The sequence below is a fragment of the Acinetobacter sp. SH024 genome (assembly GCF_000163635.1).
Taxonomy (GTDB): domain Bacteria; phylum Pseudomonadota; class Gammaproteobacteria; order Pseudomonadales; family Moraxellaceae; genus Acinetobacter; species Acinetobacter pittii.
The window spans coordinates 1,067,420-1,125,090 of sequence record NZ_GG753600.1; the positions used below are offsets into that span (position 1 = coordinate 1,067,420).

52 protein-coding genes and 1 pseudogene (2 of these 53 running past the window's edge) are annotated in these 57,671 nt (G+C 38.6%); 23 read left to right on the forward strand and 30 right to left on the reverse strand.

From position 1 onward, the window contains the following. The 9 genes from HMPREF0013_RS10885 to HMPREF0013_RS10925 all read right to left on the reverse strand — a co-directional run. On the reverse strand, positions 1-558 hold the 5' portion of the coding sequence (locus HMPREF0013_RS10885) for a HupE/UreJ family protein (RefSeq protein WP_005802927.1). Its footprint begins 12 nt before the window's first position; 558 of the gene's 570 nt are visible here — the first part of the coding sequence; its start codon is at positions 556-558; the stop codon falls past the left edge of the window. A 9-nt stretch (positions 559-567) separates the two neighbouring features. Then, positions 568-1,182: an urease accessory protein UreG gene (gene ureG / locus HMPREF0013_RS10890; RefSeq protein WP_002117800.1), complete on the reverse strand. Its 615-nt coding sequence runs from the start codon at positions 1,180-1,182 to the stop codon at positions 568-570. A gap of 23 nt (positions 1,183-1,205) precedes the next feature. Continuing rightward, on the reverse strand, positions 1,206-1,871 hold the full coding sequence (locus HMPREF0013_RS10895) for an urease accessory protein UreF (RefSeq protein WP_005802929.1): 666 nt from the start codon (positions 1,869-1,871) through the stop codon (positions 1,206-1,208). Beyond that, the gene (gene ureE / locus HMPREF0013_RS10900; protein ID WP_005802931.1) at positions 1,858-2,340 is read right to left on the reverse strand and encodes an urease accessory protein UreE; all 483 of its coding nucleotides are present in this window, start codon (positions 2,338-2,340) and stop codon (positions 1,858-1,860) included. The genes HMPREF0013_RS10895 and ureE overlap by 14 nt, the downstream gene beginning before the upstream one ends. A gap of 70 nt (positions 2,341-2,410) precedes the next feature. Further along, a complete protein-coding gene (gene ureC, locus HMPREF0013_RS10905; RefSeq protein WP_005802933.1) occupies positions 2,411-4,111 on the reverse strand; it encodes an urease subunit alpha in 1,701 nt (566 codons plus the stop codon). 12 nt (positions 4,112-4,123) lie between these two features. Next, complete coding sequence (locus HMPREF0013_RS10910) at positions 4,124-4,582, reverse strand: GNAT family N-acetyltransferase (RefSeq protein ID WP_005802935.1); 459 nt, start codon at positions 4,580-4,582, stop codon at positions 4,124-4,126. After that, a complete protein-coding gene (locus HMPREF0013_RS10915; protein WP_005802937.1) occupies positions 4,572-4,892 on the reverse strand; it encodes an urease subunit beta in 321 nt (106 codons plus the stop codon). Before HMPREF0013_RS10915 ends, HMPREF0013_RS10910 begins: the two co-directional genes overlap by 11 nt. A gap of 11 nt (positions 4,893-4,903) precedes the next feature. After that, the gene (ureA, locus tag HMPREF0013_RS10920; RefSeq protein ID WP_002117495.1) at positions 4,904-5,206 is read right to left on the reverse strand and encodes an urease subunit gamma; all 303 of its coding nucleotides are present in this window, start codon (positions 5,204-5,206) and stop codon (positions 4,904-4,906) included. A gap of 101 nt (positions 5,207-5,307) precedes the next feature. Further along, a complete protein-coding gene (locus tag HMPREF0013_RS10925) occupies positions 5,308-6,183 on the reverse strand; it encodes an urease accessory protein UreD (protein WP_005802940.1) in 876 nt (291 codons plus the stop codon). A 201-nt stretch (positions 6,184-6,384) separates the two neighbouring features. On the opposite strand from HMPREF0013_RS10925, the gene HMPREF0013_RS10930 reads away from it, so the two are divergent. Both HMPREF0013_RS10930 and HMPREF0013_RS10935 read left to right on the forward strand, forming a co-directional pair. Next, complete coding sequence (locus tag HMPREF0013_RS10930) at positions 6,385-6,708, forward strand: hypothetical protein (RefSeq protein ID WP_005070594.1); 324 nt, start codon at positions 6,385-6,387, stop codon at positions 6,706-6,708. 187 nt (positions 6,709-6,895) lie between these two features. Continuing rightward, complete coding sequence (locus HMPREF0013_RS10935; protein ID WP_005075493.1) at positions 6,896-7,366, forward strand: copper resistance protein NlpE; 471 nt, start codon at positions 6,896-6,898, stop codon at positions 7,364-7,366. Positions 7,367-7,421: 55 nt separating this feature from the next. On the opposite strand, the gene HMPREF0013_RS10940 is transcribed toward HMPREF0013_RS10935, so the two are convergent. Beyond that, positions 7,422-9,026 (reverse strand): isocitrate lyase, encoded by a 1,605-nt coding sequence (locus HMPREF0013_RS10940; RefSeq protein ID WP_002117581.1) that lies wholly within the window; start codon positions 9,024-9,026, stop codon positions 7,422-7,424. Positions 9,027-9,613: 587 nt separating this feature from the next. Here HMPREF0013_RS10940 and HMPREF0013_RS10945 point away from each other — a divergent pair. The 3 genes from HMPREF0013_RS10945 to HMPREF0013_RS10955 all read left to right on the forward strand — a co-directional run bounded on the left by HMPREF0013_RS10945 (position 9,614) and on the right by HMPREF0013_RS10955 (position 13,959). Further along, positions 9,614-10,603 (forward strand): LysR family transcriptional regulator, encoded by a 990-nt coding sequence (locus HMPREF0013_RS10945; protein WP_004703082.1) that lies wholly within the window; start codon positions 9,614-9,616, stop codon positions 10,601-10,603. A 123-nt stretch (positions 10,604-10,726) separates the two neighbouring features. Next, positions 10,727-12,052, forward strand: coding sequence for a hemolysin family protein (locus tag HMPREF0013_RS10950; RefSeq protein WP_002117726.1), 1,326 nt, complete (start codon positions 10,727-10,729; stop codon positions 12,050-12,052). Between the two features lie 569 nt (positions 12,053-12,621). Continuing rightward, on the forward strand, positions 12,622-13,959 hold the full coding sequence (locus HMPREF0013_RS10955) for a CitMHS family transporter (RefSeq protein WP_005802944.1): 1,338 nt from the start codon (positions 12,622-12,624) through the stop codon (positions 13,957-13,959). Positions 13,960-14,001: 42 nt separating this feature from the next. On the opposite strand, the gene HMPREF0013_RS10960 is transcribed toward HMPREF0013_RS10955, so the two are convergent. Then, positions 14,002-14,514, reverse strand: a complete 513-nt coding sequence (locus HMPREF0013_RS10960; protein WP_002117749.1) for a hypothetical protein — start codon at positions 14,512-14,514, stop codon at positions 14,002-14,004. Positions 14,515-14,727: 213 nt separating this feature from the next. On the opposite strand from HMPREF0013_RS10960, the gene HMPREF0013_RS10965 reads away from it, so the two are divergent. Continuing rightward, positions 14,728-15,285 (forward strand): DUF2239 family protein, encoded by a 558-nt coding sequence (locus HMPREF0013_RS10965; RefSeq protein WP_005802947.1) that lies wholly within the window; start codon positions 14,728-14,730, stop codon positions 15,283-15,285. A 53-nt stretch (positions 15,286-15,338) separates the two neighbouring features. On the opposite strand, the gene cysN is transcribed toward HMPREF0013_RS10965, so the two are convergent. The 5 genes from cysN to lysS all read right to left on the reverse strand — a co-directional run bounded on the left by cysN (position 15,339) and on the right by lysS (position 21,440). Further along, entirely contained in the window at positions 15,339-16,952 is a 1,614-nt protein-coding gene (gene cysN, locus HMPREF0013_RS10970; protein WP_005802949.1) for a sulfate adenylyltransferase subunit CysN, read from the reverse strand. A 30-nt stretch (positions 16,953-16,982) separates the two neighbouring features. Then, entirely contained in the window at positions 16,983-17,891 is a 909-nt protein-coding gene (gene cysD / locus HMPREF0013_RS10975; protein ID WP_000140408.1) for a sulfate adenylyltransferase subunit CysD, read from the reverse strand. Then, on the reverse strand, positions 17,884-17,982 hold the full coding sequence (locus HMPREF0013_RS24945; RefSeq protein ID WP_004793966.1) for a hypothetical protein: 99 nt from the start codon (positions 17,980-17,982) through the stop codon (positions 17,884-17,886). The genes cysD and HMPREF0013_RS24945 overlap by 8 nt, the downstream gene beginning before the upstream one ends. A 288-nt stretch (positions 17,983-18,270) precedes the next feature. After that, positions 18,271-19,725 carry a capsule assembly Wzi family protein gene (locus tag HMPREF0013_RS10980; protein ID WP_005802952.1) on the reverse strand — a complete coding sequence of 485 codons (1,455 nt, stop codon included), beginning with the start codon at positions 19,723-19,725 and terminating at the stop codon, positions 18,271-18,273. A 185-nt stretch (positions 19,726-19,910) separates the two neighbouring features. Further along, the gene (lysS, locus tag HMPREF0013_RS10985) at positions 19,911-21,440 is read right to left on the reverse strand and encodes a lysine--tRNA ligase (protein WP_002117806.1); all 1,530 of its coding nucleotides are present in this window, start codon (positions 21,438-21,440) and stop codon (positions 19,911-19,913) included. A 256-nt stretch (positions 21,441-21,696) separates the two neighbouring features. Between lysS and HMPREF0013_RS10990 the strand changes: the two genes are divergently transcribed. Continuing rightward, the gene (locus HMPREF0013_RS10990) at positions 21,697-22,185 is read left to right on the forward strand and encodes a YqiA/YcfP family alpha/beta fold hydrolase (RefSeq protein ID WP_005075483.1); all 489 of its coding nucleotides are present in this window, start codon (positions 21,697-21,699) and stop codon (positions 22,183-22,185) included. Between the two features lie 15 nt (positions 22,186-22,200). Here HMPREF0013_RS10990 and HMPREF0013_RS10995 read toward each other — a convergent pair whose 3' ends face one another. Then, positions 22,201-22,641 carry an SRPBCC family protein gene (locus HMPREF0013_RS10995; protein WP_005802956.1) on the reverse strand — a complete coding sequence of 147 codons (441 nt, stop codon included), beginning with the start codon at positions 22,639-22,641 and terminating at the stop codon, positions 22,201-22,203. Between the two features lie 446 nt (positions 22,642-23,087). Here HMPREF0013_RS10995 and rubA point away from each other — a divergent pair, with 446 nt between their 5' ends. From rubA to oxyR, 4 genes are all read left to right on the forward strand, one after another. Next, entirely contained in the window at positions 23,088-23,252 is a 165-nt protein-coding gene (gene rubA / locus HMPREF0013_RS11000) for a rubredoxin RubA (protein WP_000760495.1), read from the forward strand. A 94-nt stretch (positions 23,253-23,346) separates the two neighbouring features. Further along, positions 23,347-24,528 (forward strand): rubredoxin reductase RubB, encoded by a 1,182-nt coding sequence (gene rubB, locus HMPREF0013_RS11005; RefSeq protein WP_005075479.1) that lies wholly within the window; start codon positions 23,347-23,349, stop codon positions 24,526-24,528. A 52-nt stretch (positions 24,529-24,580) separates the two neighbouring features. Beyond that, positions 24,581-25,525 carry an esterase EstB gene (estB, locus tag HMPREF0013_RS11010; protein WP_002117541.1) on the forward strand — a complete coding sequence of 315 codons (945 nt, stop codon included), beginning with the start codon at positions 24,581-24,583 and terminating at the stop codon, positions 25,523-25,525. Positions 25,526-25,531: 6 nt separating this feature from the next. Then, positions 25,532-26,440 carry a LysR family transcriptional regulator OxyR gene (oxyR, locus tag HMPREF0013_RS11015; protein WP_005802965.1) on the forward strand — a complete coding sequence of 303 codons (909 nt, stop codon included), beginning with the start codon at positions 25,532-25,534 and terminating at the stop codon, positions 26,438-26,440. Positions 26,441-26,469: 29 nt separating this feature from the next. Here oxyR and HMPREF0013_RS11020 read toward each other — a convergent pair whose 3' ends face one another. Next, on the reverse strand, positions 26,470-27,060 hold the full coding sequence (locus HMPREF0013_RS11020) for an SPOR domain-containing protein (protein WP_005802968.1): 591 nt from the start codon (positions 27,058-27,060) through the stop codon (positions 26,470-26,472). A gap of 57 nt (positions 27,061-27,117) precedes the next feature. Here HMPREF0013_RS11020 and HMPREF0013_RS24465 point away from each other — a divergent pair, with 57 nt between their 5' ends. After that, the gene (locus HMPREF0013_RS24465) at positions 27,118-27,246 is read left to right on the forward strand and encodes a hypothetical protein (RefSeq protein ID WP_078210343.1); all 129 of its coding nucleotides are present in this window, start codon (positions 27,118-27,120) and stop codon (positions 27,244-27,246) included. Positions 27,247-27,306: 60 nt separating this feature from the next. On the opposite strand, the gene ppk1 is transcribed toward HMPREF0013_RS24465, so the two are convergent. Together ppk1 and mtgA are read right to left on the reverse strand one after the other, a co-directional pair. Then, complete coding sequence (gene ppk1 / locus HMPREF0013_RS11025) at positions 27,307-29,385, reverse strand: polyphosphate kinase 1 (protein WP_005802970.1); 2,079 nt, start codon at positions 29,383-29,385, stop codon at positions 27,307-27,309. Positions 29,386-29,490: 105 nt separating this feature from the next. Then, positions 29,491-30,168: a monofunctional biosynthetic peptidoglycan transglycosylase gene (gene mtgA / locus HMPREF0013_RS11030; RefSeq protein WP_002117784.1), complete on the reverse strand. Its 678-nt coding sequence runs from the start codon at positions 30,166-30,168 to the stop codon at positions 29,491-29,493. A 76-nt stretch (positions 30,169-30,244) separates the two neighbouring features. Between mtgA and HMPREF0013_RS11035 the strand changes: the two genes are divergently transcribed. Continuing rightward, positions 30,245-31,054: a rhomboid family intramembrane serine protease gene (locus HMPREF0013_RS11035; protein WP_005802972.1), complete on the forward strand. Its 810-nt coding sequence runs from the start codon at positions 30,245-30,247 to the stop codon at positions 31,052-31,054. Between the two features lies 1 nt (position 31,055). Here HMPREF0013_RS11035 and HMPREF0013_RS11040 read toward each other — a convergent pair whose 3' ends face one another. Both HMPREF0013_RS11040 and HMPREF0013_RS11045 read right to left on the reverse strand, forming a co-directional pair. Next, positions 31,056-33,515 (reverse strand): ABC transporter permease, encoded by a 2,460-nt coding sequence (locus tag HMPREF0013_RS11040; RefSeq protein ID WP_005802974.1) that lies wholly within the window; start codon positions 33,513-33,515, stop codon positions 31,056-31,058. A 3-nt stretch (positions 33,516-33,518) separates the two neighbouring features. Next, positions 33,519-34,211: an ABC transporter ATP-binding protein gene (locus tag HMPREF0013_RS11045; RefSeq protein ID WP_005802976.1), complete on the reverse strand. Its 693-nt coding sequence runs from the start codon at positions 34,209-34,211 to the stop codon at positions 33,519-33,521. Positions 34,212-34,255: 44 nt separating this feature from the next. On the opposite strand from HMPREF0013_RS11045, the gene HMPREF0013_RS11050 reads away from it, so the two are divergent. Beyond that, the gene (locus HMPREF0013_RS11050; protein ID WP_005802977.1) at positions 34,256-34,879 is read left to right on the forward strand and encodes an arylesterase; all 624 of its coding nucleotides are present in this window, start codon (positions 34,256-34,258) and stop codon (positions 34,877-34,879) included. A gap of 35 nt (positions 34,880-34,914) precedes the next feature. On the opposite strand, the gene HMPREF0013_RS11055 is transcribed toward HMPREF0013_RS11050, so the two are convergent. Further along, positions 34,915-35,529, reverse strand: coding sequence for a carbonic anhydrase (locus HMPREF0013_RS11055; protein ID WP_002117769.1), 615 nt, complete (start codon positions 35,527-35,529; stop codon positions 34,915-34,917). 284 nt (positions 35,530-35,813) lie between these two features. On the opposite strand from HMPREF0013_RS11055, the gene HMPREF0013_RS11060 reads away from it, so the two are divergent. After that, complete coding sequence (locus tag HMPREF0013_RS11060) at positions 35,814-36,839, forward strand: alpha/beta fold hydrolase (protein WP_005802979.1); 1,026 nt, start codon at positions 35,814-35,816, stop codon at positions 36,837-36,839. 25 nt (positions 36,840-36,864) lie between these two features. Next, the gene (locus HMPREF0013_RS11065; protein WP_005802980.1) at positions 36,865-37,872 is read left to right on the forward strand and encodes a hypothetical protein; all 1,008 of its coding nucleotides are present in this window, start codon (positions 36,865-36,867) and stop codon (positions 37,870-37,872) included. A 23-nt stretch (positions 37,873-37,895) separates the two neighbouring features. On the opposite strand, the gene HMPREF0013_RS11070 is transcribed toward HMPREF0013_RS11065, so the two are convergent. Continuing rightward, on the reverse strand, positions 37,896-40,160 hold the full coding sequence (locus HMPREF0013_RS11070) for a TonB-dependent siderophore receptor (protein WP_017481355.1): 2,265 nt from the start codon (positions 40,158-40,160) through the stop codon (positions 37,896-37,898). A gap of 169 nt (positions 40,161-40,329) precedes the next feature. After that, on the reverse strand, positions 40,330-40,968 hold the full coding sequence (gene nfuA, locus HMPREF0013_RS11075) for a Fe-S biogenesis protein NfuA (protein ID WP_002117617.1): 639 nt from the start codon (positions 40,966-40,968) through the stop codon (positions 40,330-40,332). Positions 40,969-41,126: 158 nt separating this feature from the next. On the opposite strand from nfuA, the gene HMPREF0013_RS11080 reads away from it, so the two are divergent. From HMPREF0013_RS11080 to HMPREF0013_RS11100, 5 genes are all read left to right on the forward strand, one after another. Next, positions 41,127-41,744: a rhomboid family intramembrane serine protease gene (locus HMPREF0013_RS11080; protein ID WP_005802983.1), complete on the forward strand. Its 618-nt coding sequence runs from the start codon at positions 41,127-41,129 to the stop codon at positions 41,742-41,744. A gap of 170 nt (positions 41,745-41,914) precedes the next feature. Continuing rightward, the gene (locus HMPREF0013_RS11085) at positions 41,915-43,591 is read left to right on the forward strand and encodes an arylsulfatase (protein ID WP_005802985.1); all 1,677 of its coding nucleotides are present in this window, start codon (positions 41,915-41,917) and stop codon (positions 43,589-43,591) included. Next, a complete protein-coding gene (locus HMPREF0013_RS11090) occupies positions 43,588-44,592 on the forward strand; it encodes a formylglycine-generating enzyme family protein (RefSeq protein WP_005802986.1) in 1,005 nt (334 codons plus the stop codon). The genes HMPREF0013_RS11085 and HMPREF0013_RS11090 overlap by 4 nt, the downstream gene beginning before the upstream one ends. A 109-nt stretch (positions 44,593-44,701) precedes the next feature. Further along, a complete protein-coding gene (locus HMPREF0013_RS11095; RefSeq protein WP_000854552.1) occupies positions 44,702-44,866 on the forward strand; it encodes a hypothetical protein in 165 nt (54 codons plus the stop codon). 555 nt (positions 44,867-45,421) lie between these two features. Beyond that, the gene (locus HMPREF0013_RS11100; protein ID WP_005802988.1) at positions 45,422-46,969 is read left to right on the forward strand and encodes a hypothetical protein; all 1,548 of its coding nucleotides are present in this window, start codon (positions 45,422-45,424) and stop codon (positions 46,967-46,969) included. Positions 46,970-47,016: 47 nt separating this feature from the next. Here HMPREF0013_RS11100 and HMPREF0013_RS11105 read toward each other — a convergent pair whose 3' ends face one another. Both HMPREF0013_RS11105 and HMPREF0013_RS11110 read right to left on the reverse strand, forming a co-directional pair. Beyond that, positions 47,017-48,351 carry a D-serine ammonia-lyase gene (locus HMPREF0013_RS11105; RefSeq protein ID WP_005802989.1) on the reverse strand — a complete coding sequence of 445 codons (1,335 nt, stop codon included), beginning with the start codon at positions 48,349-48,351 and terminating at the stop codon, positions 47,017-47,019. Positions 48,352-48,516: 165 nt separating this feature from the next. Next, entirely contained in the window at positions 48,517-50,148 is a 1,632-nt protein-coding gene (locus HMPREF0013_RS11110; protein ID WP_005070664.1) for an inorganic phosphate transporter, read from the reverse strand. Between the two features lie 460 nt (positions 50,149-50,608). On the opposite strand from HMPREF0013_RS11110, the gene metH reads away from it, so the two are divergent. Next, on the forward strand, positions 50,609-54,295 hold the full coding sequence (gene metH, locus HMPREF0013_RS11115; protein WP_005802991.1) for a methionine synthase: 3,687 nt from the start codon (positions 50,609-50,611) through the stop codon (positions 54,293-54,295). Positions 54,296-54,376: 81 nt separating this feature from the next. Here the strand turns inward: metH and HMPREF0013_RS11120 are convergent. Together HMPREF0013_RS11120 and HMPREF0013_RS11125 are read right to left on the reverse strand one after the other, a co-directional pair. Then, positions 54,377-54,601, reverse strand: a pseudogene (locus tag HMPREF0013_RS11120) (transketolase family protein); the annotation flags it as partial. A 24-nt stretch (positions 54,602-54,625) separates the two neighbouring features. Continuing rightward, the gene (locus tag HMPREF0013_RS11125; protein ID WP_005802993.1) at positions 54,626-55,072 is read right to left on the reverse strand and encodes a hypothetical protein; all 447 of its coding nucleotides are present in this window, start codon (positions 55,070-55,072) and stop codon (positions 54,626-54,628) included. 193 nt (positions 55,073-55,265) lie between these two features. Between HMPREF0013_RS11125 and HMPREF0013_RS11130 the strand changes: the two genes are divergently transcribed. Further along, positions 55,266-56,411 (forward strand): aldose epimerase family protein, encoded by a 1,146-nt coding sequence (locus tag HMPREF0013_RS11130; protein ID WP_005802994.1) that lies wholly within the window; start codon positions 55,266-55,268, stop codon positions 56,409-56,411. A 67-nt stretch (positions 56,412-56,478) separates the two neighbouring features. Here HMPREF0013_RS11130 and HMPREF0013_RS11135 read toward each other — a convergent pair whose 3' ends face one another. Continuing rightward, positions 56,479-57,671, reverse strand: partial view of an MFS transporter gene (locus HMPREF0013_RS11135; protein ID WP_005802996.1) — the 3' portion only. The gene runs 28 nt beyond the window's last position; the window shows 1,193 of its 1,221 coding nt (coding positions 29-1,221); its start codon lies off the right edge, out of view; the stop codon is at positions 56,479-56,481.

Sequence of the window (57,671 nt, forward strand, 5' to 3'; positions counted from 1 at the left end):
AATCACTGCAACAACTGCTGCACAGGCGCCAACAATTTTTTTGCCATATGGCACATATCGGGTAAGCACAGCACCCAACACCAATCCACCCAAATAGATGAGCGCCATACCAGCAACCATACCAGTTACTAATGCAACAATATGCCCCGCGTGCGCTAACTCAACACCATGAGCCATACCATGGAAACTTGCAAGCAAAGCCGCAGCAATTGGTAGAACTTTATTTGATTTTGTCCATAGAGCAATTGCTGTAATAACTAAAGAAGCAACAATGCCGTATTCAGCTATATTAACTGGTACCAAACCTTGAGCACCTATTAAAAAGCCTACAATTAAGGTAGTACTTAAGGCAATGACTCCAGCAATTTTCCACTGTTTAGCAGCTGACCACAACAAGACACCAAAACCTAAAGCCATGACTAAATGATCTAGACCGGTAAACGGATGAATAAAGCCTGCCATAAAACCAGAATGTGCATGGTCATGTCCCGGATGGGCCATTGCAAGAGCCGGCAATAATGAAAGGAGCGCTACACTCCATTTTTTCATGAAGTCCATAATCTCTCCTTAAGCTTTAAACAGCCCTTGTTTCTCAATAAATTGGATAATTTCTTCAAGACCATCTTGTGTTTTCATGTTTGAAAATAAGAATGGCTTTTCTCCGCGCATGCGTTTCGCATCTTGGTCCATTACATCAAGGTTTGCACCTACCATTGGCGCAAGGTCAGTTTTATTAATAATGAGTAAATCTGACTTGGTAATACCCGGCCCACCTTTACGAGGAATTTTTTCACCACCAGCTACATCAATCACATATAGAGTTAAATCAGAAAGTTCAGGACTAAATGTCGCTGCCAAATTATCCCCACCGCTTTCAATGATAATAAGTTCTAAGCCTTCGAATTTTTCACACAAATCATCAATTGCAGCCAAGTTAATTGAAGCATCTTCACGAATTGCGGTATGCGGGCAACCACCAGTTTCTACCCCCACAATACGATCTGGTGACATCGCCTCATTACGGGTTAAGAAGTTTGAATCTTCTTTGGTGTAAATATCATTTGTCACCACAGCCATATTGTATTTATTACGCAAGGCTAAACATAAATTAAGTGTAAGTGCTGTTTTACCCGAACCCACTGGTCCGCCAATTCCAACTCGTAATGGACTACGCTCTGTCATGATTTTTATCCTTTTTCCTAAACTTAAGATCTGAATAACCGTGAATATTGTGTTTCGTGTTTCATGCTCAGCATGGCATAACGAGGTAAAGCGCTGCTCAATTGCTCGTCATTAAGCTTCAAAGCTTTCTCTACCGCTTGTGGTACTAAACCATGTAAGTGCCATAAAATTCTTTGCCCAGCCATCTGTCCTAAAGGAACAGTTTTTACTGCAGCTAAAACCTGATTTTCTAAAACAGTGAAGGTATAAGCCGTAAGTACATCCATCTCGTTGAGTTCGAGTCGGCCACAAAGCTGTGCATAGACTGGTACGAAACCAAACTGCTTTTTAACCTCAACTGTTTTTTTTAAAACATCTTTAATCCACGCATTTAAAGAAAATGCCAGCTGTTGAGATTCTGCCAAAAGTTCTTTACTTTCTCGGCTTGCCTTATACAAATTTGCCCAAACCAGAAACTGTTCTGAGTCATCATGATGCTGCATGAGACGCTTTAATACGGGCAACTCAAACCGTACTAACAGCATTTCAAGAACTTCTTCAAAGTAAGCAATTGCTGAGGTTTCGTCATGTATTAGGCCAATATCAATTGCCGTTTCCACCCCTTGTGAATAACAATACGCCCCAACTGGCAATGCCGTAGAAGACAGTGTCAGCAGTTGCAGTAATTGCGCGGCACTATGAATGGACATGATGTAAAGCTTTGATTGGGCTTAAACGATGATCATGACTATGCTGCGCATAAGCACCACTTTCAGGTTCAAACGGATGATCAGTTTCTGAAACTGTAAGTCCTAAACCTTCTACCATTTCTGCAAGCACATGATCAGGCTCAAAATACAAAGCTGCAGGGGTCAACATTAACGGTACATGTCTATTACCTAAGTGATAGGCAGCTTTAAGTAAATCAAAATCGGTTTGAGAAGTGACTTGCATTAATCGCTCAGGCTTGGCATCAACACGTAATACATCGCCCTCTTGCGTTGCAATATATGAACCACTACGCAAAATGCCAGTACGCGGTAAATCCGCACCAATATCGATGCCACTCGCTAAAGCCGCTCGAAAGCGGGATTTTTGGCGGGTATCAAAAGTCAGTTCAACCGTTTCAAATGCCTGATCAGGAGAAATATCTTCAAGTCGTTGGGTGTAAATTTTCATTTAGCTTCTCTCTCCTTATTTATTTCTTTCATATCTAGAGTAATGAGACATATCATCTCTATAAAATTCATCAAAATAAGAAATAACGCTGAGCCATTGGTAATGTGTCTGCAGGTTCACACGTTAATAATTCACCATCAGCCCGCACCTCGTAAGTTTCAGGATGAACATGCATGACTGGACAATATGTGTTGTGCTTCATATCGGCTTTAGTAATTGCACGCGTGTTTTTACATGGGCTAATTAACTTTTTAAGATTTAGTTTCTCAGCAACTTTTTCATCAATTGCCACTTGAGATAAAAAGGTAATACAGGTGTTATGTACACCACGCGGATAGGCACCAAACATTGGGCGATAATGCACGGGTTGAGGTGTCGGAATTGAAGCATTAATGTCACCCATCGGTGCCGCTGCAATCATGCCACCTTTAATAATCATGGAAGGTTTTACACCAAAAAATGCAGGCTTCCATAACACTAAATCAGCAAGTTTTCCAACTTCAATCGAACCAATTTCATGGCTTAAACCATGGGTAATGGCTGGGTTAATTGTATATTTGGCAATGTAGCGTTTAACGCGATTGTTATCATGAAACTCATTATCACCCTCTAAAGGACCACGTTGAATTTTCATTTTATGAGCAGTTTGCCAAGTACGTATAATTACTTCACCCACACGACCCATCGCCTGAGAGTCAGAGGACATCATGGCAATTGCGCCTAAGTCTTGCAAAATATCTTCAGCGGCAATAGTTTCACGGCGAATACGGCTTTCTGCAAAAGCAATATCTTCAGCAATTGCTGGGTCTAAATGGTGGCAAACCATGAGCATGTCTAAATGCTCATCAATGGTATTAATCGTATAAGGACGTGTTGGATTAGTTGAAGATGGCAACACATTACTTTGTCCAATTGCCTTTAAAATGTCAGGTGCATGCCCACCACCCGCGCCTTCGGTATGGTACGTATGAATCGTGCGATCTTTAAATGCAGCTAGAGTCTCTTCTAAAAACCCACCTTCATTTAAAGTATCTGTATGAATTGCAACCTGCACATCAAACTCATCTGCCACACTCAAGCAGTTATCAATGGCTGCTGGTGTTGAACCCCAATCTTCATGCAGCTTTAAACCAATTACCCCAGCTTTAATTTGCTCTCGAATTGGGGCTGGCAAACTCAAATTACCTTTGCCTAACAGTCCAATGTTCATAGGTAAATCATCAATGGCTTGCAACATGGTCGCAATATGCCAAGGCCCTGGAGTCACTGTCGTTGCCGAAGTACCTGCCGCAGGTCCCGTACCACCACCCACCATTGTTGTTGTCCCCGACATTAGTGCCGTTTCAACTTGCTGTGGGCAAATCCAGTGAATGTGAGTATCAATACCACCTGCCGTTAAAATTTGGCCTTCACCCGCAATCACTTCTGTTGCAGCACCTAAAGGAATAGTAATGTCAGGTTGAATATCAGGATTTCCAGCTTTCCCTATTTTCCAAATTCGACCATTTTTTAAGCCAACATCAGCTTTTACAATCCCCCACCAATCGACAATCAAAGCATTGGTAATCACAGTGTCGGCAACTTCATCAGCTAAAAGTTGAGATTGCCCCATTCCATCACGAATAACTTTGCCACCGCCAAACTTAACTTCTTCACCATAAGTCGTTAGATCTTGCTCAACCTCAATAAAAAGCTCTGTATCAGCCAAGCGAATACGATCACCAACCGTTGGACCAAACATTTCAGCATATGCACGACGTGACATTTTCATATGATTAGTTCCTTATTTTTCTGATGGCAAAGCATAATATTTTGTCATCGGGATAAACCGGATTCCCCATTTTTCAGCAGCATCACCACTTACAATAAAACCAAATTTTTCATAGACATCTTGAGCATAAAAACTTGAATTTACCGTAATTTTCTCAACGTCTATATTTTCATTTTTAATTTTTTCTTCTATGAAATCCCAAAGCTGTCGCCCTAGACCTAGTTTCAAATGCATTTTTTTAATAAAAAAATGCATTAAATGTGAGGGTTCCATATAAGCGACTATACCCACGATCTGTTGATCAATCTCTCCAACAAAATAATGAATATCTTCTCGATCAAAAATTGTTTGTATGACTTCTGGTTTAAAGCGTGAGCGCCCTTCTTCATTTGCAATCACTTGATCTACATATGGAGCGATTATGGCAACGATAGTATCTGTGTCATCTTTCATTGCTTTTCTAATCAACATTTTCATCCAAACGCCCCATGACTCGACCAGCAAAACCATATACTTCTCGCTTACCCGCTAAAGCAACAAGCTCCACTTCCCGACTTTGTCCCGGTTCAAAACGTATTGCTGTGCCTGCAGCGATATTTAATCGAAAGCCTTTCGCTGTTTCTCGGTCAAACTGTAGTGCATCATTTGCTTCATAAAAATGAAAATGAGAACCCACCTGAATAGGTCGATCACCAATATTAGCAACTACAATTTTTAAAGTTTGTCGCCCAACATTCAGCTCAATGTCTGCATCTGGAGTAATGATTTCACCAGGGATCATAAACGCTCCTTTTATACGATTGGCTGATGAACAGTGACTAACTTCGAGCCATCAGGAAAAGTTGCTTCGACCTGAACCTCAGCAATCATTTCTGGCACACCATCCATCACATCTTCGCGCTTTAATAAAGTTGTTCCGTAATGCATCAAGTCACTCACCGTCATACCGTCCCGTGCCCCTTCAAGCAAAGCAGCAGAAATAAAAGCGATAGCTTCCGGATAATTTAGCTTTAAGCCACGAGCTTTACGGCGCTCAGCGACTAGCCCTGCGGTAAAAATAAGTAATTTATCTTTTTCTGTTGGATTGAGTTCCATATCTCTTTCCTAAATAGCATCTAACTTTCTTTAAGCAAAATACGTGCTCAAAAGCAGCATACTTGTTTTAATCGTTTTTTAAATACGCAATTTAACGTAACTTAGGTTCTCCAAATTCTCGGAAATTCTTCATATAAATCAAACCAATAACGTCTTAATCTTGCTCTTATTGCCGCAAATGCATCATGGCAATGTCGGACATCATTTCCCAAGAAACGCGCACAAACCACATCATCTAATAATGTTAAAGTTACAGGTGCTTGCATACGCATTATCAATTCGCGAATGAGTTCGAGCTGTTGTTCCAAATAAAATGAAGACCGATATTTCTCAGGTGCTACGGCCCAAAAACTTCCCATTACTGCTTGATTATTCATACCTAAACACGAACTAAGCCAACGGTCTTCACCCTCAAAAAACAATGTATCTGCAACCAATAATTTTTGTTCTCGCCACAACTTAAACTGGTTGTGATAACTTCCCTGCACAAAACGTTCAGCGCGTGCCTGCCGCCCGAGTACCAACATATCCCAGCCAATAAAACTGGCAGCATGGTCAAGATGAATATGAGTTTCTGAGTGTGCTAGAGCTCCGTCAAACAGCATCGTTTCTTGTGGAACCCACTCCAAAATAGACTGATCTCGCACATGAAGATGAATATGCTGAAAGGCTTGCTTTCCATTGGTTTTATACCACTTTCCCGCACCAGGAGTCGTTACAACCGCATGAGCTTGATCTTTGGTTTCGATTTGAAAAGTAAGATGATCTCCTCCTGCGATTCCTGCTGGAGGATGTACAATAATCGCATGACATACGCCTGTTTTTTCAGGCCAGAGCATTTTTTGCACCCTTACAGGGCCATGGTGCTTTCTATGACTCATTATGGTGCGCGAATTTTCAAAACAAAATCCGAGCTCTAATCGCGCATACCAAAATGGTGCTAAAGAGTTTTTTGAAAACGTTTGTACCTGATTCATTCTGGTTCATATGTTCAAAATAAGTGCTTAAAGCTATAAGCAAAATACGCACCAAATATAAAAATAAGCAAAATGATAAAATTAGATACAATTTTTTGATTTTAATGAGTTAAAAAACAATCAATGTCTAACATAAAACCACAGTAACTTATGGAATTATTTATACAATAGCGCCCACCGTTGCTTCCATACTTGCTCTCCATGAAACTTTTTTTCGTGTTAACGCCACTTGTCTTTTTAACTGGGTGTATTTTTGGCCAATCTAGTGAGGTCAAACGTGCAGAAAAAATTCTCCATAATTTTGAATGTAAAAATGTTGAGACAAGTCAGATTGCAACAAGTTCAATTAATTCTTACTACCAACAGTCTTTAGCGGTAAGCAAAGAAAAGGCGACTTCATATGTAGAGAGTTATAAAAATGGTGAAGAGTTATTTGACATGCCGCTAGATGAAGTTTTAAAGCAACAATATCAACTTTATAAATCAGCTTGTGATTCTTTAGGTGGGGTTTCTTCTCAACCTTAATATATAGAGGTATTCGCTAATTTTTTAGTGGATACTTTTTTTTAATTTTATATCTTTCTTTTTTGATTAAATTTTACTCAATTTACCTTTTGTTAAAATTAAATTACATACTTAAACTTTTATTAGGCTCTTATATTTCATAGCCTGTTTACTTGTTTTTTATTTATTTTCCGAGGTTTAGATCATCATGAAAAAAACATTATTATCAGTAGCACTCTTAAGTATCCTTCTTGCCGCTTGTAGCAAAAATGAAAATAAAGCCGACACGACAACTCAAGCATCTGCTCCAGCACAAACCACTGAAGCCAATAATAATGCTGTAGATACCGCGCACACAGCTGAAAACTCACTCGATTGGGACGGCACATATAAAGGCACTCTTCCATGCGCAGACTGTGAAGGTATTAAAACCGAATTAGAACTTAAAGATGATAAAACCTACGAGCTAACCGAAACTTATCTTGGTAAAGGTGACACCAACCCATTTGAAACCCATGGTACCTTTACTTTCGACAAAGATAATACTTCAGTTATTACGTTAGATGATAAAGGCCAAAATCGTAAATTCTTTATTGGTGAAAATACTGCAACTGCTTTAGATATGGAAGGTAAAAAAGTTGAAGGCTCTTTAGCTGAACACTATGTTTTGAAAAAATAATTTTTAATAATTAAAAAACCCGCTCATTTGAGCGGGTTTTTTTATGAATCAATTCTTAGTGAGCTGCGAATTGGTTCATTGTGTTTTTAGCATCGTCATGTGCTTTAAGAGCGTTATCACCAGAGAAGATTTCTTTGTGATCATCACCGATGTCAGAACCCGCCATTGCTTGGTGTTTAACACAAGCGATACCACCGCGGATTTCTTTACGTTGTACACCAGCAACATAAGCCAACATACCTTCAGAACCGAAGTAACCTTGTGCAAGCTCATGAGTAGAAAGAGCAGCAGTATGGTAAGTCGGAAGTGTGATCAAGTGATGGAACACACCCGCTTCACGAGAAGCATCTGCTTGGAAAGTACGGATCTTGTCATCAGCATCAGCAGCTAATTCAGTGTTGTCATATTCAGCACTCATTAATTTAGCGCGGTCATATGCAGAAACGTCTTTACCTTCAGCAACCCAACGGTCGTAAGCTTGTTGACGGAAGTTTAAAGTCCAGTTGAATGATGGGCTGTTGTTATAAACAAGCTTAGCATTTGGAACAACTTCTTTAACACGGTTAACCATGTGTGCGATTTCTTCTACGTTTGGAGTCGCAGTTTCGATCCAAAGAAGGTCAGCACCATTTTGTAAGCTAGACACACAGTCAAGTACAACACGGTCAATTTGAGTGTCAGCACGGAACTGATATAAGCCAGAAGGTAAACGCTTAGGACGGTGTAATTTACCATCACGCTTGATTAAGATTTCATCTTCTTGAGCATCAGCAATGTCAATTTCTTGAGTATCTAAGTAGCTGATGTATTGAGAAGCGATGTCACCTGGCTCTTTAACCACTGGGATTTTTTGAGTCAAGTCAGCGCCTTCAGAGTCAGTACGCGCAACAATGATACCTTCTTCAAGACCCATTTCTAAGAATGCATAACGTAATGCATGGATCTTAGCGATGAAGTCTTCGTGTGGAACAGTTACTTTACCAGCTTGGTGACCACATTGTTTAGCATCAGAAACTTGGTTTTCGATTTGAAGCGCACAAGCACCAGCTTCGATCATTTTCTTAGCAAGTAAGTAAGTTGCTTCTTCGTTACCGAAACCAGCATCGATGTCCGCAATAATTGGCACAACGTGAGTTTCAAAGTTGTCGATTTGAGCTGTGATTTCAGCTGCTTTAGCAGTATCACCAGCTTCTTGTGCTTTTTTAAGCGCACGGAATAAATCGTTTAATTCTTTTGCGTCAGCTTGACGTAAGAAAGTATAGATTTCTTCGATCAATGCAGGAACAGAAGTTTTTTCGTGCATAGATTGGTCAGGAAGTGGACCAAATTCAGAACGAAGAGCAGCAACCATCCAACCAGAAAGGTAGATATAACGTTTGCTTGTAGTACCGAAATATTTTTTGTTCGCAATCATTTTTTGTTGTGCGATGAAACCATGCCAGCAACCTAATGATTGAGTGTATTTGCTTGAGTCAGCATCGTATTCAGCCATATCACGACGCATAATCGCAGCTGTATACTTAGCAATATCTAAACCAGTTTTGAAACGGTTTTGAAGTTGCATACGAGCAGCATCTTCTGGGCTAATGTCTGCCCAAGTATTGCCGAATTTTGCTTTTAATTGACGTACTGCATCAATCGCTGTTTGATATGTAGTCATGATATTGTCCTGTATTCATTTTAGGATTTCATCGATTGAAGCCTAGAGTCACGTTACTTAAATTTCTTATGACACCAGCTGCTTCCTCATGAACACAGCTTAGACTTAGCCAATCAATTAATCCAATATCCTTTGTTAATCTTCAGTATTTATTTAAAAAATATACCAATAAATCGATATTATAGATAAAACCAAAAACTTTAACACTTTGTTTATAAAAATAAAATTATCCTAAAGGAGTATAGAGTTTTATTCTAAAAACTCAATAAGTCTTATTTTTATACAATTTTTGGAGATTTTCCACTCATTTTTAAATCTAAAAGTCAATTGTAAATTAGGCTATTTTTGCCAATGTAAAAAGTCAATTGATATGCTAGAAATTGAGAAGTTATTCATAAATATATTCTATTTAGATTTCTTTCATTCAAAACTGAGCAAAGACAGTAAAATCGTGCCTTTGAAACGCCTTTCCACCCTACTTAATTCCTACAAAAAATGTCGCTTTTCTCATCATTTTTTCACACAATGATCATTAAATATGGCATAATTTGAAACAATTTCAGGGTTTTATTTTCGGTATTTTTTTTATGAATCTGGAGCGAGTAGATCTTAATCTATTAATATATCTTGATGTACTTCTTCGTGAAAAAAATGTTACGCGCGCAGCCGAACAGCTTGGGGTAACTCAGCCTGCAATGAGTAATATTTTACGTCGCTTACGTAATTTATTTAATGATCCGCTTCTTATCCGTTCTTCCGAAGGGATGACCCCAACAGAACGTGCACTTGAATTACAACCTCGTATTCGTGATGCCCTTTCTGATCTTTCCATGATTTTGGAACCCCGTACCGAATTCCGCCCTTATACAAGTAATCGCGTTTTCCGCATTATGACATCTGACTATGCCGAGGCAACTTTAGTTCCTCGTCTTGTCAAAGCTCTACGCTCTGAAGCTCCAAATGTTGTACTCGACTTTCTTACACCAAGTGATGTGTCTTATAGAGACATGGAACAAGGTAAAGTTGATCTTGCAATTAATAGATTTAATGAAATACCGCAAAGTTTCCACCAAGTTTTAGTTTGGCGTGATAGTTTCAGCTGTATTCTTAATGACAAACACCCTGCTGTAACCCATTTGAATCTTAAAAGTTATCTAGATGCACAGCATATCTGGGTTTCTAAAACTGGTATGGGTGTAGGCTTTGGTGTAAATCCAGATAAACAAGGCGGTTTAGGCTGGATCGATCAGGCATTAGAACGTATTGGTCAACGTCGTAAAATTTCTGTATTTACTCGTCACTACCAAATGCCAGCATTACTTGCTCAAAATGTTGACCTGATTGCCACGCTTCCAACTCGAATGGCACGCCTACAAACTCAAAATCCTAAACTGGTTATAAAAGATCCTCCTTTTTATATTCCAGAATTTGAACTTAAAATGGCTTGGTGCCCATTATTACATCATCACCCAGCTCATCGCTGGTTGCGCCAACTTATTTTATTTGTTGCTCGTCAAATGATTGAAGAAGAAAATCGTGAATTTCTAACCAACAATTCGCAATTTTCTCACTATTAAGTAAATTTTGATTTAATTGTCGATTTTAGACATTATCTTCAAGCGCTGAGCAATCAATCTGATTACCTCAGCGCTTTTTTGTGTTAAAACATAGTCATAATAATGATGAACCTCGGGTGATTTGTGAGTCTCTTTCAAAATATCATTATCATCGTACTGCTCATCATCGCAGCAGGCTTTTTATCTTTAACTGAAATTGCATTGGCTGGCGCCAGAAAAGTAAAGTTAAAAATTTTAGCCGAAGCTGGCGAAGAACGTGCCCAACAAGTACTTGATCTACAAGAACAATCTGCCGATTTTTTTGCAGCTTCTCAAATTGGCCTAAATGCAGTTGCAATTTTAGGCGGTATTTTGGGTGAAGCTGCTTTTCGTCCTTTTTTCGTCACTTTAGTTGACCGCTTTTATGAAGGCCCTTGGACACAAACTATCGGTTTTGCCCTCTCCTTCACTTTAGTAACTTCTCTATTTATTTTATTTGCCGATCTCATGCCAAAACGCTTGGCAATGATTGCACCTGAAAAAATTGCAATTAGCGTTATTAACCCGATTCAAGTTTTTATTAAGGTATGTAAACCCTTAGCTTGGGGAATTAATGCTATTGCGAATCTGTTATTTCGCTTGTTTAAAGTCAATACAACACGCGAAGACAATATTACTTTTGATGATATTTCAGCAGTCATGGATGCAGGTGCTCAAGCTGGCGTACTTCAAAAACAAGAACACCACTTTATTGAGAATGTTTTTGAACTAGAAGAACGTACTGTACCTTCAAGCATGACGACACGCGAAAACGTCGTTTACTTCACCTTAAATGAACATGAAGATAGTATTCGTCAAAAATTAGCAGAATATCCTTACTCGAAATTTTTAGTGTGTAATGAAAATATTGATCAGGTTATTGGTTATGTTGATGCTAAAGATTTCTTAGTACGCATTTTAAATAATCAATCACCAACTCAATTGAATGAGTCTACTATTCGTACTGTACTCATGATTCCCGACACTCTCACACTCTCTGAACTACTTGACCGTTTTCGTTCTACAAAAGAGAAATTTGCTGTCGTTATCAATGAATATGCACTTGTTGTCGGAGTGATTACATTAAGCGATATCATGATCACAGTTATGGGTGATTGGGTTACTCCTATTGAAGAAGAACAGCAAATCATTAAACGTGATAATAACTCATGGTTAATTGATGGCAGTACACCAATTGATGATCTAAGACATGCTCTTGAAATTGATGAAATGCCTGATGAAGAAAACTATGAGACGCTTGCAGGTTTCATGATGTACCGTTTACGCAAAATTCCCCGTCCAGCAGATTTTGTGGAATTTGGTGGATATAAATTTGAAGTTGTCGATGTCGACCATTTTAAAATTGACCAACTTCTTGTAACTCGGATTTTAGAACAAACCGAAACACACTCATCAATTGATGAAAACTAATCGTTATTAATTTAAATGCCCCACAATTTAGCTGGGGTATTTTTTTAAAACTAAATAACTTTTTTAAATATATGTAATAATTATTTTAGATTCATTTATTCAATTTGCTCTTTTAATCTAAAAGTATTATTATTTTATTTAACAACTCTATTAAAGCTTAAATACTGAAAATTAATAAAATAATCTATATCTCTTAACTGCTTATAAAGTGATTAAGCCCCATTTACATTGCAAACAAACTTATGTAGCTTAGCTCAAAGTAAGCCCCTAAATGCTTCTTCTTCTCATTTCACTCATCAAAATATATATAATTAAAAAAAATGCCATATAATTTTTATTTTTATAATACCTTTATATTATTTTATAATAGCATTCATTTATTATAAAACCATTATAATCTTAATATATATGTTCAGTATTTCATCTAAATATACCCATCCAAACGAATATATATTAACCAAATAAACTAAATATATTATTTGTCTTTTTAATAAAAATTAATAAGAATAACCAAGGTCAGAGTTTTGAATAAACTTGTTCAGTAAAACTATAGGCAAAGGATTGATTGTATGCTGACATTACTTGGTGTTGGCATGATTTTGTGCTTCATGTACTTAATCATGTCCAAACGTTTAAGCCCTATTATTGCTTTAATTCTCATCCCGTTTATTTTTTCTCTCATTGCTTGGGGCCTAGGTCATTACTTTGAAAGTTTAAGTCACATTGAACTTAAAGGTCTCAGTGAGATGATGCTGGATGGCATCAAAAAATTAGCGCCAACTGGCGTAATGCTTTTATTCGCAATTTTGTATTTTGCCTTAATGATCGATGCAGGTCTTTTCGACCCCCCGGTTAAATGGATTTTGAAAAAAGTTAAAGGCGATCCTTTAAAAATTACTCTAGGAACTGTCTTTTTAACCACTCTCGTTTCTTTAGATGGTGATGGCTCAACCACCTATATGATCTGTGTGGCTGCAATGTTGCCACTTTATCAACGTCTAGGAATGAACACACTCATCATGACTGCGCTTATGCTGTTATGTAGTGGTGTAATGAACCTAACGCCATGGGGTGGCCCTACTGCTCGTGCTGCAAGTGCGTTACAAGTTGATCCAAGCCATATTTTCGTACCAATGATCCTTCCAATGATCATTAGTATTGGTTGGTTATTCTTCTTGGCATATTTATATGGCCGTTATGAGCAAAAACGTTTAGGCGTGATTGAGCTTGAAAGTCATCATGGTGACAATATTACAGTGTCGAAAGACCCTGAAGCGACGCGTCCACATTTACGTAAAGTAAATATGGTACTTACTATTATTCTCATGATTGCATTAATCAAAGGCATTTTGCCAATGTCAGTGCTATTCATGCTAGCGTTCTGTATTGCAATGCTGATTAACTATCCTGATGTTGATATCCAGAAAAAGCGTATCGCAATGCATGCAGATAGTATTTTAGCTGTTGTAGGTTTAATTTTCGCAGCAGGTATTTTCACAGGTATTCTATCTGGTACAGGTATGGTTGAGGCGATGTCTAAAGAATTCGTCGCAATGATTCCTCCAAGCATGGGTCCATATCTTGCACCGATTACCGCTTTAGTCAGTATGCCTTTGACATTCTTTATGTCAAATGATGCATTCTTCTATGGTGTTTTACCAATTCTTGCTGAAGCGGCTTCACATTACGGTATTAGCCCAGAAGCTATTGCTCGTGCATCAATTGTAGGTCAACCAGTACACTTACTATCGCCTCTTGTTCCATCAACTTACTTGTTATGCGGTCTTGCTAAAGTTGACTTTGCAGATCATCAAAAGTTCACATTTAAATGGGCATTTATAACATGTATGGTTTTGATGGGCACTGCATTAGTGATTGGCGTTTTCCCGCTCTTTAGTACACTTTAATTATTCCCCTATAAATAAAAGCCCCAAACGGGGCTTTTATTTTTATTTATTTATATATTCAATCATGGCGTCTAAGAACGCATGAAAGTGCAAGCTAATATCTTCTTCTAAAATTTTATAGGCATTATCAAATTGCACCATTGGCCAACCTTCTTTCCAAAATGGGAAGATGTCATGTAAGTCATGAGTAACTATTGCATCTTCTCGAACAATCGCTTGTGAAATTTGTGCCAAAACTTGCGCTGTTTCTGCACCATCAATAGCTAAATAATCAATACCACGCGCTTTTAAAATACGAATTCGATCTTTTTTATAGCGAATTTTTTTAGCTTGAGCTGCATTTAAACCTAGTGCAAGAGTAACTGCCTCTACAAACTTTTCTTCAAAATTTGTATTCAGTGCCACTAAAGCCTGTTTATGTGCTTCCTGACGTCCTGCTTTTCCCCCGTTACGGATGATCTCATTTGCTTCCGTATCTAGCTTATCTTTTTTCATCGACTGTAAAATGTCTAAAATTTCGATATCGCTTAAAGATTCAGGAGATTGCTCAAACATAGGAGTCTCTATACATACAACTAAAGGCGTATTCTCTCATAAAAGCGATACTAAAACAGAGTAAAATTTTAAATAGCTCATTATCTTGACTATTTTTATAGTCCTAACTTCATAGACTACACTCATAAAATCAAATAATTCTTTGGTTATAATTTTAATTATTTGCCAAATTAATTTTACCCTGATAATATTATTTTACCCAGATAAAAATATATGGCTAAAATGAATACTAAAATCACCTATACTGCCTTCACTGGAAGCACGCTTATTGCGAGTGACTCCCTTATTGAACTTGCAAAAAAACTCAAAGATCTTCCGAAAACAACGGAAAATATTCTGATTTTTAATGATCAAACAGGTCAACAAATTGATCTTGATCTTTCTGGTTCGGAACAAGAATTTCATCAACGTTATGGTGAACCGGAAGAAATTAAAAAAGTTGGACGACCTAAACTCGGAGTAATTTCTCGTGAAATCACTTTACAGAAAAAACATTGGAATTGGTTAGATCAACAAAGTGCGAGTGCATCAGCAGTAATTCGTAAGTTAATTGATAAAGAGTTAAATAACCCAAATTCTGAAGGTAATATTATGCTCGCTAAACAAGCCATCGACCGTTTTATGTCTGCCATGTTGGGCAATATGCCAAATTACGAAGAAGCAACACGTGCCTTATATCAAGGTGATCGAGATATATTTTTAAAGATGATTCAGAGCTATCCTAAAGATTTAAGAGAATATTTAACTTTAAAAGCTCAAAGTATTTTCTAAACCCAATAAAAAAAACCCGCTTAGGCGGGTTTTTTCAAAATTAATTCAGCCTATTAAAGACGGACTAATTCAACAACTTTTTCAACTGCTTCTTCAACGGTTTCAGCAGTAACTTCTGTATCTGTGCCATCCACAGCCGTAGTAATAACTACAACACCTGTCTCACGCAATAAAGTAATTTGCTCAGCAGTTAAGTTGGCTTTTGCAATCGCAACTACACCTTGTTGGATCAATAAGCTTTCTAAAACTTGAGATTTCTCGATTAACTGTGCAGAAATCCCAATCACCGCTGGCTTTTGGCCCAAACGTGCAGCACGATCTTCAGCTGTTACAGGATTACTATGTGCAGTCCATTCAACAGCAGCCTCAACCATACCAGCACCAACCGTTACGTTGCTTAAGCGGTCAATGAAGATGAATGAACCTGTATAACGAGAATCTTGATATTGATCAAACACAACTGGCGCATCGAACTCAACTACAACATCTGCAATTGCATTTAACTCAAGCTCTTCCACATGAGTATGTTCAAGTGTATTCACATTCACTCGATAGTGAATATTAGTGACTTTAGCAGGAACAGTCTGGGTACCAATCTTAACGTTGTATAACTTACCTTTCACGAGCGGATGCTCATTCATCCACACCACTGAAGCACGAACACTACGTGAAATTAATGGTTGCTCGCCAGCACGTACCAAAACGTTACCACGGCTAATATCAATTTCATCATTGAGGGTCAATGTAACCGCTTGACCCGCTACAGCCTGCTCAAGGTTTCCATCAAAAGTAACGATTTCTTTAACTGTTGAACGCTTACCTGATGGCAGTGCAACAATCTCATCACCAACATTGATTTCACCTAAAGCAACGGTACCCGCAAAACCACGGAAATCAAGATTTGGACGGTTTACATACTGAACAGGGAAACGGAATTCGTGTTTATTCGATTCACGACTGATTTCCACCGACTCAAGAATGCTCATCAAGGTTTGACCCTTGTACCACGGCGTATGAGCTGACGGATTCACAACATTATCGCCATTTAAGGCAGAGATTGGTACAAACTGAATATTGGCTGGACGACGATCACCTAATTGGCTTACGAAAGCATCATATTCAATCTGAATTTCAGTGAAACGTTCAGGTGAATATTCAACCAAGTCCATCTTATTGATTGCAACAACGATATTTTTAATACCAAGCAAACTCGCAATAAACGTATGGCGACGAGTTTGAGTTTGTACACCATAACGCGCATCAATCAAGATGATTGCCAAGTCCGCAGTTGACGCACCTGTTGCCATGTTACGTGTATATTGCTCATGCCCTGGGGTATCAGCAATAATAAACTTACGCTTTTCTGTTGAGAAATAACGGTAAGCTACGTCAATGGTAATACCTTGTTCACGTTCTGCTTGAAGGCCATCTACTAGTAACGCCAAGTCTGGTGCATCACCCGTAGTTCCTACTTTTTTACTGTCACGCGTTACTGCTTGCAATTGATCTTCATAAATCAATTTTGAATCGTAGAGTAAACGTCCAATAAGCGTACTTTTACCATCGTCTACGTTACCGCAAGTCAAAAAGCGTAGAAGGTCTTTTTGTTCATGTTGCTTTAAATAGGCCAAGATATCTTGACTGATTAATTCTGATTGATGAGACATTGCTCAAACTCCACAAATTTAGAAATTGTCTTAGAAATAGCCTTCTTGCTTTTTCTTTTCCATTGAGCCCGCTTCATCATGGTCAATCATACGACCTTGACGCTCAGAACTCGTGGCTAAAAGCATCTCTTGGATAATTTCAGGTAACGTATCTGCTTCAGACTCAACTGCACCAGTTAACGGGTAACAGCCAAGCGTACGGAAACGTACAGACTTCATCTGTGGAACTTCACCCTCTTTTAGACGCATACGCTCATCATCAACCATGATTAACGTACCGCTACGCTCTACTACTGGACGAACAGCAGAGAAATAAAGAGGAACGATTTGAATATTTTCTAAATAGATATATTGCCAGATATCCAACTCAGTCCAGTTAGATAAAGGGAATACACGAATACTTTCGCCTTTGTTCACTTTACCATTGTAAAGGTTCCAAAGTTCAGGACGTTGGTTTTTAGGATCCCAACGATGTTTACTATCACGGAATGAATATACGCGCTCTTTCGCACGTGATTTTTCTTCGTCACGGCGCGCACCACCAAAAGCAGCATCGAACTGATATTTATCCAAAGCCTGTTTTAAAGCCTGGGTTTTCATAATATCCGTATATTTCGAACTGCCATGATCAAATGGGTTGATTCCTGCTTCACGGCCTTCTTTATTCTGATGAACAATTAAATCAAAACCATGTGTTTTTGCCATGTTATCGCGAAACGCGATCATGTCTTTAAACTTCCAGCCCGTATCTACATGTAATAAAGGGAAAGGAAGTTTTGCAGGATAAAATGCCTTCAATGCAAGATGAAGCATCACAGCCGAGTCTTTACCAATTGAGTAAAGCATGACTGGATTTTCAAATTCTGCGGCTACTTCACGGATAATATGAATACTCTCAGCTTCAAGTTGCTTGAGATGTGTAAGTCTTGATTCAGTCATGAACACGCCCTTCTCTATCCATTTTGCCCATAAAATCTAGAAGTAGTATTAAACCACCACCTAGAAGACCATGTGGAGGAACGAGTGCCATAACAACTCCAATTTTTCGTGATAGATAATCAAACCACAAGCCTTTATATGGCTTATAGCATTAGTTATGCATTATAGTGATTTAAAACCGATTCCTTTTGCTTGTTTTTTCATATTGATATTCGATTTAATCATATACATGTAATATGCTGATTCACATGCATAACTTTGTAATCCTAGCTTGTATAGTCAACTTAAGCAAATCATGTTCTAGTCTTTAGATTTCTTTAAAAACCATAAAAAAAGAGAAGCATTAATCGCTTCTCTTTTTTTAAAACATAATCTAATCTTAGAAACCAAACATTTTACGTTCTAATGGAATTTCAATACCAATAGATGCGCCTACATCATTACCCTCAAGATCCGAATCACTTACCCATCCATTAATTTTTAATGGAAGATCAGGTTTGATGAAATGCGTCCATGTTAAATCAAGCGCTTTAATTTCATCATCTTTAGGGAATGCTTTATTGATTGCCAAGTTAGATTGGTTAACTTTAACCACCATTGCACGACCACTTAAACGGTTCATGACATCAAAGCGGATATCACCACCCACTGAATACATTTGCCCGTCACCACCCATCGCATGACCTAACGAGAAACCATGTTGATAATAGCCATCTGTATATTGGTGGTGATTATATGAAATCCCTCTTGCATCACCATTTGTACGTGTATCTGCCCATTCAGCATAGAGTTGATAAGGCATATTATTAACTATTGAAGAATAATCTGCTCCAGCCAAATACATTTTTTTAGATGGTAAACCACCCGCCTCATCTTCCCCTACATATTGCCCGTAAACACTGACTGGGATATTAAACAACGGTTGTAATTGTAAACGAGCATCAAAACCTGCTAACTGATTAGATGCATTATCTTCGCCCACACAACTACTTTCAGTACAACCATTATCTTTACCGATAATCGCATTCCAATAGGCTTTAAAACTATTTGGCTGACCATCTCCACCAATTTGAATCGCTCTAGAAGCACCAAGTTCTAAAGCAGGATATGGTTGTGCAGTTAAACGCATCCCAATTAATTTTGCATTATGTATTTTATAATCATCTAATTGACCAGCAAAAGCTTGGTATTGCCAAGGTCCAATCCAAGACAACCATTTTGTCTCAAAAGCATTTTGCACAGCACGTTGTGCAGTTACCCCATAAACTGGTCGACTAGCATCACCACGAATTAAGCTACCATCGTGTCCAGGTCCCCACCATGTTGGAATTTGACCTGCAACTACCCATTGATTCCAAAGTTTACCAGCGACATATGAACCTTCAACATTAACGTCTTGTCCATTATCAATTTGAGGATCTTTTTCTGCATTTACTCGGATTTTAGCATCCCAGTTTTCACCGCCAGCATTAAACTCTAATGAACCTTGGTACTGTGATTTTTGGTTATCGCCAAATGCTTGTGGAATATTTTTAATATCAGATTCAGCAAAAGCACCCACTTTAACTGTATTGTTATCTGCTTTTAACGCATTAAGTACTGAATTAATAACTTTTTGTTGAGCTGGATGCGTCACTTTTGCTTGAGAAAGTGCTCTTTGAATTTCATCACCACTTAACGGCCAAGTTGAAGTGCTAATACTGATAACACCTTGTTGATTTAACCAGTTTAAGTCGGTACGTAAGTCTTCATTATTTAGCACTAAACCTTGTGCAAAAATAGCGGATGAAGCAGTTGCCAATATTGCAATTGAAAGTGTTTTTCTTAGAAACATGCCAGCCAATTCTCAAAGTTATTTATGAGCAACACCTTAAATTTTTTATCACAACTTTGCAATTGTTAAACTGTGCAATTACATTTTTTAACGCTATCTTAAGATTAGTATAATTAGGTAAGTTTCTAGATATAAAAAGTAATAAAAAAGGCAGTATAAATACTGCCTTTTTGCATCTTAGAAGATTAACCTTCTTTACGGCGCATATGCGGGAATAAAATTACATCACGAATACTTGGTGCGTCAGCAAATAACATAACCAAACGGTCAATACCAATACCTTCACCTGCTGTTGGAGGTAAACCATATTCAAGTGCTTCAACAAACTCTGCATCGTAATGCATTGCTTCATCATCACCAGCGTCTTTTTCAGCAACTTGCGCTTGGAAACGCTCAGCTTGATCGATTGGGTCATTTAACTCGCTGAAGCCATTTGCTAACTCACGACCACCGATGAAGAATTCAAAACGATCTGTAACGTGTGGATTGTCATCATTACGACGCGCCAATGGAGAAGTTTCCGCTGGGTAATCAGTAATAAATGTTGGCTGACGAAGTTTAGTTTCAACAGTTTCTTCAAATACGATTGTTTGAAGCTTACCTAAACCAAAACCTGGCTTAACCTCTTCTTTCAACTCTTCACGAATAAATTTTGCAAGAAACTCGCGATCACCTACATTTTCAGGTGTGAACTGCGGATTATTCTCTAAGATCGCATCGAACATAGAGATTTTCTTGAATGGTCCTTTGAAGCTAAATACTTCACCTTGGTAAGGAACATCAGTTGTACCTAGAATATCCAAAGCCAACTTTTCAAGCATATTTTCAGTCAATGCCATTAGGTCTTTATAATCAGCATATGCCTGATAAAACTCGATCATCGTGAATTCAGGGTTGTGACGTGTTGACACCCCTTCATTACGGAAGTTACGGTTGATTTCAAACACACGCTCAAAACCACCCACAACTAAACGCTTCAAATAAAGTTCAGGCGCAATACGTAAGAATAAAGGCATATCCAAAGCATTGTGATGTGTTTCGAATGGACGTGCAGAAGCACCACCTGGAATCACATGCATCATTGGCGTTTCAACTTCCATGAAACGCTCATTGTTTAAGAATGCTCGAATACCTGCAACAACTTTGGCACGGATTTCAAAAGTCTTACGTGTTTCTTCATTCACAATTAAGTCAAGGTAGCGTTTACGGTACTTAACTTCTGTGTCATTTAAGCCATGAAATTTATCTGGTAACGGACGAAGAGATTTTGTAAGAAGTTCAAAACCTTCAAGATGAACATATAAGTCACCTTTGCCTGAACGTCCGATATAACCTTCGGCAGCAATAATGTCACCAAGATCTAAACCTTTAATAGTTTCAAGAATATCTTTTGGTAAGCCTTTACGGTCAACATATAACTGAATACGACCTGTCATGTCTTGAATCACCATGAAAGAACCACGGTTTAACATGACACGGCCAGCCACTTTTACATAGACATGCTCAGCGCTTTCAATTTGTTCTTTCGACTGATCTTTAAATTGTTCTTGTAGATCAGCTGCGTAATGTTCACGCTTAAAAGTATTTGGCCAAGGACTCTTTCCAGTTTCCTTCGCAACATCTTGGATTTGCTTTAATTTGGCATGACGCTGTGCAATTAAATCGTTTTCGGAAATAGTTGGTTCAGAAGTCGATTGAGCGTTTTGTTGCGTCATCTCTGCCTCGATTAAGTAAAAATGAAGTGGCATAGCTTAACAGATTGCAGGAGTTTTTCGAATGATTTCAATCAAACAAAAATGAAAAAAGACAATTTATAGAAAAGAGCAGTACTTTTTAAAGGAAAAATGACTTAGACCAATCGCTAAGATCATTTTTTAAAGCTTTTAGTAAAATATAAAAAAATCCAAATAACCTCGATATTCAAAGGCCCTATTTGCCTTGTATTTTATCAATGAGATTGTGTCGTAAATAATGAAAATTTTATTTTTACATGGCTTGGATTCTTCTCGTGAATCGACAAAGTTCCACGCCATTTCACATCCTGAAAAATTTTGTATTGACGTTGATTATCGTAACTTAAGTTATGCATCTGTTGAGTACTTTTATCATCAGGCTATTCAGACGATCAAACCTGATTTACTGGTTGGTCACAGCCTTGGAGGATATTGGGCCTTAAAAACTGCCGCTCAACATAAATTAGCTGTGATTGTGGCAAATCCAAGTCTTACCCCTAATTTTCGGGCAGACTACCCTCAGCTTTCCGAAGAAGAACTTACTCACTCTAATCCTAAAATGGCTTATTTAGAATTAGGAGATGAGCAACTTGATATGTATCAGGTTCAAGAAAAACTTGCGCCCTACATGAATATTGAAACCTTTGAAGGCGGACATCATCGTTTGGCCTATCCTTCTCGCCTCAATGATTTGATTATGAAAATTTATAAAAAATATTTGGCTTAAATTAATGCAGATTGCCTATTTTTCTTCTGCCAATTTCTTGATTACGTCAAATCCTTGAACGAAGCCACTTTTCAACATACCCATGTATTCAGGTAAGGTGGCTAATTCGACTTTTAAAGTAGTTACACTATCGTGCTGGCTCAAAAAATATTTTTCTTGGGAACCACTCCAGCCTTTAACTTCTTCTCTTTCTAAATCTTCCTTACCGTCCTTAATCATTCCTAAATGTTTAAAAATCAAGATTTCCGGCTTTTTCAATTCTTCAATGGTGGAAACCATGCCATTGCCTTCGCCATCTAAGAAATAAGTTTTACCACCAATTTGCCAATCGGTACACATTGAGGAATCTGGGGCAAAAAATTTTGTCCAAGCATTATATGTCTCGCTATTCCAAAGTAATTCCCATACTTTCTCTATAGGCGCCTCAATCTCTACTTCATATTCTAAATTTTCCATATTTTACTTCCCTGATTTATGCCGTTTTTATGATGTCGACTTTTAATTTTCGCGTTTAATGATGACATCTGTTGAATCTTTATTTGTTGTTATTTAGCTTTCTTATTATATAAATCTTTTAAATGAGAAGGCACTTTTTATTTCTCAATAATTTCACAAACAACATTAAGTTTAAAATTAACGTTAAGAATGTATTAGTTATTATTAGTTTATGCCCAAGTTTTGCCTAAAAAACCACTTATTTGTCCTAACCTGCCATTCATCTTTGCTTACGAATGATTAAACTCCGTTATTTGCTTTACATTAAATGTAGAACTGCGTAAAAATTTGATATCCGATCAAAGGCACATTGGTTATTATTGACCGGATCGTGGTTACATTATTAATAGATGGAATAGTTTTACTGAAAGGCAGCTTTGAGCAAACTTATCAGTGCGGAGAGTCTCATGAAAAAATATCAATGTATCGTTTGTGGATGGATTTACGATGAAGCAGAAGGTTGGCCACAAGACGGCATTGCAGCTGGAACAAAATGGGAAGATATCCCTGATGACTGGACTTGCCCTGATTGCGGCGTTTCAAAAGCTGACTTCGAAATGATCGAAATCTAATGATTTAAAGCAAAAGGCCATGATTGACATGGTCTTTTTTACGAATATTACCCATTACCGTATTAATTAAACAATTCTAACTCTGGAGAGAAAAATGCATCCTATCGTCATTATCGGATCAGGCATGGCGGGTTATACCTTAGCACGTGAGTTTCGTAAGCTTAGCCCAGAGCAAGAACTTGTGATGATTTGTGCGGATGATGCAGTGAATTATGCAAAACCAACATTATCAAATGCATTTGCAGGTAAAAAAGCACCTGAACAGATTGCTTTAGGTGATGCTGCTAAAATGGGTGCCCAACTCAATATGCGTATTGAGCCTTTCACTTTTGTAAAAGAAATTTTAGCTGAACGTCATGAGCTTGTTCTTGAGAAAGATGGGGTAACTTCGAATCAACCCTATTCAAAACTGATTTTAGCTGTTGGTGCTAACCCAATTCGTCTTGCAATTGCAGGCGATGGTAGTGATGACATTCATGTAGTGAACTCGCTAATTGATTACCGTGCTTTCCGTGAAAATCTAGCTCAACGTAAAGACAAACGTGTTGTTATTTTAGGTGCTGGTTTAATTGGTTGTGAATTCGCCAATGACTTACTTCATAGTGAATATGACATTACTGTCATTGATTTGGCACCTCAACCATTAGGTCGCTTATTGCCAGGTCATATTGCTTCTGCATTCCAGCAAAATCTCGAAGAGGCTGGTGTTAAATTTGCATTAGGCACAACCGTTGAAAAAGTCAGTAAAATTAATAATGGCGAAGATTATGCGATTACACTCGCAAACGGCCAAACTTTGGTAGCCGACATCGTTCTTTCAGCGATTGGTTTACAGCCAAATATTTCACTTGCTAAAAGTGCAGATATTCAAACAAGCCGTGGCATTATTACCAATAGTTTACTTGAAACAAATCAAGCCGATATTTATGCGATTGGCGATTGCGCTGAAGTAAATGGCACGCTACTTCCGTATGTAATGCCGATTATGCAGCAAGCTCGTGCTCTTGCAAAAACCCTCAGCGGACAACAAACTGCCGTGCACTACCCTGCTATGCCAGTTGCAGTAAAAACTCCTGCAGCTCCACTTACAGTGTTACCAGCTCCAATGAATGTAGAAGTGAACTGGGAAACAGAAGAGTTCGACGATGGTATGCTTGCTAAAGCAATTGACAATGAAGGAACATTGCGTGGTTTCGTATTGTTAGGTGCAACAGCAGGTAAACAACGCTTAACTTTAACAAAGCTTGTTCCAGATCTTATTCCAGCCCAAGCATAAGGTTTGAATCAGGAATACTCTTTTGTGAGTATTCCTTTAAGGAATGAATAACATGAATAGTGCCTTACAGTTTAACATTTCGCCGTACACATCTTTCATGCAAGAAACCAAGGTCAACTTAGGCAATGGTATTGAGCTACATGTAGAAGTAGGTGGAAAACCGGAACATCCAACCATTTTGCTGATTATGGGTCTTGGCGCTCAAATGCTTTTCTGGCCGGATTTCTTCTGTAAATCACTCATTGATCAAGGTTTTCGTGTTATTCGTTTTGATAACCGCGATATTGGCCTTTCTTCAAAAGTACGTCATGAAGGTAAACGGTTAAATACGGTTAAATTGATGGGTCGCTTTGCGCTCGGACTAAGTAATCAAGGTGCCCCTTATACTCTGCATGATATGGCAGATGATGTATCAATGCTTATTGACCGCTTAGGCGTGACTAAAACACATGTCATTGGTGCATCAATGGGCGGGATGATCGCTCAAATTCTTGCAGCAAAATATCCTGAAAAGGTTGAGAAATTGGGACTCATGTTTACAAGTAATAATCAGCCTTTTTTACCCCCTCCTTTTCCGAAACAGCTTTTGAGTTTAATTGGCAAACCTGAGTCACGTGACGAAGATGGTATTGTTAATCACAGTTTAAAATTATTTCAATTGATTGGTTCACCTGGTTACGTCAACCAGATTGAAGCAATGCAAACTGCACGCAAACTTTATCAACGTAGCTATTATCCTGCTGGTGTACTTCAACAGTTTTTAGCAATATTATGTACAGGCTCCTTACTTCAACTGGACCGTGAAATTAAGCAACCCGCGTTAGTCTTACATGGCTCTCGTGATCGCTTACTTCCACCTAGTCATGGTAAGGCTGTAGCAAAAGCAATTTCCGGTGCTAAGTTTGAATTAATTGATGGAATGGGGCATGATATCCCTGCACATTTTATTCCTCAGCTTAGCGGTTTATTTGCGCATCATTTTAAATCATCATACTAGGACACTATGGCTGCATTACCCTCACTAAGACAGCTATCATATTTAGTTACGTTGTCGGAAACTTTGCATTTTACTGAAGCAGCACGCCGCTCTTTTGTCACGCAATCGACGTTATCAGGCGGCATCATGGAGCTTGAACGATTGTTAGGTGGCGTTCTGGTAGAGCGTGACCGTCAGAATGTGCGTTTAACACCATTGGGTGAACAAGTTGTTGCTCGTGCCCGTGTACTACTAGCAGATGCTCAAGATTTAATGCGTTTGAGCCGTGAAATGAGTGAACCGTTAACAGGCGATTTGCATTTGGGAGTTATCCCAACCATTGCACCTTTTATCCTGACACGGTTACTTGATGAAGTGCATCAGCAGTTACCTAAAATTCAGTTGCATCTGCATGAAGCTCAAAGTGAAAAAATTGTAGAGCGTCTAGAACACGGTAATCTAGACATGATTGTTCTTGCTCTACCGTTTGATACCAGAGGCCTAAAAGTCGCTGAAATCTCGAAAGAAAATTTGTACCTTGTATGTAGTAAGCAAGATACAAATGCTTTGCAAGCAAACTCACTAGATGATCTTGATTTATCGAGATTAATTTTGCTTGAAGAAGGCCACTGTTTACGTGACCACGTTTTAAGTGCATGCCCTATCGGTGAACGTAAAAATGACAACCGTTTAAAAGCAAGCTCTTTACCAACTTTAGTTGAAATGGTTTCTTCTGATTTAGGTTTTACGCTTTTACCAGAAATTGCAATTGAAAATAGTATGATCAAGTTTAATGATCAAATTACTGCAAAACCAATTGAAGATGCTCCAAGCCGCATTTTAGCATTAGTCACTCGTAAAAGTACGCCGCTACAAAGTGAATTTGACGTATTACTGCAAATTATGCAGAAAATCACCACGAATTTACATGAATAAAAAAAGGAGTCTTCGGACTCCTTTTTGTTTTACTGAGCTGTAAGCGATGCCCACTTAAACACCCAAGCAGACGGCATATTCAAACTATTATCGGCAATAATTTTTTCTCTAATAATTTGTGCGATAGCATAGTCATTGGCTGGGTCTATCATGACGCGTATTCCTTTAGTGGTTGAACTAGTGACAACCTTATAGCCTTTTGCTTCAAGCTGAGATTGAACCCGATTTGCTTTATTTTGATTAGCTGCTAATGCAACCTGAACCATCCACTTTTTTTCACCATTTTCTAAAATTTCTTTAGCGATCGCAGCATCAAGTTGTTTTTTATTTTCAGAATTTTTCTTTTCTTCTACTTTTTTTGTGTGAACTTCCTCATTTTTCTTTTGCGTTAAAAACTCATCTTGCTTTTGTTTTCTTTTTTGGATGATTATTGTTTTATTCCTTACCTCACTCTTTTTAGTTTTATCACTGGAAACGGGTGCAAAATAAGGATATATCGCTTGATCATCAAACCTTTGAAATACGATGATATCCCCATAACACTTCTGATCTGCATAGGCGGTCACTGGCATTATCCCCAAAAGTATTCTAATAAGTAAATTTCTAATAAAGCATTGCATCTTATTCATTTACCGAAGTTAAGTATATTTAATGCGGCGTATTAAAGTAGATTTCACATGATTTGTATATTTATAAAATTCAATGTTTTATGGAAAAAATCACATATTTTAAAAACATCTTGCTGTGCTTCAACTTATTATCGTATACCCAACAACCATTTAGAAAAACTAATTAAATTATTTTGAATTTCAGTGAATTAAAAAAGCCGACATTTTGTCGGCTTTTTTAATTAAATTTAAAACTTATTATTTAATCATTTCTAATAGTGCTCTTTGAGCATTATGCAATTTTTCACCCTCTGCTGGCTCAGCACGTACCCAAGTACCATCTGACTGTAACAACCAAGCTTGCTGGTTATCTTGCAAATAGTTCACTAGGCCTTGTTGATAAATACGTTTTTTCAATGCAGGATCTTCCACAGGAAAACATGCTTCAACACGGTTAAATAAATTACGATCCATCCAGTCTGCGCTTGAGCAGTAAATACGCGCATCACCATTATTGCTGAAGTAATAAACACGGGTATGTTCAAGGAAGCGCCCTACAATTGAACGTACACGAATATTTTCTGATAAGTTAGGCAAACCTGGACGTAAACAGCAAATAGAACGAATAATCAAATCAATCTGAACACCTGCTTGAGATGCTTCATATAATTTATTGATCAATTGAACTTCCGTTAAGGCATTCACTTTCACAATAATTTGAGCTTTACGTCCTGCCTTAGCATTGGCAATTTCTTCATCAATAAAGTTGATGAGCTGAGCATGTAAGGTAAATGGTGCATGTAATAGCTTTTTCAATTTCGCCATTTTGCCCATACCAGTCAACTCTTGGAAGATACGATGCACGTCTTCACAGAGATCTTTATCGGTCGTCATGAGACCATAATCGGTATAAATTCGAGCATTCATTGCATGGTAGTTACCAGTGCCTAAATGAACGTAACGCACAAGTTTGTTATTTTCACGGCGCACCACCATAATCATTTTGGCGTGAGTTTTATAACCAACAATACCGTAAACAACGACAGCCCCCGCTTCTTGTAAAACGTTAGCTACTTCAATATTTGATTCTTCATCAAAGCGGGCACGCAATTCAATAACTGCGGTCACTTCTTTTCCATTACGCGCTGCTTCCGCCAAAATCTGTACAATTTCAGAGTCAGCACCACTACGGTAAAGCGTCTGCTTAATTGCCAATACTTGTGGATCGCGAGCAGCTTCACGAAGTAGCTGAATCACGGGTGCGAAAGATTCAAAAGGATGATGAAGTAAAATGTCTTGCTTCTGCATTGCAGAGAAAATGTTCTCGGTCTTTTTAAACACTTTAGGCACAATCGGCGTATGCGAGTCATAACGCAAATGAGGGCGTTTAAAATTTGAAACCAGACGAGCTAAGTTTACAGGTCCATCAACTTTGTATAACTGCTCATCGGTTAAATCAAATTCTTCTAATAAGTACTCATAAATATGCTGCGGACAGTTATGAGTTACTTCTAAGCGAACAGCACGGCCAAAACGTCGAGAACTTAATTCACCTTTTAAAGCTTTTGCTAAATCTTCAACATCTTCATTTAATGCCAAGTCTGCATTACGTGTAACACGGAATTGATAACATCCTGTTGCTGTCATGCCAGGGAACAAATCGGACACATGCTCATGGATAATTGCAGATAGCATGACGTGATGTTCTTTACCACCTGTTAACTCATCTGGCAGTCGTACAACGCGAGGTAATGAACGTGGGGCTGGAACCACGGCTAAATCAATTTGACGGCCAAAAGCATCTTTACCTTCTAAGGTAATAATAAAGTTTAAGCTCTTGTTTACGAGACGTGGGAACGGATGCGCTGGATCTAAGCTAATTGGGGTTAATACAGGTGCAACTTGTTCTTGAAAATACTTCTTAATCCAAGCTGACTGTGCTGGCGTTAGTTCACCACGACGGAGGAAGCAAATATCTTCTTCACGTAATTTAGGTAAGATTTCTTCATTTAAAATACGATATTGACGTTCAATCGCAGCGTGAGCAGTTTCAGAGATTTTTTGTAAGACTTGTCTTGGCGTCAAACCATCAGGGCTACGACTCTCATTGCCCAGAGAAAATTGCTCCATCACCCCTGCAACACGAATTTCGAAAAACTCGTCTAGATTACGTGAAAAAATGAGCAAGAAATTCATTCGCTCAAGTAATGGATGTAAAGGGTCTACCGCTTGCTCCAATACACGCAAATGGAAGTCAAGAATAGACAATTCACGATTTATGTAACGGTCATTATAACTATATTCTGTTGGGGTCGTTGGTGTAATCGCTGTATTCATGTCTAACTCAATTCTCTATCCAGCCAAAATCTCTATAAAACAGTATGCTGCAAAAATATGACAATTTGGTAAAAACTAAAAAATTTACACATCTTTAAAACATCATTATTCGGGAATCTGGGTGCTATTCATATAACGTAGAATAACGCGTTTTCTATACTGTAGTTTACGATCATTGCGGTGATCTTGATAATATTTCGGATCAGGCAATAATGCGGCCAAAAAAGCAGCTTGTTCACGCGTTAAGCTTCTCGCACTTTTACCATAATAATATTGCGCGGCTGCTTCTACACCATATCGGTTTTTGCCAAATTCAACAGAGTTCATATATACCTCAAGAATTCGGCGTTTTGACCACATCCGCTCCATCATCCAAGTTGCGATAGTTTCTTGGCCTTTACGAATAAACGAACGCTTATTGTATAAAAACAAATTCTTTGCCAGTTGTTGAGATACTGTAGAACCACCAGCAACCACTTCGCCTTCTTCATTATTCCGCTCTAGTGCAAAACGAATGCCATCCCAGTCAAAACCATGGTGATGGATGAATTTTGCATCTTCCCCAGCTAAAATCGCATGTTTAAAATTGTCACTAATATCATCATAGTCAAGCCATTCATGAATGATCGGCTCTGAGGTATCTGACCAATAATCAATTCGCATAAACATGGTGGTATCGACTTCATGTGTACGCCACCAAACTAAACTTGAGAAAATCCAAAGCTGAATAAGGAGAATTGCCCCAATAAAAATTAACAACACGCGAACAATAAAAGCTTTCATGTTCGTCCTGATCTCCTGTATTCAACTTTTTTCATGTTAAGCTGTTAAGCATGTTCATATATAACAAAAGCATAGCATGACTCAATATCAGCCTCCGCACATTAATCGTAAACTCAATGTACAAACTTGGTGGCTGACCGCCTTACTGATCTTGATTAATGTAAGTTTGTTTGTCTGGCAAATTGCGACTGGTGTCGATATTAGCGACCCAGTCATGAAAGATGCTATTCATTGGGGCGCTGATTTTACACCACTTACTTTTACTGGGCAGCCCGAACGCTTATTTACCAGCATGTTTTTTCATTTTGGTCTTGTTCACCTCATGCTTAACATGTGGGCCCTCTATATTTTCGGTAATGTAGCTGAGTCACTATTTGGTCGCTTCTATTTTATAGGTATGTATTTACTTGCTGGCTTATTTGGTAGCCTTCTCAGTAGCTATATGACTATTCAAAATGGGCATGAATTACTGCAACATTTCGATCAAAGTTTACTTCCTCATGTCAGTGCAGGTGCTTCGGGTGCCGTAATGGGATTAGGTGCTGCGTTAACAGTACTTTCTCTATTTCCCCCGCTTCCGCATCAAGCCTACATACTCGATAAAAAAGCTTTATTAATGGTTATGGCCATCAACCTTATTTTTGGTTTTGTCGCAACAGGTATTAATAATGCCGCGCATATTGGCGGCATGATTATTGGAGCATTTCTTGCACTGATGTGGTACTTAAGCTATGTCAGCAAGTTAAAAAATGTGCTCAAAATCTTAGGCTTATTAGGAGCAGTTGTAATTACAGGTGGTTTTTATATGTACTGTGTACAGCTCAACTCACCGTTGCTTCCCCTATGGCATGAAATCATCATCCAGAACCCTGACATTATTCCTTAAACTACACTTGGTTTAATTCTCTTAAACTTTGTAAAGGTGGCAAATTACAGAGATAGCCTAGTCGATAACGACCAATCAGCGCACAAACCAGCATCATGCCAATTGGTAAAATCAGCCATATTTCAATATGCCACTGTATTGCCATATTCATTTTATAGCTTGCGATCGCACTAATCACTTCTGCAAAACAGCAGGCAACTATGCCTGCTAGCAGACCTAAGAAACCAATCTCAAAACTGAGCATTTGCTTCATTTTATTTTTAGATAAACCAAATGAGCGCAGTAAAGCAACCTCACGGCGTCGCTCGTCCATTAACAGGTTTAAACATGCAATCAGTACCAATATTCCAGAAAAACCGACTAACGCTGCCAGTACAGTTACTATTTTGACCAAAACATTCATTAAGCGTTTTACTTCATCTAAAATCCGGTCAACATCAATAAATACTGTATTTGAGAACTGCTGAATAATAGTGATCATTTTAGGTTGATCTTGCTTAGGCACATAGAAACTACCTAAATAACTTCCAGCATTTTCGTCTAAGGTTTTAGGTGAAAAAATAAAGAAAAAGTTAGGGCTAAAACTTTCCCACTCGACACTCCGGAAATTCACAACTTTGGCCTGTAAGTTGCCTTCGGGCAAACCAAAAGTAAGCTTATCTCCAATTTGGATTCCCAAACTTTCGGCAGTTTTACTTTCGACTGAAACTTGCCCTACGCCATTAAACTGAGCTTGTCCTTTTGTAATTACGTTGTCATTCGGCAATTGATTTGATTGTGTTAAATTCAATTCACGGCGCAAAGAATTATTTTGCTTTATAGCCTCTTCTGAAAAAGGTACATCATTTTTAGCCAGTAATCGGCCACGAATATTTGGGTATAACGGGGTGCTTTGCCAACCATGTTGCTTTAACTGTTGCTCAAAGGCTTTTAAATCAAATGGAGGCAATCCATAAACAAATTGATTCGGTGTTCCTTCCGGAAGTTGTTGTTGCCAACGCTCTAATAAATCTGTTCTTAATACACTGAGTACTGTAATGAGGCTTAAGCCTAAAGCCAATGCAGTAATTTGTAAGGCGCTTTGCGATGGCGAACGAATATAAAAAGACAAACGATTTTTCAGCTTTTTTAAACTGCGAAGCAATAGCCAAACAACAGTGTAAAGCAAAATACAAAGAACAATAATGGCTGCTAAAACCAGAATGCTGAGCATTAAGTTTTCACTCAATACCAAACTAAAAACGACTAGGCTAGTGATTCCTGCAAAAAACATAAAAAATAAAGATTTGCGAGATTTGGCTTGCTCCCGAATAACACGAATTGGAGGTGTATTTAAAAGCTCCCAAATGCTTGGCAAAATAAAACCAAGCAGCACAATCACGCTGGTAAAAATCGCAATTGGTAAAGGCCCGACCAAAAGAGGTACAACCGAAAAACTTAACTCTAATTGAGGAATCAATTGCAGCATAAGTTGCAGCAGGCCAAACCCCATGATTAAACCTAATAGGCTTCCCAGCACAATTGAAATCGCACTGACAATACAAAGCAATCCAATATATGCCCACAAGATTTGGAACTTACTGGCGCCTAAGCATCTAATAAGTGCAATATGATCTTGGTTTTGCTGAACATATCTTTGACTCGTTAAAGCAATGGCAATCCCACACAACAAAATCGTTAAAATATTGGCTAATTGCAAAAAGGTATCTAGGTTTTCAAGCGGGCGTAATAACCGACTATTTGATTCACTCGCATCACGTAAACGCAAACCTGCCGTTTCATCTGGTTCTTTAGATGGTTGATGCTGTTGCTTAAATTGCTTTGAAAATGACTGAACCTGTTCAGGGCTACCTGCCATTAATAAACGATAGTCAATTCTGCTCCCTATCTGAATCGCATGAGTCTTAGCAATATCGGCTTGATGAATAATAACGCTTGGAGAAAAGCCTGAAAAACCGAGTTCTTGATTTGAATCACGCACAATCACGCCACTAAAACGGAAGGTACCATCAGCAATAGAAACAGTATCTCCTAGCTTTACTTTAAGTAAATCGGCTGCTCTTTGACTTAGCCAAACCTCACCAGATTGAATTGCTTTAGCGCTTGGCTCAATTTCCAACTGTCCTCTGAGTGGAAATAAAGGCTCAATTGTCTTTACATTCACCATGACAAACTGATCTTGGGTATGTGCCATCGAGCTAAATATAGTGACATTGGTTTGTTTTAGATCTAGCTGCTCTGCCCTTTTTTTCCACGACTGCTCGATAGGCTCGTTATTCGACAGAACTAAATCAGCACCCAGCATTTGTGAAGCTTGCAGACTTACTGCATTTTTAACTTGATCGTTACTAAATTTCAGGGCTGTCGTTGCGCTAATCGCAAGCGATAAAGCAATAATGAGTAGATATAATCCACCCGTACGAAAACTCTGTAGCAAAAGTGGTTTGAGAAGATTACGCATAGCTTAACCACCCTGTACTGTCTTTAGTCGGCCATCATCTAACTCAACATGACGCTGACAAAGGGTTGCTAAATTACGATCATGGGTCACCAAAATCAGAGTCGTACCTAACTCTCGGTTTAAATCAAAGAGCAAGCTTTCGATTTCTTGTGCCGTCTGACCATCTAGGTTTCCAGTCGGTTCATCCGCAAAAATAATTTGTGGTTCTGCAATGAGAGCGCGTGCAATGGCTACACGCTGCTGCTCGCCACCAGATAAGACTTTAGGCGTTTGTTCAACTTGACGACTCAGCCCTACTCGATGCAACCAATCTAAAGCTTTTTTCTCCGCTGTTTTATAATCAAAGTCTTTACGTAATCGTAAAGGTAACATCACATTTTCAAGCGCACTCAACTGAGGCAGAAGTTGAAAAGACTGAAATACAAAACCAATATGCTGCATTCTGATTTGGGCACGTTGTTCCTCTGTTAACTGATGAACAGCTTGACCACACAACCAGACTTCTCCTTCAGACGGTTGATCTAAAGTCGCCAAAATTCCTAGTAAGGTTGATTTACCTGAGCCGGAACGTCCCGTAATTGCTACCTGTTCCCCTTCAAAAATCTCTAAATCAATATCTTTTAAAATCGTAAACTGATTTTGGTTAATCTGAATAGTTTGTGTAACTTGATGGGCAGCAATGATGGGTTGTGGCATGATGTGAAAAGTCCTATGTATTCAGAATCAGGGTCGAAGTACAAATGTCTAAATCTTTTTTGATTGGTTCTAAAAGCATCATGCTCATCTCATTAAGTATGCTGCCCATGCTTGTATCGGCGAAAACTATTTTAATTTTAGGAGATAGTATTAGTGCCGGTTACGGAATTGATCCCAAACAAGGTTGGGTACAATTACTGCAAAAACGTTTAGACCAACAGTATCCCAAACAACACAAAGTGGTCAATGCAAGTGTTAGTGGAGAAACAACAAGCGGTGCTTTAGCTCGATTACCTAAGTTATTACAGACTTATAAGCCCAATGTTGTCGTGATTGAATTAGGCGGGAATGATGGCTTGCGTGGTCAATCACCTCAAATGATTCAAAAGAATCTGGATCAGCTCATTCAATTAAGCCAGAAACAAAAAGCCAAAGTTATTCTTTTTGGCATGAAGATTCCGCCAAATTATGGGGCTGCGTATAGCAAAGCTTTTGAAAATAATTATAAAGTTGTAAGTCAAAAATATCAGGTGAAACTACTACCGTTTTTTCTAGATGGTGTTGCTGGTCAAAAACAGCTTATGCAAAATGATTTGATTCATCCCAATGCTCAAGCGCAGTCAAAACTACTTAATTTAGCTTACCCATATATAAAAGGTGCCCTATAGGCACCTTTTATCTTTAAGCATTCTTTTTAATATGATCAGAAATCAAAAAAAGTAACTTCACCTGTTTCGAGTGAATATTCTGCACCAACAACAATTAATTCACCTTTTGCAATCAGGCTCTCTAACACCGCTGAACCATGGCGTAATTGATTTACAGAAGCAAAAACGTTTGAACGTACCGCATGACATGATAATTTTTTCAAATCATTTTTTAAGTCAGTCTGCATTAAAATTTCAACTGATGGACGAACGCGGTTCACAATCGACATTAGGTTAGATGATGGCGGGTGATCAGGATTCATTAACGTATCAATTGTTGCTTGAATCGCACCACAATGGCTGTGTCCTAATACAACTACAACTGGGCAGTCATAACGCTCTGCTGCGAACTCAACACTACCGACTTGTGAAGGTGCAACCACATTACCAGCTACACGGATTACGAATAAGTCACCAAGACCTTGGTCAAATACCATCTCTGCTGGAACACGAGAATCTGAGCAGCCAAGTACAATTGCAAACGGATTTTGATCCTTTGCCATTTCAGCGCGTTCTTGATGAGATAAGGTTTTTGCAAGGGAAGTATTTCCATTTACAAATCGTTGATTACCGGCTTTCAGACGATCTAAAACTTCTTGCGCAGTAGGCATTTTATATTTCCATTGTTTTTTCAAGGTTGGAAATCATTTTAATGTGTCAAAATTTGAATGTCACTGACAAAAAATAAATCCTTTTCTATGAAAAAATTTAAAAATACTTAACCTGTTTTAATGTAGAGCTCACTGCATATTCACTACTGTTTAGTGAAAAAATAGACATACTTTGGTTCTCGGATTGACTATAATTTTCTTCATTCCAAACATTTGGCAAATGACTCATTGGCAAAGTTTTTCAATAATTTTTCAAACTCGCTTAAGCTTCAAGGATGAAATCTATGACAAGGCTGTCCACATCAATTATGGCCTCTATGAAAAAAACTGCTACCGCCCTGACTTTGGCTTGTAGCGTATTGTCAGTGATGATTATTTCTCAAACACAGGCAGCCGATAATATTGATGTGACATTCCAGAATGTATTACAGCAAGAACGTAGCTGGGCAGGCCTACAAAGCAAAAGCTTAAAAGTCGGTGATGTGACTTGGTCATATAGCGAAGGCGGCTCTACAACAAAACCGACTTTACTCCTTATTCATGGTTTAGCGGGTAGCCGTGATAACTGGAACCGAGTGGCTCGTTATCTCACCACAAATTACCATGTCATTATTCCTGATTTACCGGGTAGTGGTGAAACTATCGTTCCACAAGACTTCGATTATTCTGTACCAAATCTTGCTGAAAAGTTACGTCGCTTTGTTGAGGCTGCAAATTTAAAAGGTCCAATTCATATTGCTGGGCACTCACTCGGCGGCTCTATTGCCCTACTCTATGCTGGACAATATCCATTTGAAACGAAAAGTTTATTTTTAGTAGATAGCGGCGGTATTTTTCGCTCAGCCAATACAATTTATTTAAAAGATCCTGCTTACCTCAAACAACTTTTAGTGTCTAAAAAAGGTGACTTTAATTATTTATTAAAACAAACCATGTTTAATCCTCCGTTTATTCCTAAAGAGTTTCTTCAAGCTCAAGAAAAGTTGATGATTGATCAGGCACCTCAAACACAAAAACTGGTTGATCAATTGATTGCACTTAATAAAGTCTATACACCAGACTCCTTTGCGGTACTTACCAAAACGATCGATGCACCGACGCTCATTCTATGGGGCAAACAAGATAAGATTATTAATGTCGAAGTAGCAAGTGAACTAAAACGACTTTTAAAGAATGCTCAGCCTCCAGTTATTTTAGAAAATGTAGGTCATATGCCAATATTGGAAGCTGAACAGTTGGTTATGCAACAATATCTACCGTTTTTACTTAAAGTAGAAACAAATCAGTCGTCAAAAACGACCACACCTTAATAAAACTTCGGACTTGTGAGACCTTATGTCTACCCAACCACTTATTGAAAAACTTATTGAAGCTCATCTAGATTTTTTAGATGAGCAATTTGCTCAGACTCAGGTGATCCAGCAAGAGTTTGAGCAATTTTATCATTGGTTGGGGAGTCGGCAATTACAACATCTGTGGACTTTTGAACAAATTCAACAGCTCATTCAAAAGCAGATTTTAGATACGCCTGCTTCTGATTTCCTGATTGAACAAATTGCTGAGCATATTCGCTTTGCATTGATTCATCCTGCAAATGAAAGCGCAACTGTTGAAGATGTTATTCCTGTTCTAACGATTGACCGAATTGCACAATACGTTGCAAGTAAGGAACAGCACCGTAAAAAACTGATTAAAACGATTGTGAATAACCCTGCTTTTTCGGCCCTGCTCACGCAACTGATTCAGCAAACAATGCATGATTATTTAGATGAATCGATGTCAAAACGTGTGCCCGGTGTAGGTCGTTTTATGAAAATGGGGAAATCTGTTTTAGAAACAGTAACCGATTCAAATCTGGACGATACGATTAATCATTATTTGCAAAAGAATATTTTAAAACTCAGCCAAATGAGTGAGCGTGTTTTAAACCAACATTTTGACAATGATAAGCTCTACCATTTTCAGGCAAATGTTTGGCATAAAGTTAAAACTATGCCACTTTCTGTTTTAAAAAATTATGTAGAAACTCAAGACTTATCAAAAACGGTTGGTTTAGGGCATGAAATCTGGGACCACATTCGTCAAACTGATTATCTAAAACAGCAAGTACATGATGGTATCTATACTTGGTATGTACGTAATCAGGAGCGTAGTTTTGACTTGTTACTTCGTGACCTCAATATTGATGAAGGTTTAGTACAACATGAGCTGACCAAGTTACTTGTGCCTGTATTACAGCAGTTAATTACAACAGGACATTTAAGACGCCGTGCCCGTGTTTACTTAGAAAAGTTTTATTATTCTGAAAAAACATTAGATATTTTAAATAACAAAGGCGCTTAAAGCGCCTTTGTTATTTGTGTTGATTAGAAAGAATATTTTAAAGAAGCGTAATAAGCTCGACCTGGTTCATTATAAGTTTGGCTGATTGAATTACTGTCTCTTAAAATTTGTTTATCAAACAAGTTGCTTACACCAACACGCGTACTTATATTGTCTGAAAATTTATAACCGACATTGATTCCAGCGGTACTATAGCTTTTTACAGTACTTGGCTTAAGCGCAGAATTTGCTCCACCTGAACCAATACCAGATTCGATTCTACTTTCTGCAAACTGACGTGATTTTTGACGACCATATTGAGTAAATACAAAATTTACATCTAACTGATCTGTGATGTCATAATCAAAAATTGAGTTAATTGTATAGATTGGAACTAAAGATAATGGATTACCTGTTTGTTTATCTTTTGAATCCATCATATACGTAAAGTTATTAGTCCAGCGGATATCACCGAAGTCTAATCCTAAGCTTCCTTCAAAACCTTGAATTAATGCTTTAGGCGTATTTTCCCAACGTAAGATATTCCACTTGGTATTGGTCACAGCTCCTGTATTTGTATTCGTGCTTGAACCATCAACTGTTCCAACCACATTTGTACCAGCCACAATTTTATCTTTATAGTCATTGCGGAACCAAGTTAAGCTTGCATTCACGATATCTTTTTGGAACTGGATACCAAGCTCTTTGTTTACCGAAGTTTCTGGTTTTAAATCACCATTACCTTGCAACAAGCAACGTGACTCAATATTGGCCGGACAACCATTACCATTTGTACTTAATAAATACCCTTCGGCATTTTGATACATATTCGGTGCTTTATAAGCTTTTGCTACCCCACCTTTTAAAGTGAAATAATCGTTAAGTCTTTGGGTAATATTTAAGCTTGGGCTCCAGTTAGAACCAGATTTACTATGGTCATCAAAACGAAGGCCTAACACGATATCTGTACTGTCTGTGAGTTTCAAGTTATCTTCGACATATGCAGAAGCAATACGTGACTCCATTTTACTGCGATCGCCTTTAGCCAATTGATCGCCATAACCTGAACCACTACTGTCTTTCCCTTGGTTTGTCGATACATTATCTTTAAATCTGTCTTCAACCCATTCAGTACCAAGTGTTAATACATGCGGTACATAATATTCAAAAGGAATATTGGCTTCACCATTAAATCGAAGAGTTTCCAAACGTGAAGTGGCTTTATCATCAAGATTATTAATTTTTCCTTCCGTGCTACCGCCAAGGCCTTCTGGAAGACGTTTATTATGCGTTTTGTCATATTGAGCAACGAGCTTACTCTTACCCCAAGACCAATCCCCCTCATGTGTTAATGCATAGCTATCACGGTACATAGTATTGGTTTCTTTACCAATAAGTTCTGAAAGAATCGCATCCGCCTCAGCATTTGCATTTAACTGAGAGTCACCAGAATAAATATTACCTTGTTTGCTAGAAGAAACATCAAGCAAAACAGTTTGCTGATCTGTTGCCTGCCAAGCTAAACGACCTGAAATATCTTTATTTTTAACGCCTTCACGCCCAGCTGCGGTACTACCAATTGATTTATTAATATCAACATCGTCAGCTTCTGTTTTATTGTAATTACCATATAAACGATAAGACAAAACATCTTTAATCAGTGGCCCACTTACGTTAAAACCAACACGATTTGATGCACCTTCTTTAGAGTCTTCAGGTTGCGATGTATAAAACTCTACTGAGCCATGGGTTTCATTAGTCACTTTTTTAGTAATGATGTTAACCACACCACCTGCCGCACCAGAGCCATAACGAGCTGCTGCCGGTCCACGTAAAACCTCAATCGACTCGATTGCTTCTGCTGGCACCCAGTTTGAGTCACCTCGTGTATCACGCTCTCCTTTCCAGCCATAACGAACTGAATTACGAGAGTTAATTGGTTTTCCATCTACTAAAATAAGCGTGTTTTCAGGCCCCATTCCACGGATATCAATTTGTCTATTATTGCCACGCTGCCCTGTTGCGCTGTTACCTGTTAAATTGACACCAGGCATACGGCGCACATAATCAGAAATATCATTACGAACTGGTAGTTTTTCTAAATCTTCTTGGGTGATTACTGATACGCCGAGCGACTGCTTCACCTGCTCTTCAGCTGTTACAAAAATTGTTTCCAATTTCACAGGTTCAGCAGGCTTTTCTAATGCTTTTTCAGCTTGTTCTTGCTCATTTTGTGCAGCATAAGCCATAGACATCATACTTGCCAGTACTGAAACAGAAAGCACTGACTGGATAATACGCTTCGACATAAGTATTCCCAATATATTGATTTATTAAACATCTCTCATTTTCAGTTCCGCATTGTAACAAAGATAAATAAAATTACAAATGATATTGATAATAATTATCATTATTTATATTGAATAATAAAAAAACCTCATTGCGAGGCTTTTTTATTTTACTTTTCAAATAATTTAATTATTTGAAGTAAGCACCTTCAGCTTGTGTATGGTCTGTTTGGTCAACCACACGTTGAAGCTCAGGAATGTTCTCTCTTAAAGTAGTTTCTACACCTTGTTTCAAGGTAACATCGATTGCAGAACAACCTTGGCAACCACCACCAAATTTCAATACAGCAGTTAAACCGTGTTCTGGATCATCTTGTACTTCTACCAAACTACAATTTCCGCCATGCCCTGCAAGACCTGGGTTAATTTCTGCTTGAAGAATGTAAGTAATACGTTCTTCAATCGAAGCATCTGGACCAACACGTGGAACTTTAGAATTTGGAGCACGGAAAGTGAGCTGACCACCAAAACGGTCCTTGTTGTAATCGATTACGGCATCTAAAAGATAAGGAATAGATGGCGCATCAATATACGCAGGAAAATCAGGATAGTCCTGTTTATAATCTGTTGGAATCACTTCTTCTGGCGCACTATATGCCATACAGCATTCGGCACGTGGCGTACCAGGATGCTCAACAAAAATTCGAACGCCAATTCCCGGAGTATTTTGCTTCGTTAGTAAATCGTGCAAATACTCTTGTGCAGATGGTGTAATCAAAAGGTTTGGAATTTCTTCTGCAACAGCAGTGTTGGTGTTCTCAGTCGACATAACAATATTCCTCAAGCTGATGCCTTTATATTAACCGAAGATGAGGTAGATTTAAAAAAAATCAACTAAATTTGTCGGATTTATACACAACAGGGTTTCAAGTTAAGTTTTTAATGGCATTATTGACCTCAGTATTGATCATTTTTTAAATATTTCTTATGTTGCATTTGCCGTTTAACCATACAGTTACTCTTATTATTATTACGGTCATTATCTCTTTACTTGCTTTTAGCAATCAAAATGTAATGAACCGATTGATTTTTTGGCCGCCTGCAATGCAACGTGGACAAATTGATCGATTCATTACTCATGGCTTTATTCATGCTGATGGAACACATCTACTCTTCAACATGATTACCCTATTTTTCTTTGGCAGTATTATTGAAAGCTTTTATCGCCAATATTTTTACGACATGGGTTTTGTGTTGTTTTACTTAGGTGGCTTAATCTTTGCGATTTTGCCAAGCTATTTACAACATAAAAATGATGCGAACTGGGCCAGTCTAGGCGCTTCAGGTGCTGTTTCAGCGGTTTTATTTGCTTATATTCTGTTTCAGCCATGGAAGCTGATTTTTGTATTCTTCATTCCTATACCCGCTATTATTTTCGCTATTTTATATGTGGCGTACAGTATTTGGGCTGGTAAGCGAGGTAATAGTCATATCAACCATAGCGCTCATTTGTGGGGTGCAGCTTACGGGATCATCGTAACCATTTTACTTGAACCTAAAGTTATTCCACATTTCTTAGACCAGCTTACCCGTCTTCCTTTCTAAACGATATAAATCAAAGAAAAGCCCGTTATGGGCTTTTCTTTTTTTCTGATTTATTTATCTGCATAAATTCTCAGTCTTTTTTCTGATTTTCTTTGATCAATTCGTTGTTTTGTTTGCAAAAACCATCTGATTAAACTCATGCGAATTCTTTTAATAATTCAGATGATACAATGAAGTACAGAGCAATTTTATCTAGCCTTTCTATTGCCTTATTTAGCTTATCTCTGGCTGGATGTAATGACAACGATAATCAAGAAAATGTCGTAAGCACGCCTAAGCAACCCAATATCTTATTTATTATGGCTGATGACTTAGGCTATTCAGATTTAGGGGCTTTTGGTGGCGAAATTCACACCCCTAATATTGATAGTCTGGCTCAAGAAGGTCGCCTTTTAACGGATTATCATACTGCCCCAACCTGTTCGCCAACACGTTCTCAACTTATTTCCGGTACTGATCATCATTTAGCTGGTATTGGGGCAATGGCTGAACTCACACCAGAGCATTTGAAAGGACAACCAGGTTATGAGGGCTATTTAAACGAACGTTCTTTATCGATTGCCCAAGTACTTAAAGACAATGGTTATCGCACGTATATTAGTGGTAAATGGCATTTAGGCTTAACCCGTGAAAGCAATGCACATGCTAAAGGTTTTGATCATTCATTTACCTTATTACAAGGTTTAGACCATCATTTTAAACAAGCTCCAAGTGCCTTTAAACGAAATTCAACTTATACAGAAGATGGGCAAACTATTCCTATTTCAGCATTGCCTGATGACTTTTTCTCTACCAACTATTTTACCGATAAATTACTAAGCTACTTAGATTCAGGCAAAAATAGTGGTAAACCATTCTTTGCTTATGCTGCTTACACGGCACCTCACTGGCCAATTCAAGCCCCAGCCGAATATCGTGAAAAATATCGTGGAGTTTATGATGTAGGCTACGATTCAATTCGTAATGCCCGCATTGCGAGACAAAAACAGCTTGGAATTATTCCTACAAACTTTGATGCAGCAGAACCAATTGCGACTCAAAATGCTCCACAAAAATATGGGAAATGGGATGAGTTAACAGCCGAACAAAAGGCACTAGAAGCTCGTAAGATGGAAATCTATGCGGGTATGGTAGAAAATCTTGATGCCAATGTCGGCCGCATTATTCAATATCTCAAACAAAATAATCTTTATGACAATACTTTAATTTTCTTTGTTTCAGACAATGGTGCAGAAGGTTTTGTACGTGGCGGATATGGCAGTGAATCTGGTTTTGATAACTCAGTAGCCAATGTTGGCACACCTACTTCATATCACTATATTGGGCCACGTTGGGCCGAAGTCAGTGCGGCACCTTTCCACTTATGGAAAGATACGGCGGGCGAAGGCGCAACGACTGCACCTGCTATTGTGAAATTACCAAATCAGAAAAAAGCGGAAGAGACAAATCATAGCTTTGCATCTGTACTCGATGTTTTCCCTACCTTACTAGAATATGCTCATATTCCAGTACCACAAGGTCAATACAATGGCCGGGCCATTAATACGCCATCTGGAATTTCATGGAAACCTTTGCTTGAAAACAAAACCGATACTATTCGCCCTGCAAATTTTAGCTTTGCCGATGAGCTGCATGGCAGCAAATATGCAAAACAAGGTGAATGGAAAATCGCACTTCAAGGACGACCTGAATTAGGCACAGGGACTTGGGAGCTATACAACATTAAATTAGATCGCGGTGAAAGACAAAACGTTGCTCAGCTTTATCCTGCAAAAGTTCAAGAACTCTTATCAGTCTATCAGAAATATACTGAAAAAAATGGTGTGCGGGAATATAACGCCAAATGAAATTGAAACCTTTTTTAGTCACCACAATCGGCCTGTCTATCATGACGGGCTGTAGCCAATCTTCAAAAGTTTCTGAACCTACATCTTCGACGCAACAGCAAACATCTTTAGCTGATTTAGGATCTATTGAAAAGTGTAAAAACTATACTGGTCTGCCTCAGGGTTGGCTCAAACAGCCTACAGCAGGAATGGTTTTAATTGTCGATGGAGATTTTAACTTTGGTTCTGAAAAGGCTTATCCCGATGAACTTAATTTTGGAAAAAAGCAGCGCGAAGTCAAAGGATTTTGGATTGACCAAACTGAAGTTACGGTCGCTCAGTTTGCAAGTTTTGTAAAAGCAACTGGCTATATTACCGATGCCGAAAAACAAAAACAGGCTGCTGTTTTCTCACCAGACCCTCATCACCCACAGCAATGGTGGCAGCTAAAATCAGGGTATACATGGAAAACGCCAAACGGCGGTACTGGAGCTATAGCAAATCCTAATGAGCCTGTAAGGTATGTAAGTAAAAATGATGCTGAACATTATGCAGTGTGGCTAGGACGTGATTTACCAACAGAACTAGAATGGGAATATGCAGCTAAAGCCAATTCAAAAACTGATACCCCTTTACATCAGGCCCCTACTGATGAACATCAACATCCGCAAGCCAATTACTGGCAAGGCGAATTCCCTTTTCAAAACCTAAATCAAGATCACTTTAAAGATGTGGCACCCGTTGGATGTTTTACGCCAAATAATTTCAAACTATTTGATATGATTGGAAATGTATGGGAATGGACATCATCTCCGTATCAAGGTGCTCATGACCAGCATATGGGAAATTATTCTGATTTACGACAACAACAAATTGCGAGCACACAATATGTAATTAAGGGCGGATCTTTTCTTTGCGCACAAAATTATTGTTCACGTTATCGTAGCAGTAGCCGCTACCCGCAAGATTTTGATTTAGCTGCAACACATGTTGGATTTCGAACTATTTTACGGTCTCCTTAATTTCTTCTTAATTAGACTTATTAAAGATATTTTTTAACCAAAATTAGATCGAAAAATAATCAAAATATTTTTATAGTACAAGTGAGAATGATAAAAAAGTGAGAACAAGATGAAAACTTTACTTCTTTGTGCCGCAGCAATTTTCACAATGTCACTATCAGCCTGTGCGGTCCATACACCTGAAGGTAGTATTGTGATTGACCCAGATTCACCATATTACGGACATCCAGGAGGCTTTTGCCCACCAGGACAAGCTAAAAAAGGACGTTGTTAGAAATTCCCTCTTTTAGAGTAATTTTTAAGTTACTCTAAAGAAATAGGCTTCAATCAAGTGATGAATTGAATACTAAATGGAGGGTTCCAGCCCAAAAATAGATGGGATGAAACTAGAAAATTATGGTGTAAAAAAATCACCATATCCCCAAGATTTTTAAAAGACAATCTTACGTTGTCTTCTATCTAGTTTCACCCCAATTCTTTCTTATTCCGTTTGACTTTTCTTACCGCTTAAGAAAAAAGTCTAGTTTTTAATCATTTCTGTATCTCTATTATTGATACATTTTGAACATTTTACCTTCAGGTTAATACTGATGTATTTGCTTAATACAAAATAAACATTTATGTAACGTAAGTCTATAAAAATGTTCTAAAAATGTGAAAAAAAATTAAGACCAAAATGAGATGAATTTATCATAATAACTTTCTCTTTCACGTTTCATCACATAAATAATCAATATTATTTTGTCAGTTATTGCCACTCGTTTCCTTTCATTGGCATAGATAATGTATACACATGTATATTAACCCAGTCGTATAAACGAGATATTTTATGTCCAGCACAAGTCAAGTCGAAGGTCTACAATTTCCGGTACACGCCTCAACAAAAAAACAAAGTACATCTCTTACAGGCCAAGAGATTTTGTCAGAGGCCTTATCTATTGTAGATAATAAAACCGCACAACAAGTGTTGAATGAAAAAAACTGGCGAAAAAACTATCCTGTATATTTTAAAGCTCTTGTTAAACAAGGGATTTCTAATATCAACAACCCAATTACTATTGCGAAGCAAGGATTGCATAAAGCTCACCATATTTTTGATTATTATCGTGATGGTAAACACTACCTTTTAAAAGATGCCGTTCATATTGCTTCATCTACTCCTCTTTATACAGTAAAACTTAAAGGTGAAAGTGACGCAGCACCTGAATGGTATGTTCCCTATAAAGGACAAAAACTAAGTGGACAAAGCTTATTAGACCAGATTCAACGCTGGGAAGAGACTGGTATTATTGAGCCAAGTCATGCAAAAGCACTTCGTGAAGCTATTGCTCATCCAGAATGGTTCGATTTGTCTGACCGTACGATGGTGCTGTTTGGTGCAGCCTCAGAAGCAGGACCACTGCCTTGGTTAGCCAAATGGAAAGCAAATATTGTTGCTGTAGATTTACCAAACTCACGAGTCTGGGGCAAAATCCTAAATACAATTCAACAAGGGAATGCAACACTTATTGCACCATGTGTTGAAGCCGTTGATTCGTCAGCAAAAGCTTCGGAGTTAAAAGATAAGCTGGGTGCAAATTTACTGACTCAATTACCAGAAATAGCGCAGTGGCTGGTGCAGTTTCCACAAAAGTTAGATTTGGCAGCAATCGCCTATTTAGATGGTGAAAAGCATGTCCGCGTTTCCATGGCAATGGATAGCATCATGCAATTTGTGAGCGAGCATAAATCTGATACAAGCCTTATGTTTATGTGTACTCCAACCGATGTTTATGCAGTACCAAAAGAAGTTGCAGAGGCTGCTCAAGAGAAATTTAAATCCCGCAGAAAAATGCAAAAATTGGCAGTAAAAGGCGTTTCTGCTCTTTCGCTAAATCGTTTTTTTCAAGCGCCATACCAAGACTTGATTACATGTGAAAATGGAAAAACTTATGGTATTGCCGACTGCTTAGTGGTTGAACAAGGTCCAAACTATGCTTTGGCAAAACGTATTCAACAATGGCGTGCTATTTTGGCCCGCCATCAAGGACAACGTGTCAGCATTAATATTGCACCATCGACAACGACTCACTCAGTGACTAAAAATCCATTATTGAAAGCAGCTTTTAATGGCGCAGAACTTTTCGATGTAGAAGCATTTAGCCCTGAAACCACCAATGCCATTATGGCGGCGCTCTGGATTCATGACTTAAGAAATGAGTCTTCTGTGGCGAATCCTGAAACTGTCTTAGACCATCCGCTTGAACTTATGATGGAAGGTGCCAATCATGGTGGTCTATGGCGTGTGGCTTATTTAGCACGAACTGCCCTGCCTTTTGCGGCAATTTATGGTTTTGCTACCGAGAAACTGCCTTTTAGAAAATCATCTAAAAGATAATTTGATTAAAGCCCAATCTTAGAATTGGGCTTTTTTCTAAAGTTTCTTTATTTATCTTGAAAGTGTGATAGATATTTTTGCATTTCATCAGGCGGCACCATGCCGCCCCCGGTAGCCCATACCACATGATTTGCCTGTTGCAACTGCTCAGCTGTAAATTGGTGCAAAGCTAAGTAATCAGGACTCGTCTGTACATAATACGGTCCCATCATGCCTGCTACCGCAGAAGGCTCAAGCTGAATATTCTCAGTTTGATTTAAAAGCGCAATAAGCTCATATAAACGTTCATCATGAATGGTGTAGTAGCCATCGATTAATTGTTGCATAGCACGCCCGACAAAACCTGAAGCACGCCCTACCGCAAGTCCGTCTGCCGCAGTAACGTTATCAATGCCAATGTCATTGACTGAAATCTGATCATGCAAACCTGTGTGGACACCAAGTAACATACACGGCGAATGTGTTGGTTCTGCAAAGATACAGTGTACATGCTCACCAAAAGCCAGATTTAGTCCAAAACTCACCCCACCAGGCCCACCACCGACGCCACACGGCAAATAAACAAATAATGGGTGTTCAGCATCGACTTTAATTTGTTTTTGCTCAAATTGCTGTTTTAAGCGTATTCCTGCAACGGCATAACCTAAAAATAATGTTGTTGAGTTTTCATCATCAATGAAAAAGCAGTGTGGATCCTGCTCTGCGGCTTTACGTCCCTCTTCAACAGCTACTCCATAATCACTGGCATATTCTACAACGTTGACGCCGAGTGAACGTAGTTTGTCTTTTTTCCACTGTCTAGCATCAGCCGACATATGAACAGTGACTCTAAAGCCGAGTTTGGCGCTCATGATGCCAATAGAAAGCCCAAGGTTGCCCGTAGAACCTACTGCAATTTGATACTTAGAAAAAAATGTTCGAAATGCGTCCTGGTCGAGTTTACTATAATCATCTTCTGGTTTGAGTAACCCTGCCTGCATGGCAAGTTTTTCAGCATGTGTGAGCACTTCATAAATGCCACCACGTGCTTTGATAGAGCCTGAAATTGGTAGATGACTATCCTTTTTCAACCAGAATGTTCCGTTAAGCTGTACTTGTTTTGCTGAAGAAAGTGCTTGCTGCATATGAGCAATTTCAACAATATCTGATTCAATTTTTCCCTGTTGTGCTTGAGTTTCAGGAAATACTTTTGCCAAATAAGGTGCGAAACGCGCTAGTCTTGCTTCTGCTTCACTTACATCCTTAGCGGTTAGTCCAACTTTTTCTAAAGCTTCTTTTAAAGGATAGCGATGAGGTGTAAACCAAAATGTTTCTTGATAGGCTTGAAGTGTTTCAATAAGTGGAAATTGTTGTTTTAGCTGATCTATTTGAACCGCATTCATAATATATCCTGATATAAAATTTTAAGCCCAATCTATAAAGCTGTTTGATGGCCTATAACAACCTATTAATTTATAGATGAATGTATATGAAAAATAGTCTCAACTTTAAAAACTAAACAAATAAAAAAGCCACTGTGAACAGTGGCTTTAATTTTTTAAATGCTTTTATACAAACTGTAAGAATAACCAGTACAAACCACCTGACAAGCAGATTGTTGCAGGAAGAGTAAATACCCATGCAGAGAGAATTGTCTTCACAGTATTAAAGTTTAAACCTGATTTATTCGCGACCATCGTACCCGCAACAGCACTGTTTAAAACGTGTGTTGTTGAAACTGGCATACCTAAACCATCAGCAGCTGCAATTGTACTCATTGCAACAAGCTCAGCAGACATCCCTTGACCATAAGTCATGTGATGCTTACCAATACGCTCACCTACAGTCACAACGATACGTTTCCAACCCACCATTGTGCCTAGACCAAGTGCTAAAGCAACAGCCACTTTTACCCAAGTCGGAATGTATTGTAAGAATGAATCTAAGCTACTACGGTATTCTTTCACAAGCTTTTTCTGTGAGTCATCCATTTTTGGTAAAGCATCTGCTTTATCCAAACGCTTAAACGTCGTGGTGCTTAAATACATGTCATTACGAATTTCGCTAATTGCAGCTTCAGGAATATCTTTTAAGTTGCTATAGCTAGAAACTCGCTCACCCAAGTGATCAGTCATACTTGCCAATGCAGGCACAACTTCCGGAGTTTGCTGTTTAGTTTGAATATATTTAGTCAGAATAACACGTGCTTTTTCATCGGTTAATTCTGGCTGATTTTGATTCAAAAATACGGCAGTTTGAGAAGAAAGCTGATGGAATGATTGAACTTGCTGAGTATCAAGATTTTTATTTAATGAATAAGCCAACGGCACCAGACCAACCAAAATCAGCATGATGAGCCCCATACCCTTTTGACCGTCATTAGAACCATGTGCAAAACTCACACCTGTACAGGTAAAGATCAAAATTGCACGAATGATTGCTGGTGGTGGTTTATTCCCTTCAGGTGGCTGGAATAATTCTAATTGGCGTTTAAAAATAGTTTTAACCAACAAGAATACAATCGCTGCAAAAGCGAAACCAATTAAAGGTGAAAATAATAATGCCTTACCGACTTTAATCACCTGATCCATATCAACACCACTGGTCGTTACGCCAGTCGATGCACTCAATAGATGGTTCATAATGCCCACACCCAAGATTGAACCAATCAAGGTATGTGAGCTAGATGCAGGAATACCTAAGAACCAAGTACCCAAGTTCCAGAGAATCGCAGCAATAAGAAGCGCAAAAACCATTGCGAAACCTGCACCGCTACCCATATTCATGATCAATTCAACAGGTAACAATGCAATAATGCCGTAAGCGACTGCGCCGCTTGCAACCATTACCCCAAGGAAATTACAAAAACCAGCCCACATGACTGCAACCGGTGCTGGTAAAGCATTGGTGTAAATCACTGTTGCCACTGCATTTGCAGTATCGTGGAAGCCATTTACAAACTCAAAGCCTAAAGCAATCAAGAGTGCAGTTGATAAAAGAATAACTGAATAAAGACTCAAAGGTGGTACATGTGCTAAATCAGCACTCACCTGAAATCCAATATAAATAAGTGTTGCAACAATAATCGTCAGAAACACCGGCATAAAAAATTTAGGTGTCGGGACATGTACATTCGTCGATTTGACTTGCAGGTTTGCCGCAAGTTTTGAATCCGAAACAGGGGGTAGATTAGAATTCATGCAGACGGTAAGAGGATAAAAAAATCCTCTGTATTCTTAAATTAAATTATGACAATTATATGACAAAGCGGCGCCTGATGAAGTCAATTTTTCACATTTTGACCTCATTTGATGCACCTTTCCTCTATGATTTTTATTTTTTTATTTAAATACAATAATTTACATAAATCCCCACCCATCTATTTTATGACTATTTTTGAAGCAAAATATCTAAAAAATTACCTAAACGTCTACTTTTTAAACACCACAACTGTCATAAAATCGAATATTGGAGATGAAATATTTCAATATCATGATCATTTTATGAATATTTGATGAAAAAACACCCTCTTTTTGTTCGAAAACACTTTTTTTACGACTAATTTACGGTGAATGGTGGGTCGTCATAGATCATCTATTGCGCAACTATTCTGTTACAATAGCGCCGCATTTTTAAATTCGTACAATATCGGGGTTTTATATGTCCACGCTTGCCACCCTAAAAGCGCTTCTTGCCAAACGTATTCTGATTATTGATGGTGCAATGGGTACCATGATTCAGCGCCATAAATTGGAAGAAGCAGACTACCGTGGTGAGCGTTTTGCCGATTGGGCACATGACTTAAAAGGTAACAATGACCTTTTGGTTCTGACCCAGCCTCAAATCATTCAAGGTATTCATGAAGCTTATCTTGATGCTGGTGCAGACATTATTGAAACCAATAGCTTTAACGGCACGCGTGTTTCTATGTCTGATTACCACATGGAAGATCTTGTTCCAGAGATTAACCGTGAAGCAGCACGTTTGGCCAAAGCAGCGTGTGAGAAGTATTCGACTCCAGAGAAACCGCGTTTTGTAGCAGGTGTGCTTGGGCCAACATCGCGTACTTGTTCAATTTCACCGAATGTAAATGACCCTGCCTTTCGTAACATCACCTTTGATGAGCTAAAAGAAAACTATATTGAAGCGACTCATGCGCTGATCGAAGGCGGTGCAGATATCATTTTGATTGAAACCGTATTTGACACATTAAACTGTAAAGCTGCGATTTTTGCGGTTAAAGAAGTCTTTAAAGAAATTGGTCGTGAATTACCAATCATGATTTCAGGGACCATTACCGATGCATCGGGTCGTACCTTAACAGGTCAAACTGCGGAAGCGTTCTGGAACTCTGTACGTCATGGTGACTTACTATCGATTGGTTTTAACTGTGCGCTTGGTGCAGATGCCATGCGTCCTCACGTAAAAACCATTTCCGATGTAGCAGATACCTTTGTTTCAGCGCACCCAAATGCGGGCTTACCAAATGCTTTTGGTGAATATGATGAAACGCCAGAACAAACTGCAGCATTCTTAAAAGAATTTGCAGAAAGCGGCTTAATTAATATTACTGGTGGTTGCTGTGGTACAACACCAGACCATATCCGCGCGATTGCCAATGCGGTAAAAGATATTGCGCCTCGTCAAGTTCCTGAAACTGTACCTGCATGTCGTTTGAGTGGTTTAGAACCATTTAACATTTATGATGACTCACTTTTCGTGAACGTGGGTGAACGTACTAACGTTACAGGTTCAAAAAAATTCTTACGCTTAATTCGTGAAGAAAACTTTGCTGAAGCTTTAGAAGTTGCACAGCAACAAGTTGAAGCTGGCGCACAGATTATTGACATTAACATGGATGAAGGGATGCTCGATTCGCAAAATGCGATGGTGCATTTCTTAAACCTTGTGGCTTCTGAACCAGATATTTCACGTGTGCCAATCATGATCGACTCATCAAAATGGGAAATCATTGAAGCTGGCTTAAAATGTGTACAAGGTAAACCCGTTGTTAACTCAATTTCTTTAAAAGAAGGTTATGACGAGTTTGTAGAAAAAGCTCGCCTGTGCCGTCAATATGGTGCTGCGATTATTGTTATGGCATTTGACGAAACAGGTCAGGCCGACACTGCTGCACGTAAGCGTGAAATCTGTAAACGCTCATATGACATTTTGGTTAATGATGTTGGCTTCCCTGCTGAAGATATTATTTTTGACCCGAACGTGTTTGCAGTTGCAACAGGGATTGAAGAACACAATAACTATGGGGTCGATTTCATTGAGGCTACAGGTTGGATTAAACAAAACTTACCTCACGCTATGATTTCTGGTGGTGTGTCGAATGTTTCGTTCTCGTTCCGTGGTAACGAGCCTGTTCGTGAAGCCATTCACTCTGTGTTCTTGTACCATGCCATCAAGCAAGGCATGACCATGGGTATTGTGAATGCTGGCCAAATGGCAATTTATGATGATATTCCAGCCGAGCTAAAACAAGCAGTTGAAGATGTCATTTTAAACCAAAACCAAGGTGAGTCTGGTCAGGCTGCGACTGAAAAATTGCTTGAAGTGGCTGAAAAATACCGTGGACAAGGCGGTGCTACAAAAGAAGCCGAGAACCTTGAATGGCGTAATGAGTCAGTCGAAAAACGTCTTGAATATGCTTTAGTTAAAGGTATTACAACTTACATTGATGAAGATACCGAAGAAGCTCGCCTCAAAGCCAAACGTCCTTTAGATGTAATCGAAGGTGCTTTGATGGATGGTATGAACGTGGTTGGCGACTTGTTCGGTTCGGGCAAAATGTTCTTACCACAGGTTGTAAAATCTGCACGTGTAATGAAACAAGCTGTGGCTTGGCTCAACCCGTACATTGAAGCTGAAAAAACAGGTAGCCAATCTAAAGGTAAAGTCCTCATGGCAACTGTTAAAGGTGACGTACACGATATTGGTAAAAATATTGTAGGCGTGGTACTTGGCTGTAATGGTTATGACATTGTTGACCTTGGGGTGATGGTGCCTTGCGAGAAAATCTTGCAAACTGCTATTGATGAAAAATGTGACATCATCGGCTTGTCAGGTTTGATTACCCCATCTTTAGATGAGATGGTCTTTGTTGCGAAAGAAATGCAGCGCAAAGGGTTTAACATTCCTTTATTGATTGGTGGTGCGACTACTTCTAAAGCACACACTGCAGTAAAAATTGATCCTCAGTACCAAAACGATGCTGTGATTTATGTTGCCGATGCTTCACGTGCTGTGGGTGTTGCAACCACTCTCCTTTCGAAAGAAATGCGTGGAAACTTTATTGCAGAGCACCGTGCTGAATATGCCAAGATTCGCGAGCGCTTAGCCAACAAACAGCCAAAAGCTGCAAAATTGACCTATGCTGAGTCAGTTGAAAACGGTTTTAAAATTGACGAAAGCTATGTACCACCAAAACCAAATCTTTTAGGAACACAAGTTCTCACTAACTACCCTCTTGCAACCCTTGTAGAGTATTTTGACTGGACACCATTCTTCATTTCTTGGAGCTTGGCAGGTAAATTCCCGAAAATTTTAGAAGATGAAGTGGTTGGTGAAGCTGCAACAGATTTGTACAACCAAGCTCAAGCAATGTTGAAAGATATTATCGACAACAATCGTTTTGATGCTCGTGCCGTATTCGGTATGTTCCCTGCACAGCGCACTGACGCAGACACAGTGAGCGTATTTGATGAAGCGGGTCAAAATGTTACGCATACTTTTGAGCACTTACGTCAACAATCTGACAAAGTGACAGGTAAACCGAACTTGTCTTTGGCAGATTACATTCGTAATGACCGTGAGCAACAAGACTACTTAGGCGGATTCACTGTATCGATTTTTGGTGCAGAAGAACTGGCAAATGAATACAAAGCTAAAGGTGATGACTACTCTGCAATTTTAGTTCAATCACTGGCTGACCGTTTTGCTGAAGCCTTTGCAGAACACTTGCATGAACGTATTCGTAAAGAGTTCTGGGGATATAAAGCTGACGAACAGCTCAGCAATGAAGAGCTGATTAAAGAGAAATATGTCGGTATTCGTCCTGCACCAGGCTACCCTGCTTGCCCAGAGCACTCTGAAAAAGCGGTGTTGTTCGACTGGTTAGGTTCTACCGACAAAATCGGTACTAAACTGACTGAACACTTTGCAATGATGCCACCATCTTCAGTAAGTGGTTTCTACTATTCGCATCCTCAAAGCGAATACTTTAACGTGGGCAAGATCTCTCAAGACCAACTTGAAGATTATGCAAAACGTAAAGGTTGGACACTGGATGAAGCGAAACGTTGGTTAGCGCCGAATTTAGATGATTCGATTGTTTAAGTTCATATAAATAAACCTGATTAAAAAATAGGGCGTGAAGGAAATCCATCACGCCCTTTTCAATTTGAAAATTTAATCTTTTTACTTCAAATGTGCCTTAATCTTCTCTTTAACTGCTTCAGTTGAAATACCATAGCGATCATGCAAAGTGGGCAATGCCCCTGCATCTAAAAATGCATCTGGCAAACCAATCATGTCAAAACGAGGATGTTGCCCATTTCTTAGAAGTAGTGAGCCAACTGCTTCGCCTAACCCACCAATCACTGAATGATTTTTGGCCGTTAAAACAGGTCGGCCACCTGATGAGTTGGCGGATTGAGAAAGTAATTATTAAATGATTTGAATTTCCTCAACTCGTAAGTGATGCATCATCTCTCGAACAAATACAAAGTAGGTAAAAATATAAAGCTGATCTGGGGCTATTTGATTCGTGTAGTAACTTAAACGTTCAATAAAACCATTAAATCCATGCTCAAGCTCAGTACGGCTGATTTGCTTTTTAGCATTAAAAAATAACTGACTCAGTTGTGTCATGGCTGCATCAGACGTAACAGCTACACCACTTATCTTTAGATTTCTGAGTGGCTTTGACTCGATGATTTCTTCAATAAAATAAATCATCTTTTCAATCGCAAGCTCATCAATAACACCATTGCTAATACTTTTTGAATTAATAAAACCTAAGCCCTGCTCAAGGTGAAGGTGTTGGCTATCTAAATCAAACGAGAGACTATTTAGACCAAGCGAAAATTTTAAAACCGAGTCGGGATGAATCATAAAAATAGCTTACCGTTGAGTTTTACTCATAAGATTAATTTCTTTATAACCTTAAATTGTGCAAGTTTGTTCAATATTTAGAGTTAATGGCACTAAGCATCATTAACACTATCTATAATAAAAACCTCTTTAAAAAGATGAAAAATCAATCTTATATTCATCCAATCCTACGATTAAAAAATAGAGTATAAACATGAAAAAATTAGTAATTTTAGGTATTACGATTTATAGCTTTGCACAACTTACCAATGCAGCCACATTAAATGTAAAAGCATATGGTACGACTCAAGACGGTCAAAAAGTTGATTTATACACCATGAGCAATAACAAAGGAGTCTCGGTATCTTTTATTAGCTTCGGTGGTGTAATTACACAGATTTTGACTCCCGATGCACAAGGTAAACAAAATAATATTGTTTTGGGCTTTGATGATCTAAAAGGTTATGAAGTCACTGATACCAAGGAAGGCATTCATTTTGGCGGATTAATTGGTCGTTATGCGAACCGTATTGGTAATGCTAAATTTAACTTAGATGGAAAAACGTATAACCTTGAAAAAAATAATGGGCCGAATTCATTACATAGCGGTAATCCCGGTTTTGATAAACGTGTTTGGCAAGTTAAACCCCTCATTTCTAAAGGTGAAACTGTTAAAGCTTCTCTTAAGTTAACCAGTCCAAATGGTGATCAAGGTTTTCCCGGAAAATTAGATGTAGAAGTGATCTACAGTCTTTCAGATCAAAATGAATTCCAGATCGAATATAAAGCCAAAACTGATCAACCGACAGTCGTCAATCTCACCAACCACAGTTATTTCAACTTATCAGGCGCTGGCAATAATCCTTATGGTGTACTAGATCATGTGGTACAACTCAATGCAGACCGTATATTAGTAACCGATCAAAACTCTTTACCCACAGGTGAAATAGCTTCGGTTGCAGGTACACCTTTTGATTTTCGGACACCTAAAGCAATCGTAAAAGATATTCGAGCGAATAATCAGCAATTGGCCTATGGATATGGCTATGACCAAACTTGGGTAATTAATCAAAAGTCTCAAGGGAAACTCAATCTTGCAGCTATTGTGGTTGACCCAAAATCTAAACGAACCATGCAGGTTTTAACCACTGAACCAAGCGTTCAAATGTATACAGCCAATCATTTACTCGGAAATGTTACTGGTGCAAATGGCGTACTCTATCGACAAGCAGATGCGCTAGCATTAGAAACACAGCATTTTCCAGATAGCCCGAATCAATCAGCTTTCCCTTCTACACGTTTAAACCCAAATCAAACTTATAACAGTGTCACCGTATTTAAGTTTGGTGTTCAAAAATAGTCTTTCTAATGAGGCTATGTTCATATTAAAAAGACTCTCAGCTAAATATGGCTGAGAGTCTTTTCATTTATTTTACTTTTGTGTTGGGTAAAAATGCAGTTGCAAAACCAAGTAATGGCAACAATGAACATAAACCAAATACCCATTCAATGCCGTTAATATCGGCTAAATGTCCTAACCCAGCTGCGGCAATACCACTTACCCCAAACATCAGACCAAACATTAAACCTGCAATCATACCCACACGGCCCGGAACAGCTTCTTGTGCGTAAACTACCATTGCAGCAAAAGCCGATGACAACACTAAACCTGCAATAATTGAGAAAACTGTTGTCCAAAATAGGTTTGCAAACGGCATCATTAATGCAAACGGTGCCATACCAACAAATGAAACCCAAATAACCGCTTTACGGCCAATTTTGTCACCAATTGGGCCACCTGCAAATGTACCTAAAGCAACGGCTGCCAAGAAGGCAAACAAATGCAATTGAGCTGTTTGAATACTGATATGGAACTTTTGAATTAAGTAAAAAGTAAAGTAGTTACTAATGCTGGCAATGTAGGTGAATTTGGCAAACATCAATACACTAATTGTGCTCAAAGCAATAATGAGCTTACGACCATGCAATTTAGTATGTGCTTGAGTTGCACGTGCAGCTACCTGATTTTTAGCATGGCTCACAGTCCAACGGCTTACCCCAAATAAAACCCAAATCGCCAAAAGTGCAAATATCACTAAGCCGGCAACTGCATGCTGTCCAAATGGGACAATGAGTAAAGCTGCTAATAATGGACCAATGGCAGTACCTGTGTTTCCGCCTACTTGGAAAGTCGACTGAGCTGTACCAAAGCGCCCACCCGATGCCATTCGTGCCACACGTGAAGCTTCTGGATGAAAGGTTGCAGACCCTACCCCAATCAGTGCAGATGCACATAACAACACAGCAAAACTTGGTGAAAATGCTAACAAGATAATGCCGCAGAATGTGACGACCATTCCGACTGGAAGTAGATATGGTTTTGGATGTTTATCGGTATAAAGTCCAATCCAAGGCTGTAGCAGTGAACCTGTAATTTGATATACAAACGAAATCAGGCCGACTTGAGCAAAACTCAGCGAAAAGTTTGCTTTTAGCATTGGATAGATGGCTGGTAGCACCGCCTGAATTAAATCATTCAGTAAATGTGCGACTGCCACGGCGCCTACAATTTTAATAATCATTCCTTGAGGCTGATCATTTGCAACGGTATTGGCAATAC

Excerpts from the sequence above, each read along its gene's own strand:
- HMPREF0013_RS11105 (WP_005802989.1), bottom strand. The coding sequence starts at position 48,351 with ATGAATGCGGTTCAAATAGATCAGCTAAAACAACAATTTCCACTTATT.
- ureC (WP_005802933.1), bottom strand. The coding sequence starts at position 4,111 with ATGAAAATGTCACGTCGTGCATATGCTGAAATGTTTGGTCCAACGGTT.
- HMPREF0013_RS11035 (WP_005802972.1), top strand. The coding sequence starts at position 30,245 with ATGACTCAATATCAGCCTCCGCACATTAATCGTAAACTCAATGTACAA.
- lysS (WP_002117806.1), bottom strand. The coding sequence starts at position 21,440 with ATGACGCAACAAAACGCTCAATCGACTTCTGAACCAACTATTTCCGAA.
- HMPREF0013_RS10915 (WP_005802937.1), bottom strand. The coding sequence starts at position 4,892 with ATGATCCCTGGTGAAATCATTACTCCAGATGCAGACATTGAGCTGAAT.
- HMPREF0013_RS10935 (WP_005075493.1), top strand. The coding sequence starts at position 6,896 with ATGAAAAAAACATTATTATCAGTAGCACTCTTAAGTATCCTTCTTGCC.
- HMPREF0013_RS11085 (WP_005802985.1), top strand. The coding sequence starts at position 41,915 with ATGAAGTACAGAGCAATTTTATCTAGCCTTTCTATTGCCTTATTTAGC.
- HMPREF0013_RS24465 (WP_078210343.1), top strand. The coding sequence starts at position 27,118 with ATGATTTGTATATTTATAAAATTCAATGTTTTATGGAAAAAATCACAT.
- HMPREF0013_RS10980 (WP_005802952.1), bottom strand. The coding sequence starts at position 19,725 with ATGTTTCTAAGAAAAACACTTTCAATTGCAATATTGGCAACTGCTTCA.
- HMPREF0013_RS11125 (WP_005802993.1), bottom strand. The coding sequence starts at position 55,072 with ATGATTCATCCCGACTCGGTTTTAAAATTTTCGCTTGGTCTAAATAGT.
- HMPREF0013_RS10945 (WP_004703082.1), top strand. The coding sequence starts at position 9,614 with ATGAATCTGGAGCGAGTAGATCTTAATCTATTAATATATCTTGATGTA.
- HMPREF0013_RS11130 (WP_005802994.1), top strand. The coding sequence starts at position 55,266 with ATGAAAAAATTAGTAATTTTAGGTATTACGATTTATAGCTTTGCACAA.
- HMPREF0013_RS10990 (WP_005075483.1), top strand. The coding sequence starts at position 21,697 with ATGAAAATTTTATTTTTACATGGCTTGGATTCTTCTCGTGAATCGACA.
- HMPREF0013_RS11060 (WP_005802979.1), top strand. The coding sequence starts at position 35,814 with ATGACAAGGCTGTCCACATCAATTATGGCCTCTATGAAAAAAACTGCT.
- HMPREF0013_RS11045 (WP_005802976.1), bottom strand. The coding sequence starts at position 34,211 with ATGCCACAACCCATCATTGCTGCCCATCAAGTTACACAAACTATTCAG.
- cysD (WP_000140408.1), bottom strand. The coding sequence starts at position 17,891 with ATGACTGAATCAAGACTTACACATCTCAAGCAACTTGAAGCTGAGAGT.
- HMPREF0013_RS10995 (WP_005802956.1), bottom strand. The coding sequence starts at position 22,641 with ATGGAAAATTTAGAATATGAAGTAGAGATTGAGGCGCCTATAGAGAAA.
- HMPREF0013_RS10895 (WP_005802929.1), bottom strand. The coding sequence starts at position 1,871 with ATGTCCATTCATAGTGCCGCGCAATTACTGCAACTGCTGACACTGTCT.
- metH (WP_005802991.1), top strand. The coding sequence starts at position 50,609 with ATGTCCACGCTTGCCACCCTAAAAGCGCTTCTTGCCAAACGTATTCTG.
- HMPREF0013_RS10930 (WP_005070594.1), top strand. The coding sequence starts at position 6,385 with ATGAAACTTTTTTTCGTGTTAACGCCACTTGTCTTTTTAACTGGGTGT.
- nfuA (WP_002117617.1), bottom strand. The coding sequence starts at position 40,968 with ATGTCGACTGAGAACACCAACACTGCTGTTGCAGAAGAAATTCCAAAC.
- ureA (WP_002117495.1), bottom strand. The coding sequence starts at position 5,206 with ATGGAACTCAATCCAACAGAAAAAGATAAATTACTTATTTTTACCGCA.
- estB (WP_002117541.1), top strand. The coding sequence starts at position 24,581 with ATGAATAGTGCCTTACAGTTTAACATTTCGCCGTACACATCTTTCATG.
- HMPREF0013_RS11080 (WP_005802983.1), top strand. The coding sequence starts at position 41,127 with ATGTTGCATTTGCCGTTTAACCATACAGTTACTCTTATTATTATTACG.
- rubB (WP_005075479.1), top strand. The coding sequence starts at position 23,347 with ATGCATCCTATCGTCATTATCGGATCAGGCATGGCGGGTTATACCTTA.
- HMPREF0013_RS24945 (WP_004793966.1), bottom strand. The coding sequence starts at position 17,982 with ATGGCACTCGTTCCTCCACATGGTCTTCTAGGTGGTGGTTTAATACTA.
- HMPREF0013_RS11095 (WP_000854552.1), top strand. The coding sequence starts at position 44,702 with ATGAAAACTTTACTTCTTTGTGCCGCAGCAATTTTCACAATGTCACTA.
- mtgA (WP_002117784.1), bottom strand. The coding sequence starts at position 30,168 with ATGAAAGCTTTTATTGTTCGCGTGTTGTTAATTTTTATTGGGGCAATT.
- ureE (WP_005802931.1), bottom strand. The coding sequence starts at position 2,340 with ATGAAAATTTACACCCAACGACTTGAAGATATTTCTCCTGATCAGGCA.
- HMPREF0013_RS11050 (WP_005802977.1), top strand. The coding sequence starts at position 34,256 with ATGTCTAAATCTTTTTTGATTGGTTCTAAAAGCATCATGCTCATCTCA.
- HMPREF0013_RS10910 (WP_005802935.1), bottom strand. The coding sequence starts at position 4,582 with ATGTTGATTAGAAAAGCAATGAAAGATGACACAGATACTATCGTTGCC.
- HMPREF0013_RS11090 (WP_005802986.1), top strand. The coding sequence starts at position 43,588 with ATGAAATTGAAACCTTTTTTAGTCACCACAATCGGCCTGTCTATCATG.
- ppk1 (WP_005802970.1), bottom strand. The coding sequence starts at position 29,385 with ATGAATACAGCGATTACACCAACGACCCCAACAGAATATAGTTATAAT.
- ureG (WP_002117800.1), bottom strand. The coding sequence starts at position 1,182 with ATGACAGAGCGTAGTCCATTACGAGTTGGAATTGGCGGACCAGTGGGT.
- HMPREF0013_RS10960 (WP_002117749.1), bottom strand. The coding sequence starts at position 14,514 with ATGTTTGAGCAATCTCCTGAATCTTTAAGCGATATCGAAATTTTAGAC.
- HMPREF0013_RS11055 (WP_002117769.1), bottom strand. The coding sequence starts at position 35,529 with ATGCCTACTGCGCAAGAAGTTTTAGATCGTCTGAAAGCCGGTAATCAA.
- HMPREF0013_RS10940 (WP_002117581.1), bottom strand. The coding sequence starts at position 9,026 with ATGACTACATATCAAACAGCGATTGATGCAGTACGTCAATTAAAAGCA.
- HMPREF0013_RS11110 (WP_005070664.1), bottom strand. The coding sequence starts at position 50,148 with ATGAATTCTAATCTACCCCCTGTTTCGGATTCAAAACTTGCGGCAAAC.
- HMPREF0013_RS10965 (WP_005802947.1), top strand. The coding sequence starts at position 14,728 with ATGGCTAAAATGAATACTAAAATCACCTATACTGCCTTCACTGGAAGC.
- oxyR (WP_005802965.1), top strand. The coding sequence starts at position 25,532 with ATGGCTGCATTACCCTCACTAAGACAGCTATCATATTTAGTTACGTTG.
- HMPREF0013_RS11100 (WP_005802988.1), top strand. The coding sequence starts at position 45,422 with ATGTCCAGCACAAGTCAAGTCGAAGGTCTACAATTTCCGGTACACGCC.
- HMPREF0013_RS11040 (WP_005802974.1), bottom strand. The coding sequence starts at position 33,515 with ATGCGTAATCTTCTCAAACCACTTTTGCTACAGAGTTTTCGTACGGGT.
- HMPREF0013_RS10925 (WP_005802940.1), bottom strand. The coding sequence starts at position 6,183 with ATGAATCAGGTACAAACGTTTTCAAAAAACTCTTTAGCACCATTTTGG.
- HMPREF0013_RS11070 (WP_017481355.1), bottom strand. The coding sequence starts at position 40,160 with ATGTCGAAGCGTATTATCCAGTCAGTGCTTTCTGTTTCAGTACTGGCA.
- rubA (WP_000760495.1), top strand. The coding sequence starts at position 23,088 with ATGAAAAAATATCAATGTATCGTTTGTGGATGGATTTACGATGAAGCA.
- HMPREF0013_RS11065 (WP_005802980.1), top strand. The coding sequence starts at position 36,865 with ATGTCTACCCAACCACTTATTGAAAAACTTATTGAAGCTCATCTAGAT.
- HMPREF0013_RS10955 (WP_005802944.1), top strand. The coding sequence starts at position 12,622 with ATGCTGACATTACTTGGTGTTGGCATGATTTTGTGCTTCATGTACTTA.
- cysN (WP_005802949.1), bottom strand. The coding sequence starts at position 16,952 with ATGTCTCATCAATCAGAATTAATCAGTCAAGATATCTTGGCCTATTTA.
- HMPREF0013_RS11020 (WP_005802968.1), bottom strand. The coding sequence starts at position 27,060 with ATGCAATGCTTTATTAGAAATTTACTTATTAGAATACTTTTGGGGATA.